We start from the raw sequence: 54,783 nt of genomic DNA, 5'->3' as shown, positions 1-54,783 counted from the left end.
AAAGATCGTCGACAAGATCACCAAGGGCGCGAAGATGCACCCTTGAGCAACAGACTAGGCCTCCAGCGCCAGCACGGCAAAGCTCGCCAGCCAATGTTCGCCCATATAGTCGCCGGCGACATGGGGGAGAGCATGGCCGAGATGTTCCGCGGCGGTTCTTTCCATGACGGACCGCCGGGGATCGGCTCCCGGCAGCGCTTTCGCAAGCGAACGCCAGCACCAGGCGCGGGAAAGGTTCAATCCGTCCAGGTGGGCGATCTTACCGTCCGAGCGATCCGAAACGGAGGCCGGCGAAAAGAGCGTTGCGGGCTGCTCGGCTTTGATCGCTGGCAGGAAGCCGTCGAACCACCGGATAAAGGCATATTCCGGCATCAGCCGACGCATGCATTCTGCCTCGATCAGTGCGGATGAGAGGAAATCATCGCCGGAAGGCTCGCCCCAGGCCGGGCAGGCTTCGTCTCCGCCGTACCACCGCATTGCGGTCTTCTGGAGTAGATTTCCGAAGGCAGCGTCGCCGACCGCTTCGGCATAGTCGGCTGCGAGCCTGAGGGCGAAGGCGGTGTTGAAATGCGTGCCGACCCGGACCGGATAGGTGGCGATCGGCAGGAATTCGCTAAAGCGTCCGACGAACACGTCGGAGAGCGGTTTCAGGTTATCGAACCAGCGGCGCTCATCGAGCAGATACAATTCGGCGGAAAGCTTGAGCAGCCAGCCCCAGCCATAAGGGCGCTCGAATCCGCGGGCGAGCGGCGCCGCCATATAGGCGCATTCACCGGCAACATTTTCCGGCACTAGCATCTCGTCAAACAAGGAGCGAATGCTTTCGGCGGCCGGAATTTCGGGAAACTTGCGCAGGATATAGGCCAACATCCAGTAGCCGTGGACACAGGAATGCCAGTCGAGGCTACCGTAGAAGATCGGATGCAGCTGGCTGGGCGTCCTGGCATCTTCTGGGCCGGCAAAGGCATTGGCAGGCTTGTTCGGATACTCCCGCCGCACATGCCCGAGCGCAATCGTCGCAAATTGCTGGGCGGTTTCTGCGGTGAGGGACTGATGCATGGCGCTAGAACTCGACGGCCTCGACCTTCTTGTTGACAAAACGCAGCCCTACGCCGCCATCGATCAGCTTTAGGGCGGTTTCGCCGAAGAGTTCGCGCCGCCAGCCGTGGAGCGCCGCCACCTCCGCCTTTTCGCCCTCGGATGCGATCTTCTCGAGATCGTCGGTATTGGCGATGATCTTGGCAGCCACGCCTTCGCGGTCCGAGATCAGCTTCAGCAGAACCTTGAGGAGTTCCACTGCCGCAGCCGTGCCTTCCGGTACATGCACATGCCTCGGCGCATGCGGCATCTCTGTCTTCGGCAGGGCGAGCGCGGCATTCACCGCTTCAATGATTGCAGCGCCCGAGGCCGAACGCTCCCAACCCTTGGGAATCGTCCTGAGGCGTGACATGGCTTCCGTGTCCTTTGGCTGCTGCTGGGCGATCTCGTAGATCGCATCATCCTTCAAGACGCGCGAGCGCGGCACATTCCGGCTGCGCGCCTCGCGCTCCCGCCAGGCCGCGACGAATTTGAGGACTGCAAGCTCCGCAGGCTTTCTCAGACGGGACTTCAGGCGCAACCATGCATCGTCGGGATGCAGGTCATAGGTCGCGGGCGACTCCAGGATCGCCATCTCTTCCGACAGCCACAAAGCCCGCCCTTCTCGTTCCAGCTCTTCCTTCAGGAATAGATAGACGTCGCGCAGATGGGTGACATCCGCGAGAGCGTATTCGAGCTGCTTTTCGGACAACGGTCGGCGGCTCCAGTCGGTGAAGCGCGAGGACTTGTCGATATGCACGCTCTTGATGCGGCTGACGAGCTGATCATAGGAGACCGAGTCGCCGAAGCCGCAGACCATGGCTGCGACCTGCGTGTCGAAGATCGGATGCGGCACCAGGTTTCCGAGATGATAGACGATCTCGATATCCTGCCTTGCGGCGTGAAAGACCTTCGTAACCGCCGGGTTCGCCATCAGCTCGAAGAACGGCTTGAGGTCAAGCCCCTTGGCGAGCGGATCGACCAGCACTTCGAGCGTGGGGCTTGCCATCTGGATCAGGCAGAGTTCCGGCCAGAAGGTCGTCTCCCTGAGGAACTCGGTATCGATGGTGATGAAGTCCGATTGGGCCAGCTTGATACAGGCTTCTTCGAGTGCGGCGGTCGTTTGGATCATCGTTTCATTCACATGAGGGTGCTCAGCTTTCCTTCTCCTTCCCGCCGCATATGTCAATACAGGAGAGGGCTTGAGCGTTACTCTCGCTCATCTTTATCTGGCGGCCCGGCCAGTTTGTTGAAATAGGCCGACGTCCTCAAGAGCGCGCGGAAGCGCCAGGTCCGCTGCGACGGCGGCACGGAGGGCCGCGCCCGCATCCGCCTCAGCGTGAAGATCATGAAGCCGAGGAAGATGAAGGAGGTATAGGCGAAGAAAGCCTGCGGCCCGTAATATTCGAGAAGAATGGAGGCCAGAAGAGGGCCGACGGTGGCTCCGGCCGACCAATAGAAAAGCAGGCCTGCCGAAACCAGCGCATGTTCGCCAGGCCTGGCATAGTCGTTGCCATGAGCGGAACAGAGCGAATAGAGCGGCATGGAGAAGGCGCCGAACAGGAATACGGCAATGATATTGGCCGTCTCGCTCGCACCGGCGCCGAAGGAGAGATAGGCGCCGGTGACGATCGAGCCGAAGGTCGTCCAGAGAATGACGCGCCGGCGGTCGAGCTTGTCGGAATAGATGCCGAGCGGATATTGCAGCACGACGCCGCCGATGATGCCGGCGCTCATGAACGTGGCGATCGAGGTGATGCTCATGCCGATCGCTTCCGCATAGATCGGACCGATGTTGCGGAAAGCCGCCATCGACAGGCCGACCGAAACGACACCGACGACGGCGAGAGGGGAAATGCGCCAGACCGCCTTCAGGTCGAAGGCAACAGCCTCAGGCGGCGCTGGCCCTGATTTATCCGCAAGCGAAATTGGCACCAGCGAGAGCGTCAGCGCGATTGCGATGATGTTGAAGACCACCGAGCCGTCTATGCCGGCCGCCGGGATAATGTATTGAGCGATTGTTACTGAACTCAGGTCGACGAGACGATAGACCGAGAGGGTTCGAGCCCGGTTGGCGTTCGTGACCTTGGCGTTGATCCAGCTTTCCACCGTGGCGAAGAGACTCGCGACGGCGATGCCGATCACGAAGCGCATCACGAACCAGAACGCCGGGTCGATGATCATCGAGACGCTGAGCGACGCGGATGCGGCGATCGCCGCCATGGCGGCGAAGGTCCGGATATGGCCGATGGCGCGCAAGAGGCGGGTCACATAGATGCAGCCGACTGCAAAACCGACGCTGTAGCCCGCGCCGATCATGCCGATGATGGAGGGGGAAAAGCCCTCGGCGGAGCCGCGCAGCGCGATATACGTGCCTTGCAGCCCATTGCCACCGATCAGGATGCCTGCGGTGACGAGAAGGGGGATCAGCGGACGGATGTGGCTCATGGGTGCCGGGGGAAGAGAATCGCTGTCGGAAATGACAATGCGTTTCTATCGCGTCAGCGATGTTCAATACAGCTCATAAAACGACCTTGTCCGGCCTCTCGTGCGGGAGTCTGTGGTTGGATGCAGAAGCCCCGCGGACGGGGCTTCTGCCCCAGTGGCGCTAACCCTGTTGGCCAAGCTTGGGCAGGATGAGGTCGTCGACGCCATAGGTGTGGAACTCAAACGTGGAGACTTCGTCGAGCTTGCGGAACTTTTCGCGGAAGACAGGATCGGAGAAGAAATCGTCGACGTTGCCGGCATCGCGGATGGCTTCGATATTCACCACGGTCTTGCCGTCCGTGCTTTTGGCGAGGTTGCTCCAGAGAAATCCTTCCTTCCGTTCCGCGACGTAATGAACGACATCCTGAATGATGCGGAAGGCTTCTTCCTGCTTGCCTGGATGAGCGTGGATGACATTGACGATGAAAGTGGTCGGTTCCGGCGTTGCGCAGAAGCCGGCGGTAAGAAGCGTATCCATCAGTGAAGTCCTTTTTAGGTCGGGAAGCGGCCTTTTTGCCGCGTCCACTGGATATCCACGTGATGATGAAAGATAAATATTCCGCTATTCGCAACAGTGCGGATGCAAATTCCGCAATCGGAGTGATAATGGATAGATTGGGAACGCTCGACATCTTCGTTCAGGCGGCAGAGGGTGGCAGTTTCGTCGCTGCCGCCAGGCGGCTCGGGATATCGAGTTCCGCTGTGGGCAAGGCGGTGGCGAGGCTGGAGCAGGAGATGGGCGTGCGCCTTTTCCACCGCTCCACGCGAAGCATGACACTGACGGAGGAGGGCAGTTATTTTCTGGATACGTGCCGGCGTATCCTATCCGAACTGGATGTGGCGCAATCGGAACTGTCGCGGCTGCGTGCAGCCCCCCGAGGTTTACTGCGCGTCAGCCTGCCGCTGGTTGGCATGCTCCTGATGCCGACCATCTCGGCCTTCATGCGCGCCTATCCCGAAATCACCATGGATCTGGACTTTACCGATCGACTGGTCGACGTGATCGAAGAGGGGTTCGACGCGGTCATCCGTACCGGGGAAGTACGGGACACGCGTTTGATGAATCGCAAGCTCGGCTCATTCTGCCATCGGATTGTCGCCTCGCCCGGTTATATCCAGGCATGGAGACGGCCAAAAGTGCCGCTGGATCTTCTGGACCACCGATGTCTGCACCATCGTTACCCAAGTACCGGCAAGCTCGAACCCTGGCCGCTCGCCGTTGAAGACGGCAATGCGCGCTTGGTCCTGCCGGTCGCAGTCACCGCCAGCACACTTGAGCCGATCATCCATCTTGCCGAGCAAGGTTTTGGCATAGCTTGCCTCCCTCCCTTCGTCATCGGACCGCAGCTCGATGACGGGCGTCTCGTCACCCTGCTGGATGACCACATCGTCCAGACAGGAACCTTCCGTGTGCTTTGGCCGACCGGTCGCTTCCTGTCCCCAAAAATTCGCGTCTTTGTGGATTTCATGGCCGATAATCTGGTTGTGGACGGTGCCGCCGCGGCGCCGCTGAGGGCAGTCTCCGCTGCCAAGCCTTGACAAATAGGGCGGGCCATGCGCTTTTCCCGCCGATTTTCCTTAAAGCCGGCTGGCCGTGCTTCGCACGCCGATTGCCGCAAAACGCACCAGTCCAGGATATTTTGAAATGCACCGTTACCGCAGCCACACCTGTGCCGCCCTTCGGAAGTCCGATGTCGGTTCCACCGTCCGCCTGTCTGGTTGGGTGCATCGCGTGCGAGATCACGGCGGCGTGCTGTTTATCGATCTGCGCGACCACTACGGCATGACCCAGGTGGTTGCCGATCCGGACAGCCCGGCTTTCAAGGTCGCCGAGACCGTGCGCGGCGAATGGGTGATCCGCATCGACGGCCTCGTCAAGGCGCGCTCGGACGACACCGTCAACAAGGGCATGGCGACCGGCGAGATCGAGCTTTATGCGCAGGAGATCGAGGTCCTTGCCGCCTCCAAGGAACTGCCGCTGCCGGTCTTCGGCGAGCCGGATTATCCCGAAGACGTGCGTCTGAAATACCGCTTCCTCGACCTGCGCCGCGACACGCTGCACAAGAACATCGTCAAGCGTACCCAGATCATCGCTTCCATGCGCCGCGAGATGACCAATGTCGGCTTCACCGAATATTCGACGCCGATCCTGACCGCCTCCTCGCCGGAAGGGGCGCGCGACTTCCTGGTCCCGAGCCGTATCCACGAGGGCAAGTTCTTTGCCCTGCCGCAGGCGCCGCAGCAGTATAAGCAGCTCTTGATGGTCGCCGGCTTCGATCGCTATTTCCAGATCGCGCCCTGTTTCCGCGACGAAGACCCGCGCGCCGACCGTCTGCCGGGCGAATTCTACCAGCTCGACCTCGAAATGAGCTTCGTGACCCAGGAGGACGTCTGGAACACGATGGAGCCGGTCATTCGCGGCATCTTCGAGGAGTTTGCCGAAGGCAAGCCGGTGACCAAGGTGTTTCCGCGCATTCCCTACGACGAGGCGATCCGCAAATACGGCTCCGACAAGCCGGATCTGCGCAACCCGATCGTCATGGAAGCGGTGACCGAGCATTTCGCCGGCTCCGGCTTCAAGGTCTTCGCCAACATGATCGCCTCCAACCCGAAGGTCGAGGTCTGGGCGATCCCGGCCAAGACCGGCGGTTCGCGTGCCTTCTGCGACCGCATGAACGCCTGGGCGCAAAGCCAGGGCCAGCCGGGCCTCGGTTATATCTTCTGGAAGGAAGAAGAGGGTAAGGTCGGCGGCTCCGGTCCGCTCGCCAAGAACATCGGCGAGGAGCGCACCGAAGCTGTCCGAACCCAGCTCGGCCTCGAAGCCGGCGACGCCTGCTTCTTCGTGGCCGGCGATCCCGGCAAGTTCTACAAATTTGCAGGCGAAGCGCGTAACCGTGCAGCAGATGAGCTGAACCTGATCGATCGCGATCGTTACGAGCTTTGCTGGATCGTCGATTTCCCGTTCTTCGAATACAACGAGGACGAAAAGAAGATCGACTTCGCCCACAACCCGTTCTCCATGCCGCAGGGCGGTCTCGAAGCGCTCGAAACCAAGGAGCCGCTGGCGATCAAGGCCTATCAATACGACATGGTCTGCAACGGCTTTGAAATCGCCTCGGGCTCGATCCGTAACCAGTTGCCGGAAACCATGGTCAAGGCTTTCGAGATGGTGGGCTTGAGCCAGCAGGACGTGGAAGACCGTTTCGGCGGTCTTTACCGCGCCTTCCAGTACGGCGCACCGCCGCATGGCGGCATGGCGGCCGGTGTCGACCGTATCGTCATGCTGCTGACGGGTGCCAAGAACCTGCGCGAGATCACGCTGTTCCCGATGAACCAGCAGGCGCAGGACCTGTTGATGGGCGCGCCGTCTCCGGCCACGCCGACACAGCTTCGCGAACTGGCAATCCGCGTGGTGCCGTCCAAGAAGGACTGAGCGCTTCCTCTAAACCAAGAAAGCCCGGTGATGAGCCGGGCTTTCTAATACATGCATCATGCATCCGCTAGAAAGACGCGCTGACGGCCTTTTTCAGGTCGAGCGTGAACTGGCCCCACATCCCTTCGAGTGTCGTATTGGTAAGCCCGACGGCAGTGACATTCCTGACGGGATCGATGAACCAGTGGTGGCCGTAGACGCCGCCCCATTGCAGGCTGCCGGGTGAGACCGGCAGGCCCGCGGCTTGGGGGTCAAGGATGACCGCCCATCCGAAGCCGAAACCGAAACCCGGCCGCGTCGGTTCGAGCAGGGCGCCGACCTGATTGGTCGTCATCTGGCGGACCGTCGCTTCGGAAAGCAGCGGCGAACCGCCCTTGCGGATCGTCTCCAATATGGTGAGCACGTCGGCGGCGGTGCCTGCCATGCCGCCGCCGCCGGAATGGTAGGAGTCGAGGTTGAAGATGCGGTCGGGCGCAAGGGTCACGAACCCGTCCAGCGCCCATAGCTTTTCCGTATCGCCCATGCGCTTCGGCTCGGGCGTTCCGTCGACATAGGCGGCAGCCAGCCGGTCTCTATCCACGACGGTGAATGCCGTATCGGAGAGGCCAAGCGGCCGCATGACGAGTTCCGCGACCGCGTCGCCCAGCCGTTTGCCTGTCTCCTTTTCGATGACCCCGCCCAGGACGTCCATCGAGACGGAATATTGCCAGCCGGTGCCGGGTTCGAAGAGCAGGGGCGCGCTCGCGATGCGGCGCAGGTTTTCGGCAAGCGACAGGCCCGGCTGATCGACGCCGTCGGATACTCCGGCGCGCACATAAGGGCCGTTCTCCGCTGCGAAACAATAGCTGAGGCCGGATGTGTGGGTCAGCAGATGGCGTATCAGGATAACCGGTTCGCGGCCGTCTTCGAGCCGCGGGCGAAAATCCGGCAGCCACTTCGTCACCGGGTCGTCGAGACCGATCCTGCCCTGTTCCACCAGCCGCATGGCCGCGATCGTCACGATCGGCTTGGTGATGGAGGCAAGCCGGAAGATCGTATTCTCCTTGACCGGAATACCGGCCTCGCGGTCGGCAAAACCTGCTGCCCGGCGATAGACGGTCTCGCCGTCCTTTGCGATGAGAACGACGGTTCCAACCAGCCGTTTCAAAGTCAGCGCTGTATCGATCGCTTTATCGATGGCGGGGTAGCGTGTCTCGGAAAAGGAAAGATTCATGACGGAAACCCTTTTGCTGACGACGGGAATTAAGCCTCACGCATCAGTTAAGGCGTTGTCGAGGAAATACCACTGATCGAGATGCGCGCGGATGACAGGTTCGATCGCGTCGTTGAGCAGCTTCACGTCGTCCAGCAGGCGTGAGCCGGGTTTCTCTTCCGCGGGCAATGTGATGGGCGGCAGGAAATGCGCCTCGAAGCGGAACCCTTCGGTCCGGATATTGTACCAGGGGCAGATCCTGGCGCCGGACAACCTTGCCAGGCGGATTGCAACGGCCAGATTGCCTTCCAGATGCGGCTTGCGGCCGAAGAATGGCCCGCGGATCTTTCCCGAAACGCCCTCGTCGCAGAACATCGAGATGACGCCGCCTTCCTTCAGCACCTTGACCGCCGGCCTTATGCCCTGAACGCCGGGCGGCAGGAAGTTCAGACCGCCCTTGCGCCTCACGCGCTCCGAAATCCACGCCTTTGCCCGGCCTTTCGGGGGGATGTAGTTGGCATAGGGGCGGATCCCCTCGTTGTGGAGAATCGTTGGCCCGATCTCCCAATTGCCCAGATGCATCCCAACAATGATCGTCGGGCCGGCACGGACGGAACCGACCAGGCGGTGGAAATCGTGAAGCTTGATCCGGTCCGGATGACGAAGAAGCCGGTTGATCACCGAAAACTCCGTCATGATCCTGCCCTGGGCTTCCTGGTTTAGGCGCAGGATGGTTTCCCGTTCGGCTTCGCTTTTGTCGGGTAGTAGGCGCGCAAGGGTCGCGCGGCCTCGTCTGACGGCGACCTGGTGAAACCTCGGGATCGCGAAGGGCCCGAGCCAGCGGCCGAAATTGGAGCATGCATCCATCGTCAGCAGCTTGAGCCCGAAATGCACGAACAGATCAACCGCATTGCCGAGGTTGTCGTCGATCCAGTAGCGGCGGAATTTCCTTCGCTGGTCTGCGGTTGAGAAAAGATCGGAGATGGGTGGCGCTTGCTCCACCGCAAACCGCCACGCCTTGCGTTTTCTCAGTGATGGCTCGGGATTATTCCTGTCCGGCATCAGTTCGCCCTACCGCCGATGCAGGGTTACGGGCAGCCCCCCGCGCGGCCGTAGCGTCAGGCGGCAGACCGGCTCCACCTGGTGGTCTTCCGGCACCCGCAGGCGGAACCTCTGCGCCAGGACCGCGAGGCAGAGGATCGCCTCCGTCAGGCCGAACTGAAGGCCCGGGCATATGCGCGGGCCGCTGGCAAATGGAATGTAGCTATAGGGCACCGGGCGTCTTTCGATAAAGCGCTCCGGCTTGAAGAGGTGAGGATCTTCAAAAAGCGAGGGTGTCCGGTGCAAAAGCCACGGCACGATCATGACCAGTGCAGCCGGCTTCACGTCGATATCGCCGACGCGATCGGCCTGTTTGGCCTGCCGCGCGAGGATCGGGACCGGCGGATAGAGCCGCAGCGTCTCTTCGATGACCGCCGTGCACCATTTCAGCTTCGGCACGTCTTCGACCGTCGGCACGTTGCTGCCGCAGACCTCTTGGATCTCGGCATGCACCGCTTCCTCCACCCAGGGCGCTTTGGAGAGCAGATACCATGCCCAGGTCAGGGTCGCAGCCGTCGTCTCGTGACCGGCCATGAAGATGGTCGCCGCTTCGTTGCGCAGTGCGACGACATCGAGGTTGAGTTCCGGATTGCGCTTCTGCCGGCGGATCAGCAATTCCACCATGGAATTGTCGTCGCCCTTGCCGGCCAGATGATCCTCGATCACGCGGTCGATGATGCGGTGGATGCGCTTGACCGAGCGGCGGAGCGACGGTGTGCGAAGCTGCGGCAGGCCTTCATCGAAACCGAGGAAATAGCCGATATTGATGGAATCGATCAGTGCCTGGTACCTGGTGAAGCCTTCGGTCACCATGTCGGCGCTTTCCTGGCCCAGATCGTTCCCGAACACGCTGCGGGAAATGATTTCGGCGGTCAGCCCGGCCATTTCGTAGAGGACGTTGACCGTGGCGCCGTCGCCAAGGGCGTTCCAGCGCTCGACAAGTTCGAGCGAAGTATCGGTCATGATCGCGCCGAAGGCAGGAACGCGATGTTTGTGGACGATGTCCGAGACGAGCGGGCGTCGCTGCTTCCAGGTCTCGCCATCCGAGATGAACAGGCCGTCGCCCAGGAGATATTCCAGCGCGCGGCGCATCTGCGGGGATTTGCGCTCAAAGTTTTCGTGACGTGTCGCGACCACGTACTTGATCGCTTCGGGGGAGTTCACCACCATGACCTGGCGCCCGAGAAGCTTGATCTCGGAATTCCGCTCGGAATAGTCGTTCTGCCGCCAGATCGACAGGAAATCACGCCGGGCAGTTAGGAGCCGCTGCAATTGATTGCCGGGCTGGCCGTTGTAATAGGAGGCTCGCGCCGGCTCCAGCCGCTTTTGGGGCGTGTTGAGCGTCTCGATCGTCCGGGTTTCCGCAGCAAGCCACGACAGCATCAGTTAGGGGCCTTTCGTCAAATCGACGGTCACGGATATCCCGCAGCGCCGCCGTAGCGGTTTTCGCCTGCACCTCATTCCGGGTCAAGGCATCAGACGGGTATTCATCTGACGTGATGGAAGATTGCGGAACCATCTCACGGTGCTTGTGTTGTTAGGGCAGCAAGAGAACAGGGAGAAAAGAACATGCGCAAGATTTTGCTGGCTGCCTCCGCGGCTTTGATTGGCCTTTCGGGTGCCGCCTACGCCCAGACGACGGTTATCACCCAGGATCCGGTGACAACCAACTCCACGGTCGTCCTGCCGGGCGAAGTCCGCACCTATGTCATGGAGCAGAGCGTTCCTTCGGTGGCCTATGAAGGCACGATCGCCGTCGGCACACCCTTGCCGGAAACCGTCGAGGTTCACACCGTCGAAGGTCATTCCGACTATGCCTACACGGTCGTCAACGAGCGCCGCGTTATCGTCAACCCGCAGACCCGGACCGTGATCCAGGTTCTGGAATGAGTTTCAGATCAGAGATATCCTTTAACGGAACACCCGGCGAGCGGTCGCCGGGTTTTTTGCTGTTTGCGAATATCAGTCGTTCGCCGTGACCTTGACGCCAAGCACCTGCGGCAAGGTGTTCGGCGCGCCCATGGCGGCGCCCATGATCATCGGGAAAGGCACGCCCTCCGCCGGCTCGGCGGTGACGGTGAAGCTGCTGGGCTTGTCGAGATAGGTATTGACGGCAGCGCTCAGCATGTTCTGCAATTCCGGGACGTTGTATTGCGCGAGCATGAGCGGCGTCATGCCCTTGAGCATCTGCGCCATCTGCTCGCCCGTCGTGCCCTGTTGCTTGCCCGCGTAGTCGAGCGCGCGCTTGGTAATACCCGCGTCTTCGAAACGGACTTCCATGCTGTTGAAAGTCAACCGCTGCATGAGACCGAGCATGGCAAGGCCGGCCGCCTGCTGGGCTTCTTCCTTGTTGGCGTTCGCTTCCATGGCCTTTGTCGTTTCGTTCAAGGATTTGATGAAATCCAGCGTATAGCCGGAGAAGCTCATGGCAAGATTCAGGCGGCCGACATTGGCGAATTCGAACGCATACTCCTCGAGTTCAAGAGTGCCCGGTTCAAGTTCCCAGCTGCCCACCATGCTGATGCTGCCATCGAGCGCCTTTATGCCGAGCTGCTGGAGCGCGTCCTTCGCCTTGGCGTCCTCGACCAGGCTCAGGTCACCCTTGATGTCCTTGACCTTAAGGTCAAAATTGACCGCGGAGTCGTCGTCCGCAACCTCGGAAGTCATGACCATTTCACCGACCGAAAAGGCTTGCTTTCCATCGAACGTCACCGTCGTCGCTCCGACGTGAGCCTCATTGTAGAGCAGCACGGCGTCGATCGTGTTACCGGTCGGATCCGCCGGAACCGAAAGGCCGCTGATCGACAAGCCAGACGCCTTGAAGCCGAGACCGTCCTGCGCGATGTCGACATCGTCGAAAGTCACCGTCTCCACGAGATAGCTGCCGTTGTCTTCCTCCACCCCCTTTAGGACGATGGTGCCTAGCGGAAAACCGCTTTCCTTGGCGGCGGCCACCGTAAATTTGGCATTGGTCAGCGTGACGTCTGAACCGGTTGTCACGACCTTTTCCGCGGAAAGGCCCGTACCGCCTTGGACAGAGAGGGCGTTGTTAATCTTAGCCACAACATCGTTGCCATCTAGGGCGAGAGCCTGCCCGGAGAAAGACACGAAGGCTGCTCCAGCGAGAAGAAGCCGGGCTTTGTTGTAGTATTTCATAATATTCCTCCTGGGGCAGGGCGCCCGCAATTTGCGGATGTCGAAGTTGAGGGCGGCAGTTATAGGCGACGGCATTAAAAGGTCCATTGCTTTGTTCCACATTCCTCTGGGCAAAATTGCGGCTTCCCCGGGAGGGTAAACAAAAGATAAAGCTGCTTCCGACGGCTGTTCTCCACAGGCGCTTTGCCGGTGATTCTTGCCGTGAATCAGGCTTTCCGCTAGTCAAGGGGAATGGGACAAATAGTAAATCCGCCCGGTGACGGCGGCGACCACATTCTTCCGGTGGACCTCAAGGCAGCGCTCGAAGAGCGTTATCTCGCCTATGCGCTTTCCACCATCATGCATCGCGCCCTGCCGGACGTGCGCGACGGGTTGAAGCCGGTGCACCGGCGCATCATCCACGCCATGAGCGAGATGGGCATCCGACCGAACTCCGCTTTCAAGAAATGCGCGCGTATCGTCGGCGACGTCATCGGTAAGTTCCACCCGCACGGCGACCAGTCGGTCTATGACGCGCTCGTGCGCCTTGCCCAGGATTTCTCCCAGCGTTACCCGCTGGTCGACGGACAGGGCAATTTCGGCAATATCGATGGCGATAACGCCGCCGCCTATCGATATACCGAAGCTCGAATGACCGATGTGGCGGCCTTGCTGCTCGAGGGTATCGAGCAGGACGCTGTCGATTTCCGGCCGACCTACAACGAGGAAGATGACGAACCGGTTGTCCTGCCGGGTGCTTTTCCCAATCTTCTGGCGAACGGCACGTCGGGGATCGCCGTCGGTATGGCGACGTCGATCCCGCCGCACAACGCCCATGAGCTCTGCGATGCGGCTTTGCATCTGATCAAGCATCCCGACGCCACGGTCGAGAAGCTCGTCGAGTTTGTACCCGGCCCGGATCTGCCGACGGGCGGCATCATCATCGACAGCTGTGAGTCGATCATCGAGGCATACAAGACCGGTCGCGGTGGTTTCCGCGTGCGCGCCAAATGGGAGACGGAGGATCTCGGCCGCGGCGGATACCAGATCATCGTTACCGAAATTCCGTTCCAGGTGCAGAAGTCGCGGCTGATCGAAAAGATCGCCGAGCTGCTGATCGCCCGCAAGCTGCCGCTGCTCGAGGACGTTCGCGATGAATCGGCGGAAGACGTCCGGATCGTGCTGGTGCCGAAGAGCCGGACGGTCGACGCAACGTTGCTTATGGAATCGCTCTTCAGGCTGACTGAGCTGGAGAATCGTTTCCCGCTCAACATGAACGTGCTTTCCATGGGCCGAGTGCCGAAGGTCATGGCGCTCAACGAAGTGCTGACCGAATGGCTAGCCCATCGCAAGGACGTGCTGGTCCGCCGTTCCCGCTTCCGGCTGGCGGCAATCGATCGGCGCTTGGAAATTCTCGGCGGCCTGCTGGTCGCCTATCTCAATATCGACGAGGTGATCCGCATCATCCGGGAGGAGGACGATCCGAAGCCGGTGATGATGGCCCGCTGGTCGCTCAGCGACGTGCAGGTCGAGGCGATCCTCAATATGCGGCTGCGCGCCTTGCGCAAGCTCGAAGAGTTCGAGATCCGGACCGAACACGACAACCTCTCCAAGGAGAAGGCAGACATCGAGGCTCTGCTCGCCTCAGATGACAAGCAGTGGCAGACCGTGGCCTGGGAAATCCAGGAGGTAAAGAAGAAATATGCCAAGGCGACCGAGCTCGGCCGCCGCCGCACCCAGTTCGCTGAGGCGCCGGAAGCCGATGTCGACGCGATCCAGCAGGCGATGATCGAGAAAGAGCCGGTCACCGTCGTCGTCTCCCAAAAGGGTTGGATCCGCGCATTGAAGGGGCATATGTCGGATACGTCGAGCTTGACCTTCAAGGAAGGAGACGGGCCGAAGCTCGCCTTCCCGGCGCAGACGACTGACAAGCTTCTGCTCGTCACGACAGGCGGAAAGGCCTATACGCTCGGTGCCGACAAGCTGCCCGGCGGACGCGGCCATGGCGAACCGGTCCGCATCATGGTCGATATGGAGAATGACCAGGACATCCTGACCGCCTTCGTGCATGATCCATCGCGCAAGCTGATCCTGGCTTCGACCGCCGGCAACGGCTTCGTGGTGGCGGAAAGCGAGATGATCGCCAATACCCGCAAGGGCAAGCAGATCATGAACGTCGCCATGCCGGACGAGGCGAAGCTGGCCGTGCCGGTTTCCGGAGACCACGTCGCTGTCGTCGGCGAAAACCGCAAGATGCTGGTCTTCCCGCTTGCCCAGCTGCCGGAGATGACCCGCGGCAAGGGCGTGCGACTGCAGCGCTACAAGGACGGCGGCATTTCCGACATCAAATGTTTTGCAATGGCGGAAGGTCTTTCCTGGGAAGACAGCGCCGGCCGCTCGTTTACCCGCAACAAGGAAGAGCTCCTGGAATGGATGGGCGATCGCGCCACCGCGGGCCGCGCCGTGCCGAAGGGCTTTCCGAGAAGCGGCAAATTTGCGGGGTAATCAGGGATAGGGAACGGTGTGATCGCGCAGAAAACGCGTCGCACCTTCCTCGTCGATCTCGCCGGCTGCCACGACGAGGACGAACTCGATAACATCGGCCTGACTTGCTTCGATGAGGTAACCGTTGATGAGCAAGAAGGTAAAGGCGGCCAGATAGGCGGTTCTCTTGTTGCCGTCGGAGAACGGATGGCTGCGGGCGAAACCGTAAAGATACGACGCCCCTAGGAGAAAGAGGTCGTCTTCTCCATAAGCGTGTTTGTGAAGGGGCCGGGCAAGTGCCGCTTCCACGGCGTTCTCGTCCTTGAGTCCGGGCAGGCCGCCATGCTCCGCCAGTTGTTCCTGATGGATTGTTTCAATGGCCTGCCGCGAAAGCCATTTGACGGCTTTCACTTGGCAAGTTCTTTCAAGGCGACGCGATATTTCTGCATGCCAAGCCTAGCGGCCTTCAATTGCTCAGATAGATCAGCATGCTCTGGAACGAGTTCGATGTTGGCGCCGTTTTCCCGAACTTCCAGGCTGTCTCCGGTCTTCAGTCCCATACGATCCAGAACCTCCTTGGGAATGATGATACCCTCGGAATTTCCTATTCTGCGGATAGTCACGTTCATGGCTCGAATTCCTGCTTGTTGGAACGGCGTTATAACATGCCGCAAGCTCGCGGACAATCAATGTTCGCTGGTCTCCCAACTGACCTAATTCAGGTCTCGGTCGAGGAATCGAAAATCTCCCAGCCCCTTGGGGTGAGATGCTCCTGCGGCTGAAAGCGGGTCTTGTAGCCCATTTTCGCGGAGCCTTTGACCCAGTATCCGAGATAGACATGGGGAAGCCCGAGCGACCGCGTGCGCTCGATGTGGTCGAGGATCATGAAGGTTCCGAGCGAGCGTTTTTCGTGCTCGGGATTGAAGAACGAATAGACCATCGACAGCCCGTCGCTCATCATGTCGGTGAGCGCCACCGCCATCAACTCGCCCTTCGGCTGCTCGCTGATGCCGGAGCCAGGCTCGCGTTTGCGGTATTCGATGATGCGCGTGTTCACATGCGTGTCTTCGACCATGATCGCATAGTCGAGCGCGGACATGTCGGACATGCCGCCCCGCTGATGCCGGTCGTCCAGATAGCGGCGAAAGAGCGAAAACTGTTCCGTGGAGGGCTGAGCCGGATAGACGGTCGAGACGAGGTCGTTGTTCGTGGCAAGCACCCGCCGCATCGAGCGGTTCGGCTCGAAGTCGTTGGCGAGGATGCGGACGGAAATGCAGGCGCGGCAGGATTCGCAGGCGGGACGGTAGGCGATGTTCTGCGATCGTCGGAAGCCGCCTTGCGTCAGAAGATCGTTCATCTCCGCCGCCCGCGGGCCCACCAGGTGCGTGAAGACCTTGCGCTCCATTTCACCCGGTAGATACGGACAAACTGCCGGAGCCGTCAGATAAAACTGCGGTGAGGGCGTCGCCTGGGTGTTCATCGAGTCGCGGTTGTCCCGTCTTTATTGACGTAAATGTCATAGCATGGCGCATAAAAGTAAAACGTCAACCATATGCCGCCTCCCGCAGCATAACCCGGTTGATAAACTTTTCGCCATTGACCGATGTTTAAGCCGTTCGGATGACGACGGTGCCGAGCAGCAGGTCGTGAACGAGGCGTGAGCGTTCGATGAAGAGGCCCGCCAGGAGAATCAGCGGCGTCAGCACCGAATTGATGATCCAGAAGATTACGGTGTGAGCAACCGCCGTCAGGAAGTCGATCCGTCGTCCGTCGAGGCGGGTCATGGCAAGGCCCATCGCACGCATGCCGGGCGAGGCCTGGCTGGGCCCGCCGAGCGTCAGGCCGAAATAGAGCAGCGCCACGATCACGAAGAGGGCCGGGTAGAGCATGAAGCCGAGGCCGAGCGTGATGATCCCGAGGAAGAAAACGACAACCGCGGCCGGGATGCAGAGCAGCAGCACGATGAGATAGTCGATGATAAAGGCAAAGACCCGGCGGGAGAGCACACCGCTATAGGCGCGCCAGTCATCCGGTGCGGCATAGGTCGGGTTCGGATCGAGGCTCATGGGTGTCGGGCTCCTGTTTGTCAGGAATGAATATGGGGCGCTCGATCGGCCGCCACAAGGCTCACCCCTTCGCCAGTTTCTTTGCGACGTCCATGGCGAAATAGGTGAGGATGCCGTCGCAGCCGGCGCGTTTGAAACAGAGCAGCGTCTCCATCATGATCCGCTCGCCGTCGATCCAGCCGTTCATCGCGGCTGCCTTGATCTGCGTGTATTCGCCGGAAACCTGATAGGCGAAGGTCGGAAGGCCAAAGGCTTCCTTGATGCGCCAGCAGACGTCGAGATAGGCCAGGCCGGGTTTCACCATCAGCATGTCGGCGCCTTCCTCCACGTCAAGGGCTGCGTCGCGAACCGCCTCGGTGCCGTTGGCAGGCGAGATGTAGTAGCTGTTCTTGTCGCCCTTCAGGAGCCCACTGGTGTTGATCGCCTCGCGATAGGGTCCGTAGAAACCGGAGGAGAATTTTGTCGCATAGGACATGATGCCGACATTCTGGTGGCCGGCGGCATCAAGCCCGCGGCGGATTGCGCCAACGCGGCCGTCCATCATTTCCGACGGCGCAATGATGTCGGCACCGGCATCCGCCTGCATAACCGCCGCCCTGACGATCTGGTCGACCGTCTCGTCGTTGACGATGACGCCGTCGCGCAGGATGCCGTCGTGGCCATGGCTGGTGAAGGGGTCCAGCGCAACGTCCGTGATGACGCCGATATTCGGAACGGCTTTTTTGATGGCCGCAGTCGTCTGGTTGATCAGGTTGTTGGCGACGAGGCTGTTGGAGCCGGTTTCGTCGCGCAACTCCATCTCGATATCCGGGAAGGTGGCAATCGCGGGAATGCCGAGATCGGAGGCCTCTTTCACCGCTTCGACCGCCTTGTCGATGCTCATGCGGCTGACGCCCGGCATGGCGGCGATCGGATCGACAATGCCGCTGCCGGGGACGATGAAGATCGGCCAGATCAAATCGTCGACCGTCAGCCGGTTTTCCTGAACCAGCCTGCGCATCCAGTCGGCCTTGCGGTTGCGCCGCATGCGGCGGTGGCCGGTGATCTCGTCGACGAGATGCGTCTTGTCCATGGCTGATCTCCGTAATTGTGCGGTTGGGCCGCTCCATAACACGAGGTTCCGTGTTTATGAATGGGCGGGATCGCCGCAGCGCCGTGATCAGATCCAGAGATCGTTCTGAGCAGTCCGGTCGCCGCCCTCATGGCCGGTATTCAGGGTGCCGCGTGGTTCGATCAGCATCATCTGCACCTCGTTTTCCGCAAACGGCTTGTGCTCCACGCCCTTGGGAACGACGAACATCTCTCCCGCACCGATCGTGACGGAGCCGTCGCGGAAGTCGATGCGCAGAACGCCTTCCAGAACGATGAACGTTTCGTCGGTCTCCGGGTGGTCGTGCCAGATGAAGTCGCCGGAGATGCGCACCAGCTTGAATTGGTAATCGTTCATTTCGGCAACGACGCGGGGCTGCCAGAAGTCTTCAATTCGTCCGAGCTTTTCGGCCAGGTTGATCGACGTCCGGGAAAGGTTGTTGTTGCTCATGTCGGCTCCTTCAGTGGGTAGCGATATCTAACAGCCGGTTCGAATGTGCTCTTGAACGTTCGTGCAGTCCGCGACACAGATACTGGCAGGGGAGGTGACACCCCGATAAGGTGGAGCGTATGGAACCTGATTCACCGATGGCGCCGAAGCGTACGCTCACTGAAATCCTTTATGTGGTCTTCCTGCGGATGATTGCGGTCGCCTGCTTCTGGTTCGGGCTGCAATACTGGGCCATGCTCGTCGGCTATTCGCTGCATGGCGCGGCCCGCTTCGATCTGCTGACCCTTCCCTGGAAGGTGGCAGCCTCTTCGCTTGCCGTGCTTTTTCCGGTCGCCTCGCTCGGTCTGTGGCTGACGGTCTCCTGGGGACCGGTGCTCTGGGCGCTCGCCGCTGGTTCGCAAGTCCTGATGTATATGGTCTGGCCGGACATTTTCGGACACAACCGGCTCGTGCCCCTGATGCATGGGCTGATTGCTGCGCTTTATGTCGTTTTCCGCCTCTCTTTATGGATCGAAGCGCGCCGCAAAGCCGAGCGGGTAAGGATTGAGTAACCCTGAAATTAAAGCTTTGGCGGCCGGTTTTGACGGAAAAAATCACGCTAAACCATTGAAAAATAACAGGCGGTGAAGGCGGCGCCAAAGTGCTGCAAAGGGTGGCGGGAATTCGAACGATGGCGTTAAGCTTTTGTTAGGTCTATGTTTTAAGTCGAATTTTATGCGTATTGGATAGTGTCTGTCTCAAGGCGGGAAGAAAACAAACACCGCCAAACAAAACAGAGTGAGGCAGTCATGATGAACACGAAACTGAAGCCGCAGGCGGCACCGGCAGTAGCAGATACGCATGAAGAAACTATCCGCTCCCTGTATATGGAGTCGCTGCACCTGGTGGAACGTCTCCACCGCCGTCTTCTCGATGTGATCAAGGACGAGTTCGACCGCCAGGGTCGCGACGATGTCAACGCGGTGCAGGCTCTCCTGCTGTTCAACATCGGCAATTCCGAACTGACCGCCGGCGAACTGCGCTCCCGCGGTTACTACCTCGGCTCGAACGTCTCCTACAATGTGAAGAAGCTGGTCGATCTTGGCTTCATCAACCACCAGCGTTCGCGCATCGATCGCCGCTCGGTCCGCATCAGCCTGACGCCGGACGGCCAGGAGATCGCAGAAACCGTCGCCAAGCTCTACGAGCGCCATATCGGCTCCATCGAAAAGGTCGGCGGCATCGGCGAAGGCGAGTTCGGCCAGATGAACAAGCTCCTGCAGCGTCTCGACCGCTTCTGGAACGACCAGATTCTCTATCGCCTGTAATTGGCAAAACCCCGTCTGCCGCCTTATCCACGAGGCGGCGGCCGGCCAGAAGACCTCCATCAAGCGATCGGAGCCGGATGCGTCCCTGCGCATCCGGCTCCCGCGTTTTCATCTCGGAAAGCGGAAATTCACGGGCCAACACGGCTTTGTGACGCGGGGATACCTGACACCAATTCGCCATATTGCTATGGGACCGGCTGAATGGAATGGGCCGGCGGAAATTTCTCTCTTCACGACACCGCGATGACGATGAGGCCTTTGCCGGCAGCGCTTTGTTTTTGCGCGTTTGTTAACCATATCCCTGTAGGCGTCGTGATGATGCTCGGGACCAGATGGGTAGGATGATGTCGAAGAAGATTGGATCTGAAGCTCTTTCCCGCCGCGCGTTGCTGCGTTCGGCCGTTTCCGCTGGTGCTGCCGCGCTTGCGGCACCCGCTTTCGCCCAGTCGGCAGTCGACGATCTGATCAATGCGCCGCGCCGCGGCACCTGGGACGACCAGTTCGATGCGAAGGCTGCGTCGCGCACCGCCGTCAACGTCGTCTCCAACAATCCGGTTCTGGGGCCAAGCGGGCCGGCCAATATCCAGCAGGCGATCATGGACTACCAGCAGATCGTCTCGGGCGGCGGCTGGCCGGAAGTCAATCCCGCCGGCCAGCGGTTGAGGCTCGGCGTGGTGGATCCGAGCGTGCAGGTGCTGCGCCAGCGCCTTGCGATTTCCGGCGATCTGCCGCGCGAGGCGGGGATGTCGTCTTCCTTCGATTCCTATGTCGATGGAGCGGTAAAACGCTTCCAGGCGCGTCACGGTCTTCCCTCCGATGGCGTGCTTGGCGAATTCACCGTAAAGGCCATGAATATCCCGGCGGATGTGCGCCTGCGCCAGCTGGAAACCAATCTGGTTCGGCTGCAGTCCATGTCGGGTGATCTCGGTTCCCGCTATGTGATGGTCAATATTCCCGCCGCCTATATCGAGGCCGTGGAAAACGACCGCGTGGCGCTGCGCAACAGCGCAGTCGTCGGCCGCATCGACCGCCCGACACATGCCATCAACTCGAAGATCTACGAGGTCATCCTCAATCCGTATTGGACCGCGCCGCGCTCGATCGTCGAAAAAGACATCGTGCCGCTGATGCGCAAGGACCCGACCTATCTGGCGCGCAACAACATCCGCCTGATCGACGGCAAGGGCAACGAAGTTGCCCCGGAGACGGTCGACTGGTTCGCGCCCAAGGCGCCGAACCTGATGTTCCGGCAGGACCCTGGCAAGATCAATGCCATGGCCTCGACGAAGATCAACTTCCACAATCCGAACAACGAATACATGCACGACACGCCCCAGCAGGGCCTGTTCAACAAGCTGATGCGTTTCGAATCGTCCGGCTGCGTGCGGGTGCAGAACGTTCGGGATCTCATCACCTGGCTGCTGCGCGACACGACCGGCTGGTCGCGTCAGGAGATCGAACGCGTGATCTCGACCCGCCAGAACACCCCGATCAAGCTTACCCAGGAAGTGCCCGTCTATATCGTTTACATCACGGCGTGGTCGGCGAGGGACCGTGTCGTCCAGTTCCGCGACGACATCTACGAGCGCGACGGCAATCAGGAACTGGCGCTTCAGACCACGACAGGTATCGAAAAGCCCGCGGGGTCAATCGAGGACGACATGCTGCCGCAATAAGGCGCGCGAGGATTTGCCGTCTGGAAAGCCGCATCGTCAAAGGGTGCGGCTTTTTCGTTGCCATACGGCTCCGCCCGCGTCTTCCGGCCGGCAAATGTCGTTCCCCGTATTGCTCTCAGGAAGGCGGAACGCTAAGACGCGACAATCGCATGCACACCCCTTTGAGGAGCCTCGCCCATGTCGAACACCGATGCTTTCTTCTCTCGCCCGCTTGCCGACTCGGACCCGGAGATTTTCGGCGCGATCGAGAAGGAGCTGGGTCGCCAGCGCCACGAGATCGAGCTGATCGCTTCGGAGAACATCGTCTCTCGCGCCGTGCTCGAAGCGCAGGGCTCGATCATGACCAACAAGTATGCGGAAGGCTATCCGGGCAAGCGCTATTACGGCGGCTGCCAGTTCGTGGACATCGCCGAAGAACTCGCAATCGAACGCGCCAAGAAGCTGTTCGGCGTCAACTTCGTCAACGTCCAGCCGAACTCCGGTTCGCAGATGAACCAGGCCGTCTTTCTGGCGCTGCTGCAGCCGGGCGACACCTTCATGGGCCTTGATCTCAATTCGGGCGGTCACCTGACGCACGGTTCGCCGGTCAACATGTCCGGCAAGTGGTTCAATGTCGTTTCCTACGGCGTACGTGAAGGCGACAACCTGCTCGACATGGACGAGGTCCAGAGGAAGGCCGAAGAGCACAAGCCGAAGCTCATCATCGCCGGCGGCACCGCCTATTCGCGCATCTGGGACTGGAAGCGCTTTCGTGAGATTGCCGATTCGGTCGGCGCCTATCTCATGGTCGACATGGCTCATATCGCCGGCCTCGTTGCCGGTGGCCAGCATCCGTCGCCGTTCCCGCACTGCCATGTGGCCACGACGACGACGCACAAGTCGCTCCGCGGCCCGCGCGGCGGCGTCATCCTCACCAATGACGAGGAGCTGGCCAAGAAGTTCAATTCGGCCGTCTTCCCTGGCCTCCAGGGCGGTCCTCTGATGCACATCATTGCCGCCAAGGCCGTTGCCTTCGGCGAAGCGCTGAAGCCCGAGTTCCAGGATTATGCCGCCCAGATCGTCAAGAATGCCAAGACGCTTGCCGAGACGCTGAAGGCTGGCGGCCTCGACATCGTGTCCGGCGGCACAGACAACCACCTGATGCTGGTCGACCTGCGCAAGAAGAACGCCACCGGCAAGCGGGCGGAGGCAGCGCTCGGCCGCGGCTACATCACCTGCAACAAGAACGGCATTCCTTTCGATCCGGAAAAGCCCTTTGTTACGTCAGGTATCCGCCTAGGCACCCCGGCCGGCACGACCCGCGGTTTCAAGGAAGCGGAATTCAAGGAGATCGGCAATCTCATCGTCGAGGTCCTCGACGGGCTGAAGATCGCCAATTCCGACGAGGGCAATGCGGCTGTAGAGGCTGGTGTTCGGGAGAAGGTGGTAGCGCTTACCGACCGGTTCCCGATGTACCCCTATATGTGATCCTTAAGGAGAGGCGATGCGCTGCCCCTATTGCGGTTCGGAAGACACGCAGGTCAAGGATTCGCGTCCGGCGGAGGATTTTACCTCCATCCGCCGGCGGCGCATCTGCCCGGATTGCGGCGGCCGTTTCACCACGTTCGAACGGGTGCAGCTTCGTGAGTTGATGGTCACGAAGAAGACCGGCCGGAAGGTGCCGTTCGACCGTAATAAGCTGGTGCGGTCCTTCCAGATCGCGCTACGCAAGCGTCCGGTGGACAATGACCGGATCGAGAGGGCGGTATCGGGCATCGTGCGTCGCCTGGAAAGTTCCGGCGAAAGCGAGATTTCGTCCGAAGAGATCGGCCTGCAGGTCTTGGAGGCGCTGAAGAGTCTCGATGACGTGGCCTTCGTCCGCTACGCCTCCGTCTACCGGGATTTTTCCCATGCGGAAGATTTCGAGAAGGTGATCGAAGAGATCAACGCCAAGATCGCCCGCGATCCCGGCCTGGAGCCATGAGGAATGACCGCCTCTGACGACCGGCGGTTCATGGCAGAGGCGTTGCGCCTTTCGCGACAGAATACCGGGCTGACGGGCACCAACCCCTCTGTCGGCTGCGTGGTCGTCAAGGACGGCGAAGTGGTCGGCAAGGCGGTGACGGCGCCCGGCGGTCGTCCGCATGCGGAAACGCAGGCTCTCGACATGGCCGGTGAGAGATCACGTGGATCGACGGTCTATGTGACGCTGGAACCCTGTTCGCATTACGGCAGGACGCCCCCTTGCGCCAACGCGCTGGTTGAAGCCGGCGTCGCGCGTGTCGTGGTCTGCCTGACCGATCCGGACCCGCGGGTTTCGGGCAGAGGGCTCGCCATCCTTCGCGATGCGGGCATTGCGGTCGAGTCCGGGCTGATGGAGGACGAGGGGCGGCGGGCACATGCCGGCTACCTCATGCGCCAGACGAAGGGTCGCCCTCATGTGACTCTGAAGCTTGCAGTTTCCGCCGATGGAATGCTCGGGCGGCGCGGCGAGGAAGTGGCGATTACAGGGCCTGAGGCGAGGGCCGAGGTACATCGGCTGCGAGCGAGGTCGGACGCGGTCCTCGTCGGCATCGGCACCGTGCTCTCGGACGACCCTGAGCTGACCGTGCGCATTCCCGGCCTCGAAAACCGATCGCCGATCCGCATCGTGCTGGATCGCCAATTGCAGCTGCCGCTCGAGTCCAAACTTGTGAAAACGGCGAGAGACGTGCCGGTCATCGTCGTTGCTTTACCTCCATCCGGTGCGGAGGCAGCGCGCGGATCTGCGCCCTCGATGAAGCGCGAACGATTGATCAAGGCCGGCGCCGAGATCATGGACGCGAGTGATCTCGACATCCTGCTCGCCGTTTTCGCCGCCAGAGGCATCTCTTCGCTTTTGATCGAAGGCGGGGCTGTTATCGCAAAGGCCTTCCTCGGTGCCGGTCTTGTTGATCGCATCCTGCTGTTTCAAGGGATGGGCACGGTCGGAGAGGGCGGTCTTGAATCGCCGCTGACGCCACCCGATATGCCGGCTGGATTTGCTCTGATCCGAGCGGATAACTTCGGCCCCGACCGTTGTTTCGATTACGAAAGAGGTTTTTGATGTTTACCGGAATTGTCACCGATGTCGGCACGGTTGCCGCAACGACGCCGATGGACGAGGGCATCAAGCTTCGTATCGCGACGAACTACGATCCGAAGACCATCGACATGGGAGCCTCGATCGCCCATGGCGGCGTCTGCCTCACGGTCACCAACCTGCCGGCGGACGGCAGCAACGAACGCTGGTTCGAGGTCGAAGCGTGGGAAGAGGCGCTGCGGCTGACGACGATCGGCAGCTGGAAGCAAGGCACCCGCGTCAATCTCGAGCGGGCTCTGAAGATCGGCGACGAACTCGGCGGTCACATTGTCTCTGGGCATGTTGATGGCACTGCTGAAATCCTGTCGGTCGAGCCTGAGGGAGAGGCGGTTCGTATCCGCTTGCGCGCTCCCGAACATCTTGCCCGTTTCGTCGCACCGAAGGGGTCCGTCGGACTCGACGGTACCTCGCTTACCGTCAATGAGGTGGATGGGACGGATTTCGACGTGCTGCTGATCCGTCACACGCTTGCGGTCACCACCTGGGGCGATCGCAAGGCCGGTGATCTGGTAAATTTCGAGGTCGATACCATGGCGCGTTATGCAGCACGCCTTGCGGAGTTTCCGGCGAGGGCCTGAGTTATTCCTTGTCGGTGAACTGCCCATGGATCTCCTTGAACCGCGGAGCGATCTTCGCGAAGACCTCGACCAGACCGGGATCAAAATGTGTTCCGGCGTCCCTGACGATGATGTCGACGGCTTCGTCATGCGACATGGCGGCTTTGTATATCCGCTCGGAGACCAGGGCGTCATAGGCGTCGGCGATCGCCATGATCCGGCCGCCGATCGGGATATCCTCCCCCTGGAGTCCTCGGGGATAGCCTGTACCATTCCACTTTTCATGGTGGGTATGGGCGATTTCCCTGGCGACGCTTAGGAAGGGCGTGGCCGATCCCATATAGCGTTCCGCGGTGGCTATGGCCGCCCGGCCGAGCTCGGCATGGCTCTTCATGACCTCGTATTCCTTCGCATCGAGCTTGCCCGGTTTCAGGAGGACACTGTCGGGAATGCCGACCTTACCAATATCGTGCAGCGGCGCCGACTTATGGAGCAGGTCGATCGCCTCGTCGCTCAGCTCCTCGGCATATACTCCCTGTTCCTTCAGAGCTTCGGCGAGCGCCCGCACATAGTGCTGGGTGCGGCGAATGTGATTGCCGGTTTCATAGTCACGCGTTTCGGCAAGCGAAGCCATGGCCAGGATCAACGCATCGCGGGCGCGTGCAGCTTCCTCCTTTGCGGCAGCAAGAGCGTTGATCAGCGCAACATTGGTCATCGCGACGGCGGCGCTATTGGCTATCCGCTGCAAAAGGCGGACGGCCTCTTCCGAGGGGCGCTCCGCCTTGGCCCAATAGGCTTCGATTGCGCCAACCGGATCTTCCTTCCGTACCGGAACCACAACCAGACTTTTAACGAAGGTGCCCTGATAGGCAGCGTGTGGGATCCTGTCGTCCCGAGCGATATCTTCGATGACGACCAGTTCGCCATGTTTCATCGCCCAGCCGGAAATGCAGCTTTCCGATGGCAGGCGTCGGTCCTTCCAGAGCGGCGCGACTGCGTCGTCATCGGCATAGTAGCACCTGTCGTTTTCCCGAAGGACGAAGCTCACGCCATCGGCACCGATCAGGTCGCGGGCGGACTGACGCAGTACTGCCATGATCCCGTCGATGCCGCGCGCCATGGACATCTGCAAGATCAGGTCGTCCACGCGGTTGGCTGGAAAAGGATTCTGATTCACGAGGCCGTCCATCTTCCCGCTTGTCTGGTTCATTATATATTAAAACTGACTAATAGAAGAAAAGTGCCAGAATTAACACTATGGAAGCGTCGGTTCAGTGGCGCGACATTACCACGATTGGTCCGTGATAGTCGGCCCTTGCGATTTCGCGGAAACCCAGCTTGGCGGCAACCCGAAGCGATGCGCCGTTCTCGGGGCTGATGATGCAGGTCATCTCCATATCCGGAAAGTGTGCCGCACCCCACTCGACCATGGCGCCGGCAGCTTCAGTTGCGTAGCCGAGGCCATGTACGGAAGGAATGAGCGCCCATCCGGTCTCCAATGTCCCCTCAATCGTCGGCTGAAAGTCTCGGCGCATGTCCTGAAAACCGGCCTCGCCGAGGAAGCGGCCGGTGCCTTTTTCCTCGATTGCCAGAAAGCCGAATCTTAACAGGTGCCACATGCCGGTGACCCGCAACATTCGCCCCCAGCTGTTTTCGCGTGTCGAAGGGACGCCGGTGATGAAGCGGACCACGTCGGGATCAGCCCAGAAATCGGCATAGGCTTCGAATTCGTCGAGCCGATGCGGGCGAAGGATCAGTCGTTCGGTTTCGATGGTCGGAATCATTATCGCAAACTCCGGTGGATCAAAAGCGGCCGCTTCCACAACGCCGCCGAAGGAGATATTCCTGATTCGCATCCCTGCGATCAGCTAAATTCGCTTGCCATTCTGTCCGTCGCGTGTTTTGACCGCGGCCTGCCGAAGCCAGATCTGAACCGGCCCGATATCATGAAGGTGAACCATGTCGCGTGAAACCGCTCCACACATCCTGATCGTCGAGGCACGTTTCTACGATGACATGGCCGATGCGCTCCTCGACGGCGCGACCCATGCCCTCGAAGAAGCCGGTGCGACCTATGACGTTGTCACCGTGCCCGGCGCGCTCGAAATTCCGCCGGCAATCGCCATGGCGCTCGATGCGGCGGAAGAGGGCGGTACGGAGTACCACGGCTTCGTTGCGCTCGGCATGGTCATTCGCGGCGAGACCTATCATTTCGACATCGTTGCAAACGAGTCTTCTCGGGCTCTCATGGATCTTGCGGTTTCGGAATCGCTGGCGATCGGCAACGGCATTCTGACGGTCGAGAACGACGACCAGGCCTGGGCGCGTGCGCGCCGGGCGGACAAGGACAAGGGCGGCTTTGCCGCGCGTGCGGCGCTGAGCATGATCGCGCTGCGCGAAAAGCTGAATGGTGGTTGAATTTATGGCGAAGGAAGACGAACATCCGGTGAAGCCGGCCAACCAGCGGGGCGCGGCCCGTCTCGCGGCCGTGCAGGCGCTTTACCAGATGGATATCGGCGGCACGGGCGTTCTCGAAGTCGTGGCCGAATATGAGGCGCACCGGCTCGGCCAGGAACTGGACGGCGACACCTATCTGAAGGCCGACCCGTCCTGGTTCCGCTCGATCGTCGCAGGCGTCGTCCGCGACCAGGTGAAGATCGATCCGCTGATCCGTTCGTCGCTCCAGGAGGACTGGCCGCTCTCCCGCCTCGATTCGACGCTGCGCGCCATTCTGCGCGCGGGCACCTTCGAGATCCTCGAGCGCAAAGACGTGCCGGTCGCGGTCATCGTGACAGAGTATGTCGAGATCGCGCGTGCCTTCTTCGCGGAGGAAGAACCGCGGATCGTCAACGCGGTTCTCGACCGCATCGCCAAGCAGGTGCGGGGCGACACCAAGAAATAAGCGAAGGATAGCGGCATGGACGGCGTGGTGGACGGACTTCAGACACAGTTGCGCACGGCCCGTCGCAGTGTCGCCTTGCTTGCCGCGGCCCAGGCGATCCTGGGATCGGCGCCGCCGGTGGTCTTTTCGCTGGGCGGCCTGGTCGGTTACCAACTGCTGAGCGACGACAAGTCGCTGGCGACGGCTCCTCTCACCGGTTTCAATATCGGCATGGCAGTCGGTGCCGTCGCGATTGCCGTTGCGTCCCGTTTTTTGGGCCGCAAACAGAGTTTCATGCTCGGAGCTGTTCTCGGCGCGGTTGGCGCCGGCCTTGGCGCGGTCGCGCTGTTTCAATCGAACTTCTGGCTTTTTGCGCTCGGGATGCTGCTGATGGGCCTTTGCGGCGGCGCCACGCAGAAGATCCGCTTTGCTGCTGCTGATGCCTCGCCTTCCTTCTACAAGCCGAAGGCAATTTCCTGGATTCTCGCAGCCGGGATCGTTTCGGCCATCCTCGGCCCGCAGCTGGCCATCTGGACCAAAGACCTGGCGGCGCCGGTGCTTTTTGCCGGTGCCTTCATCGCGATCATACCCCTGTTTCTCATTGCGGTTCTGATGCTCCTGCCACTCAGGTTGCCGGCAATGACCTCCAGCTCGACGGCAACCATGCCGGCTCGCCCGCTGTCTGAAATTGTCTCCAGCCAAAGATTCCTGACCGGCATGATCTGCGGCATCAGCAGCTATGCGCTGATGACCTTCATGATGACGGGAGCGCCGCTGGCGATGGTCATCGGTTGCGGCTTCCCGACCGAGATGGCGACGCTTGGCATTCAGTGGCATGTGCTTGCCATGTTCGCTCCAAGTTTCTTCACTGGCATGCTGATTTCCCGCTTCGGCGTGGAAAAGATTGTGGCTGCCGGCTTCGTCATACTGATGGGCTGTGCGGTCATCGCGCATATGGGCATTGAGCTCTGGAATTTCTGGGGAGCCCTGGTGCTGCTCGGCATCGGCTGGAATTTCGGTTTCATCGGATCGACGGCAATCGTCGCTTCGAGCTATCGGCCCCATGAGGCCGATAAGGTGCAGGGGTTCCATGACATCATCCTCTTCACCGCGGTCGCTCTCTCCTCCTTCTCGTCCGGCAAGATATTCACGGCCTATGGGTGGTCGTTCATGAACCTGATCATCTGGCCAGTTGCGATTGTCTGCCTGGTTCTCGTGCTGGCCTTGATGCTGAAATCCTCTTCCGCAAAATCCGCCTAGAGTCTTGCCCTCTCGGGGCTTGACGCCAATTCAAGTCCACCGCAATCTCGCCTCCGCGTGATCGACCCTGGATTCTTGGGAGGGGATTCGGTCGTTTGCGCGAGAATGCGCGTGGAGTACAGCGACGGTCCAGAATGTCCCGGGGACAGGGTGGTACGTTGTGGGGTGCATGGCCGGTGGAATGTTCCGCCTGGGCTTAGGGAGAGGAAGAAGCGAATGACCGTAATTTTAGGTGTGATCGTTTGCGGCCTGCTATCGATCATTTATGCCGCCTGGGCGACGCGTTCAGTTCTGGCTGCCGACCAGGGCAATCAGCGCATGCAGGAAATCGCCGGCTATATCCGTGAAGGCGCACAGGCCTATCTGACGCGCCAATACATGACGATCGCCATGGTCGGCGTTGTCGTCACCATTCTCGCCTGGCTGCTTCTATCCGGCACCGCCGCGCTCGGCTTCATTATCGGTGCCGTGCTTTCAGGCGCCGCGGGCTTCATCGGCATGCATGTCTCGGTTCGCGCCAACGTCCGCACCGCCCAGGCCTCCTCGCAGAGCCTCGCTGCCGGTCTCGACATCGCCTTCAAATCAGGTGCCATCACCGGCATGCTGGTTGCGGGTCTCGCTCTCCTCGGCGTTTCCATCTATTACTGGGTGCTGACCGCAGGCTTGGGGCACCCGAGCGGCTCGCGCGAAGTCATTGACGCCCTTGTGGCGCTCGGCTTTGGCGCTTCGCTGATCTCCATTTTTGCCCGTCTCGGCGGCGGCATCTTCACCAAAGGAGCCGATGTCGGCGGCGACCTGGTCGGCAAGGTCGAAGCGGGCATTCCGGAGGACGATCCGCGCAACCCCGCGACGATTGCCGACAATGTCGGCGACAATGTCGGCGATTGCGCCGGCATGGCGGCCGACCTTTTCGAAACCTATGCCGTTTCCGTCGTCGCCACGATGGTCCTCGCTGCAATCTTCTTTGCCGGCGCACCGGTGCTGGAAACCGCGATGATCTATCCGCTGGCCATCTGCGGCGCCTGCATCGTTACCTCGATCATCGGCACCTTCTTCGTTAAGCTTGGCGCCAATGGCTCCATCATGGGGGCTCTTTACAAGGGCTTGATTGTCACCGGGCTTCTGTCGATCCTGGGGCTTGGCGCCGCCACCTCGCTGACCATCGGCTGGGGCACGATCGGTACCGTGGCCGGCCGGGAAATCACCGGCACAAACCTCTTCATCTGCGGCCTTCTCGGCCTCGTGGTGACGGCACTGATTGTCGTCATCACGGAATATTATACCGGCACCAACAAACGCCCGGTCAACTCCATCGCCCAGGCGTCTGTGACCGGTCACGGCACCAACGTCATCCAGGGACTTGCTGTCTCGCTTGAATCGACGGCCTTGCCGGCCATCGTTATCGTCGGCGGCATCATTGCCACCTACCAGCTTGCCGGCCTGTTTGGGACCGGGATCGCGGTCACCGCCATGCTCGGCCTTGCCGGCATGATCGTTGCGCTCGACGCCTTCGGCCCCGTCACGGACAATGCCGGCGGCATTGCCGAAATGTCCCACCTGCCGCCGGAAGTGCGCAAATCGACCGATGCACTCGACGCGGTCGGCAATACCACCAAGGCAGTGACAAAGGGATATGCCATCGGCTCGGCCGGCCTTGGCGCCCTGGTACTTTTTGCGGCCTATTCCAACGACCTGAAATATTTCGTCGCCAACAGCGCCCAGTATCCCTATTTCAACGGCGTCGGCGAGATCAATTTCGATCTTTCAAACCCGTATGTCGTGGCGGGACTGATCTTCGGCGGTCTTATCCCTTACCTCTTCGGCGGCATCGCGATGACTGCCGTCGGGCGCGCTGCCGGCTCCATCGTTGAGGAAGTGCGCATGCAGTTCCGAAACAAGCCCGGCATCATGCAGGGGACGGAGCGTCCGGATTATGGCAGAGCCGTCGATATCCTGACCAAGGCCGCGATCCGCGAGATGATCATTCCGTCGCTGCTGCCGGTGCTCGCGCCGATCGTCGTCTATTTCGGCGTTCTGCTGATCTCCGGTGGCGACAAGGCGTCAGCCTTTGCAGCACTTGGCGCCTCGCTGCTCGGGGTGATCGTCAACGGCCTTTTCGTGGCGATCTCGATGACATCAGGCGGTGGTGCCTGGGACAATGCCAAGAAGAGCTTCGAAGATGGTTTCGTGGACAAGGACGGCACTCGGCACCTCAAAGGGTCGGAGGCGCACAAAGCATCCGTCACCGGCGATACCGTGGGCGATCCCTACAAGGATACAGCCGGTCCTGCCGTCAATCCGGCCATCAAGATCACCAACATCGTAGCTCTTCTGCTGCTTGCGGTTCTTGCCGGCTGAGAGCCCGCCTGACAGAAACGTGTCTGACAAACAAAAGGCCCGCGGGAGCGTCTCCCGCGGGCCTTTTCTATAGATAAGACCGGCGCTTAGCGATTGCCGAGCCCGCCCGCGCCGAGGAGGTTGCGCGCTGCTGCCGCACCTGCGCCTGCAGCGCCAGCGCCGCCGGAAAGAAGTTGCTGCAGGAAGGTCAGATCGCGGCCGCCTGTCGGCGTCGTCCGGGAAATGGTGTCGAACACCTTGCCGTCCTGCATGGTGTAATTGGCCTTTCGGGCCACCGTGCCGTTCTTGTCGAAATAAATCGCCAGCACGGTCTGATCGACCAGCCGGGGCTTCATGAACGCCACGGCGCGTTCGCGCTTCTGGGAAATGTAATAGAACACTTCGGTATCGAAGGTCGCCGTCGTCGACGGCGTACCCATGGTCAGCAGCACCTGTTCGCGGCTCGACCCCTCAGGAATGAGGTTCAGCGACTGCTGGTCGATGACGTAGCCGTTGTACATGGTATCGCCAAGCTGCATCGATGTGCAGCCGGACACGGTCATGGATGCGACGACAATCGCCGTCGCGGTCTTACTCAAGAATGTCATCTCGTACCCGAAAACCCGCTTGTTCAACCGCATCCCCCAAAACTCGACCCGTCCCTGCTGTTCATACCATTGTGGCTATTCGGGGACATCAGGCTGATCCTTGCCGTTATGCGGGGCGAAAGGATCACGACCCCGTTCGCTGACCGGCGGAACGGCATTGCAATTCGTGCCTGCTTCGGTAAACCAGCTTTCGTTTCCATGCAACATGGCCGACCGTCAGCCGGAGATCTTCGTGGAGGCAAATAACGGGAATTCAGATGATTTTCAGGCTTTTCAAGAAGAAGAACCACAACCGGGCGATCGTTGATCGGCAATATGCAGCTTTGACCTCGGCTGCGCGCATTCCTTTCTTCTACAGTGACCTCGACGTGCCCGACACTGTCATGGGCCGTTTCGAGATGCTGTCGATCGTGATGATCCTGTTCTTCCGCCGCACCGCAAAGTCCGAAGCAAGCGGACAAGAGCTTGCCCAGGAAATTGTCGACGCCTTTTTCCAGGATATCGACCACTCCATCCGCGAACTCGGAATCGGCGACCAGGGTGTGCCCAAGCGCATGAAGAGGCTTGCGGGCATGTTTTATGGAAGGCTCGAGAGCTATGCTGCCGCTCTCGAGGCAGGCGACACCGAAAAGCTTGCGGATGCGCTTCGGCGCAATATCTATCCGGAAACGGCAGATGCACCCGCAATGCTTGGGCTAGCAGGATGGATGATCGCGACGGAAGCAGCACTTGCCGGCGTATCCGAAGATGAGGTTTCCCGCGGGCAGGCCGTTCTGCCTTTGCCGGGGAAGTGAGGTTGCATGAAGAACATCCATGACGGGGGCGGAAAGCCTCCTTTTTCCTATCCTGTGAAGGTAGGGCATATATCGGCCAATCCGGTGACCGTGCATCTGGAGGCGAATGAACGGGAATGTGCCGACCTGGCGACGCTTTGGCAGGTCGTGTTCGTAAAATCGTTGATAGCGGACCTGCAGATTACGCGCTGGAAAAAGGACGGTGTTCGGCTGAAGGGGCGGGTTACGGCAGATATCGTGCAGTCCTGCGTCGTGACGCTCGATCCGGTCGAATCGAAGATCGATGAGGATTTCGAGCAGATATTCGTGCCGGAGGGTTCCAAGCTTGCTCGGATCGTTACGAACGAGGCAGCCGAGATGGTACTGGATCCGGAAGGGCCCGACCTCCCGGAAACATTTGCCGGCGACACCATAGACGCCGGCGTGGCCGTTGCCGAATTTGCGGCCCTTGCCATCGATCCTTATCCGCGCAAGGCCGGTGTCGAATTTGCCACCCATTTGGAAGGCGATGAAGACGGGACGTCGGGCCGCCCGAATCCCTTTGCTGCCCTGAAAGACTGGAAAAAGGACTGACGGCTGTTGTAAGCAGCGACAAAAACTATATTTTGGCCACGAATTCGCCGGCAGCGCCGCGCAGGAGCAAGGCCACAGAAGACGCTAGAACCGGCGCATGACCTGTAATTGGATCATGTGCCCGGCGAAGGATAAGGATCAGGAACGCGTGGTCAGAATTTCTCTTGACGCCATGGGTGGCGATTTTGGGCCCGAGGTCGTCATTCCCGGCGCCGCCAAGGCGCTGGATCGCCATCCGGATGTGACGTTCCTCATCTATGGGCTGAAGGCCGAATGTGAGCCGTGGCTGGCCAAATACCCGAAGCTGCGCGATAAATCGGTCTTTCATGAGTGCGAACTTGCCGTCAGCATGGAGGAGAAACCGAGCCAGGCGTTGCGTCGTGGCCGTTATGTCTCGACCATGTGGCGTTCGATCGAGGCGGTGAAGCTCGGCGAGGCCGATGTCGCGGTTTCCGCCGGCAATACCGGTGCGCTGATGGCCATGGCAAAATTCTGTCTGCGCACCATGGCCAATATCGAGCGCCCGGCGATCGCCGGCATCTGGCCGACGTTGAAGGGCGAAAGCATCGTGTTGGATATCGGCGCGACGATCGGTGCCGATTCGCAGCAGCTCCTCGATTTCGCCCTGATGGGCGGTGCCATGGCCCGCGCGCTCTTTGAGGTGGACCGGCCGACCGTCGGCCTTCTCAATGTCGGCGTTGAGGAGGTGAAAGGCCAGGAAGAGGTGAGGGAGGCCGGACGGCTGATCCGCGAAGCCAATCTGCCCACCATCGCTTATCACGGCTTCGTGGAGGGCGATGACATCGGCAAGGGTACCGTGGACGTGGTGGTGACCGAGGGCTTCACCGGCAACATCGCCTTGAAGACGGCGGAGGGAACGGCGCGGCAGATCGCGACGCTTCTCCGTGAAGCCATGTCGCGGACCATCTTTGCCAAGATCGGCTATCTGCTCGCCAAAAGCGCGTTCGACCGGCTGCGCGAGAAAATGGACCCGAACAGGGTTAATGGCGGGGTTTTCCTCGGTTTGAACGGCATCGTCATCAAGAGCCATGGGGGCACCAATGCCGACGGTTTCGCGGCCGCGATCGATGTCGGCTACGACATGGCGCGTAACGACCTGAACGCCAAGATTGTACAGGATTTGAAGGTTTATCATGCCCGCCGCCAGCCGCCTGCTGGCCCCGAAGCAGCATGACGACAGGATGTGAAAGAGAATGATCCGTTCAGTGGTTCGCGGTTACGGGGCAGCTCTGCCGAAGCGGGTAGTGCCCAACAAGGAGCTGGAAAGCATCGTCGAAACATCCGATGAATGGATCGTCCAGCGCACCGGCATCCGCCAACGTTACATCGCAGGCGAGGGGGAGACGACGGCGTCGCTTGGTGAGCAGGCCGCTCGCGCCGCGCTCGCCAAGGCCGGATTGACCCCGGACGATATCGATCTGGTATTGGTCGCAACCTCAACGCCTGACAACACCTTTCCGGCGACCGCGGTGAACATCCAAAATCGCCTCGGCATGACACATGGTTATGCCTTCGATATGCAGGCTGTCTGCTCCGGCTTCGTTTATGCAGTGGCGACTGCAGACATGCATATTCGCGGCGGCATGGCCAAGCGTGTGCTGGTGATTGGCGCGGAGACCTTTTCCCGGATTCTCGACTGGAAAGACCGCACCACCTGCGTTCTCTTCGGCGACGGCGCCGGCGCGCTTGTGCTGGAGGGACAGGAGAGCGAGGGGACGATCGCCGACCGAGGCGTTCTGACCGCGCATCTCCGTTCTGACGGCACCCATAAGGAAAAGCTCTATGTCGACGGTGGGCCGTCCACCACCGGAACCGTCGGCCATCTGCGGATGGAGGGCCGCGAGGTCTTCAAGCACGCAGTCGGGATGATTACCGACGTGATCGAAGCCGCCTTCGCTGCAACGGGCACGACCGCGGAAGATCTGGACTGGCTGGTGCCGCACCAAGCCAACCGGCGCATTATCGACGGTTCGGCCAAGAAGCTCGGAATCCCGCCCGAAAAGGTCGTTGTGACGGTCGACTTGCATGGCAACACGTCGGCGGCTTCGATTCCGCTGGCGCTTTCGGTGGCCGCAGGCGACGGACGGATCAAACAGGGCGACCTGGTCATGCTCGAGGCCATGGGCGGCGGCTTCACCTGGGGTGCGCTCCTTCTTCGCTGGTGAGGCGTAATTTGAGCGGAAACGCAAATATGTCATTGCGCACAGGTGCTTGACCCTCGCGCTCAAGCAAAATACTCTCTATCGGCTTTGACAAGATCAATTTCGAAAATTGGGCGGGGATCATGGCCGGCAAGACAGTAACACGCGCGGATCTGGCAGAGTCGGTATTCCGCAAGGTCGGGCTATCCCGAACGGAGTCGGCCGAACTTGTCGAAACCGTCATCGATGAGATTTGCAACGCCATCGTGCGCGGCGAAATGGTCAAGCTTTCGTCGTTTGCCACGTTCCAGGTCCGGGCGAAGAACGAGCGTATTGGTCGCAATCCGAAGACCGGCGAGGAAGTGCCGATCTCTCCGCGCCGTGTCATGACCTTCAAGGCGTCGAACGTCCTGAAGCAACGCATTCTCAAGGCTCACACGGCGCGCAAGGCCAAGCAGAAACCGCCAAGCCCCGTTGCCTGATGCGAGCCGCCCCGGCTGCAATCACTCCAATCCTGTGAACATGCTTGAATCTTTCAGCGCAAACCGTTGAGATATGTTCGATTCGTCGCATAATCCCATATGCGTGAAAGGCCGCCGCCCTCCGCGGTGTTGGCAGGCTGCTGTTGGAGACTGATCTTGGATAAGAGCCCGGATGCCTTTCGTACGATCAGCGAGGTCGCCGATGATCTCGACCTGCCTCAGCATGTGCTGCGCTTTTGGGAGACGCGTTTTCCGCAGATCAGGCCAATGAAGCGCGGGGGCGGACGCCGCTATTATCGTCCGGAAGACGTCGATCTGCTAAAGGGTATCCGACACCTTCTCTACGACCATGGTTATACGATCAAGGGCGTCCAGAAGCTCCTGAAGACCAACGGCAACAAGTTTGTCGCCGCAATCGCTTCGGGCGATCTTGCCACCATGGAAGCAATCATGGCGGCAAACAGCGAGAAACATGTCGAGCCGAAGATCAGCGCCTCGGAAGAGGACCAGGTCGTAGGACGGCCCAAGGTAAAGCCAAGCGGACGTTTCTTCGGTTTCGGCTCCTCCCATGAGGATGATCTGCCCGAGGTGTCGATCGGCAAGTCGAGTGTCGGCAAGGAAGATAGGGCGCTGCTCCAGGAGGCGCTGTTCGACCTTCTGGAATGCAAGCGGTTGCTTGACCAGGTCCGATAAGCGGGTTCTCAATTTTTCTCGACCGGGGAACGTTACCTCAAATTTACCATTCACCCTTTGTTCATACGAAAAGGAGGATCATTTCCTCCACAGGATTAAAGGAGGTGAATTATGAGGAAGAAACTTGCCGTCGTCGCACTGTCCTTGATTACAGCATTGAGCGGTATTGCGCAGGCCCAGGCCTTTCCAACGGTCAGCCCGCCGAAGATCGAAACCCCGTCGGCGGTCCAAACCGTCCAATGGAGCGACAATAACAGGCTGAGTGGGCCCTACCTGGATAGCCGCCGCTATTGGCGGTACCGCGACGAGGGTCCGCGGCGCTATTATCGTGATCGCTACTACCGGGACAGCTACTACCGTGATCGCTATTATCGCCGCCATCGCGGAGATTCCAACGTCGGTGCGATCATCGGTGGTCTTGCCGCCGGCGCCATCATCGGCGGAGCTTTGGCGCAGCCGCGTTACGTCACACCCCGGCGGTATGTCGGAGGCAATGCCCACGTGAACTGGTGCTACTCTCGCTACCGGTCCTACCGGGCCTACGACAATACCTACCAGCCTTACGGCGGCCCGCGCCGTCAGTGCTACTCGCCGTATTCGTGATCTCAAGAAGGATCCGCCCTGCCGGATCGGCAGGGCGGGTCATGGCGGTCTTTCCTGCAGGTTGACCAGATTTGTTTTTGGCGGATTTTTCTCTTGCGCCGACAGTGGCATGTCAGTAAGGAAGGCATGCTTCGTTCAGAAGCTGGTCGGGGCGTAGCGCAGCCCGGTAGCGCACTTGACTGGGGGTCAAGGGGTCGCTGGTTCAAGTCCAGTCGCCCCGACCATTTACCTCTCCCCCATTGCCTGATTGAAGCGGACGTACGACGGAAAAAGCCCCGCCGAAGCAGGGCTTTCGTATCTCCATTTTTGCTGGCCGATTAAATCTCCGGGCATCCCGGTCGATTGGCGAAGCGGATGCGATCCGGCCCGTTGCGGGTCATGCCCTCCACTGTCACGCTTCGGTCGGTCACGCGGACAACTTCCGGACGGCGGAAGCCTTCGTCGCGGGCGGCGGCCCGTGCTTCGCCGGGGCTGCAGCCGCGGCGATATTCGCGGTCTCGGTCCCGAATAACTGGCCGGACGCCATCAGGTCCGAGACGAAGCTCGAGATCCTGCGCGGAAACGGATGTAGGAAGGGCGCCAAGGGCGCCAAACGAAAGGGCTGCAATCAGCCCCGTACTCGACAACATTTTCATCATCTTGTTCCTCCTTGCGCACTACGGCGCGAACTGGTCACGCTTGGCGAACGACGGGAGGAGGGTAAAGGTTCCGCTGGATGGAAAAGTATGGGGCGAAAGATCTAACTACATCTGCTCGGGTTTCAGGCGTCGAGCCGAGCCGGTTCAAGTGATGGGAAGAACAGTCGGAAAGCCTATCTGAAGCGCGGCGCTCGGCTTGCATTCATCAGCAGTTCTTGCTGAGAGGCGAAAGGCCCAAGTAGTTTCAAAAGGCGGGCTTCCTCTTCTCGGTCCAGTCGGTAGCGCTTGGCGAATTCCGCGACGCTCCAGACTTTCTTGAGGCCCCGGTCCTCGATCTCATCCGTTTTGAGATACGTTGTCATCAGCTTCCCCTTAATTATTAGAACGTCAACTCACATGGTGAATTTTTGTTCCTGGGAATTTTGCGCTTTTATCGTTAAAAATTGTAACCGGTCGAAACGGCAATTTATGCGATATTAGCTTCGCGTTGCGGCTCGTTTTTTACCGGGGAAAGGTGAGATGCCGGGACCGCAATTGCCCCACCGACGTATCGTCGTTGTAGGGCGGCTTCAGTCGTCGTTTGCCGCGTTCAGGTTCTGCGGCCGGATGCCTTCGTCGTGGGACTTCTGGCGCAGCCTGACGCCGGGACCGGCGCCGGCATCGTCGCCTTCACCGGCACCGAGAAAGAGAATGCCTCTTGATTCGAAGATGGTGCGCAGGCGCTCGGTGACATCGGAGCCCGCGAAGACCTGGGCCGCCTCTGCTTCCTCGATCACGGATTTTGAGAGACCGGAAGCGGCGGCAAGTTCCTCCACCGTTATCCCCGTCATGGCGCGTGCAGCACGCAGTTGAGAAGCTGTCAGCATGGGAACAATTTGGCGCGTCGGGAGCCCAAGTCAAGTGCTCGCGGGGCGTAGGGATGATCCTGTGCGACGAAAGCGATGTTCGAGTGCCGCGCAGCCCCAGACGATACCGAGCAGCAGGTAGAAGTGCCGCCAGTGGTCAGTGTCGATGACGTTGCCGATGATCGCATGGCCGAGGATCATGACCCAGGCGATCATCAGATAAGGCTGCCAGGGACGTTCGCGCAGCATGTAGCGGAAGCCGAACCAGAGCGTCGACCAGATCATGATCTGATAGGTGACGGCACCGAGCCAGCCGTAGGTGGTGAGCGTCTTCAGCCAGATGTTATGTTCGTCTTCGCCGAACATCTTTCCGAACACCATCGGCCCGAGCCCGAGCGGCCGTTCCATGGCCATCAGGAAGCCGATCTTGTGACGCTCGAAGCGACCGAGACGCGCACCGTCATATTCCTGAACCAGCTTGGCCCGGTTCATGAAGAGGTCGTAGACCTGTTCGAACTGAAGCGCAATTGCCAGCGTGAGGGCGAGAAAGACGGCCGCTCCCACTGCAATGGCGAGGATCTTCAAACGGAAGGCCGGTGTGCGTTCCTTCAGCAGCATGACGATGACGAGCGCGGCGCCGGCAAAGAGAAGCAGCCCCCAGGCTGCCCGCGAAAAGGAAAGAAAGATCCCGAGTGCCAGGATCAGAATTCCGAGGATCAGGAGCGGCGCCTGAATGAGCCGGCCGGTCAGCATTCGGTAGAGGAGATAGAGCAGCGGCGCCACGAGATAGGGGCCGAAGACGTTCGGATCCTGGAAGGCGCCCATGGCGCGATTGTAGCGAGTGAAGACATGCGCGCCGGGAAACGCATTGAAATAGCCGAGGATACCGAGCAGTGATGTGATGATCGCGGCGGTCACCCAGGCCTTGAAGATAAGGTTCAGCCGCCGATGATCGTTTTCGATGACGGCGGCATAAAAGACCGAACTGAGCGCCAGAAAGATCGAGACCGCGAAATACATCGGCGCTGCGCTCATGTCCTTCATGACGAACATGGAAGTGAGGCCGCTCAAGTTGAATGTCAGCAGCAGGACGAGGAGCGGCGCGACGGTGCGCGATATCGTCAGACCGATCAGGAACCAGATGCTGATCTGAACGACCATGATCAGTTCATAAGGAGCGGGCTCCGAAATCACGAAACCGGAGAGAAAGACGCCGAACGCGATCAGGCCGGTGCCGGCAAGCCTCAGGGCGGCCAGCCGGCTGTCGAAATGGTGCGGATGACCCAGGGCCGGATGATCGTTGGCACTGGCGTTCAATAGGCGTTGTCCGTGTTAAGCAGCCGCACCGGCGTCAGGAACAGGATTTTCAGGTCGAAGAGCAGCGACCAGTTCTCGATGTAATCGAGGTCGTAGGCCGTGCGAGCACGGATCTTCTCGTCGCTGTCCAGTTCGCCGCGCAGTCCGTTGATCTGCGCCCAGCCGGTAACGCCCGGTTTGACGCGGTGGCGGGCAAAATAGCTCTCGACCACGTCCACATATTTGCGCTCGCCGGTTTGGGCACTCACCGCGTGCGGGCGCGGCCCGACGAGCGAGAGTTCGCCGCGCAGGACGTTGAAGAGTTGCGGCAGTTCGTCGATTGAGGATTTCCGAAGGAAGCGCCCGACTGGCGTCACGCGAGGGTCGCCCTTGGTGACCGCCCTAATCGCACTCTGATCACTCATATTGGTGTACATCGAGCGGAACTTCAGGACCTGGATCACCTCGTTGTTGAAGCCGTGGCGCTTCTGCCGAAAGAGGATAGGGCCCTTGGAGGTTGCCTTCACGGCAATTGCCGCGATGAGCATGACGGGCCAGAGCAGGCTGATCGCGACCAGCGAGAACAGGATGTCGAAGACCCGCTTGGCAACCGAATCCCAATCGCGGATCGGCTTGTCGAAGATGTCGAACATCGGCACCGCGCCCACATGGGAATAGGAGCGGGGACGGAAGCGCAGGCGGTTCGCATGGGCGGCAAGCCGGATGTCGACCGGCAGGACCCAGAGCTTGCGCAAAAGCTGGAGGATGCGTTGTTCGGCGGTCGCGGGTAGCGCGATGATCAGCATGTCGATACGCGCAAGACGGGCGAATTCAACCAGTTGCGCGAAGGTGCCGAGCTTCGGATAACCGGCCACGACAGTTGGAGAGCGCTCGCTGTTTCGGTCATCAAAAATGCCGCAGATGCGGATATCGTTGTCCGGCTGCTGTTCCAGCTGGCGCACGAGCTGCTTTGCCGGCTCCCCGCCGCCGACGATGACGGCACGCCGTTCCATGACGCCGTTGCGCGCCCAGTTGCGGATGGCGAAGGCGGTGAGATGCCGCTCCAGAAGCAGGAAACCGGTGCCGGTTGCAAACCAGACGAGGAGAACCGCAACGGGATAGGGCTCGGTTTCCGCCACGTGAAGGGCGGCCGCCGTCAGCGTAAAGCCGATCGTCCAGCCAACGAAGACACGCCTGGCCGTGCGGCTAGCGCCGCGCAGTGACGGGATCTGATAGGCATCCGCAAGCTGCAGCAATAGAACGGTGGCGGTCGTACCGGTGGCGATTAGGGCGAAGCGGGCGAGGAAGCCGCCGGCATCGGTGGGAGCCATTAACGCTCCGACGAGCAGGCCGATCGCGAGCATTGCTGCCAGCTCGAACAGGCGGAACTGGCCGATGAGCATGGCCGGAGAGGTGCTGTCGTTGCGAAACTGCTCTGCAATCTGCCGGGCGAGCGGATTGAGGACGGTTGCTTCCTCCGCGGCGCGCGTTTTTTCGCTGGAACGAATTTCCGAAACCTTCCTGCGAAGGTTATCGACGTCGAACTGTTCGGACTTGCTCGGCTTGTTCATGGCCCAATCCTTTTCGCCGTCCGGTCCTAAGGAAGACGGAGGCACTGAAAAGGACCTAGCAAAAAGAGGTGAAGGAAGCCTTTAGCGCCAGTCTGCCAAAGCGTCCGAGCCCAGCAGATTATGGTACAGGCCGAGCATCTCCCGGGCCATGACGGAGGCGGAAAAGACTGCTTTGAAGGCGTCCGGCTTTGGCATGACGTGCTCCCGCCAATCGGGCGTGGCGACCGCCTCTCTCATGACGCGGGCGAGATCCTCCGCGTCTCCGGGTTGGGCGAGCGCGGCACTTGCGTCTCCCAGCACTTCCGGAATTCCGCCGACGCGCGAGGCAATCACGGCTTTGCCGGCTGCCAAGGCCTCCAGCACGATATAGGGCATGGCCTCGGCGCGCGAGGGGACGACGACGATCTTCGCCAACGCGAAGGCCTCGCGGGCCGGCATGGCCGGCCGCATCAAGATACGCCGTGCGAGCCCCCGCTCGGCCATCATCGCCGCGTAGCGGTCCCGGTCGGGTCCGTCGCCGACCACGAGAGCAGACAGGGGGCGTCCGACGGCCCGTTCCGTGCGAGCGAAGGCATCGATAAAGACATCCGGCCCCTTCAGGTCGCGAAGCATGCCGATATAAAGGAAATTCGGGGCGGCCGGGTCTGTTTCGACTGTTTCGAATTCAACGTCCTTGATGCCGTTGTAGATCACCCGCGATATTTTGCGCGGCTTGCCGACTTTCCTCTCGTAGGTCCGCCTTTCGTAGTCACAGACGAAGACAAGCGCGTCTCCAAAATGCTCCTGAAAACGTTCCAGCCGCAGCACCACCTGACCAGACAAGGTGTTCCGGTCGAAATGCAGGCTGCCGCCATGCGGCGAATAGAGGCGGGCTACGCGATACCTGTTTACCCGCAGTGCTGAGCCGATCAGCCGGGCAATGGCGCCGCCTTTGGCACCATGCCCATGCAGTATATCCGGCTGCAAGCTCCTGATGTGCTTGTAACTCTTGTAGATGGCCACGAGATCCGACGGAACGATCGCGCGACGCATCGGAATGCGGATCAGGCCGAGCGAAAGCTGCGGCCTTATGCTGTCGAAGAGGCGGTCCTCATGCGCACCGCCGGTCGAGCTGTCGCAGAGTATGCCGACCTCGTGGCCGAGTGCCCGGTGTTCTTCGACGAGATCGCGCACATGGCGGAAGATCCCGCCGACGGGAGACCGGAAACAATGGAGTATCCGCAGGGGAGCGCTCTCCGTCATTGGTTCGTCAGAAGAGCCGCTCGCGGACGTAGATCGTATCGCCAGCCAGCACCGGAGCGGCAATCGTCGTTCGGCCGGTAATCACCTGTCCGTTGATCTTGCGGGTGACATCCACATCCCGCTGGTTGCCGCGCGAGGTGAAGCCTCCGGCGATTGCAACGGCGTTCTGGGCCGTCATGCCGGGCACATATGAATATTGCCCCGGCCGCCCCACTTCGCCCATCACGAAGACGGGACGATAACGGTCAACCTCAATCGTGACGTCGGGGTCGCGCAGATAGCCTTGCTTCAGGCGGGACGCGATTGCGCCCTCCAGCGCAGGCAAGGTCTGGCCGCGGGCCGCGACCTGGCCGATCAGCGGGAAGGCTACGTAGCCAGCCTGGTCGACCGTATAGGAATTCGACAGGCCCGGCTGCTCAAAGACGCTGATGCGCAGCCGGTCGCCGCTGTCGAGCCGATACGGCTGGATCGTCGCCTCCTGAAAACTTTTCGGTGCCGGGGCATAGCTTGTGCAGCCGGCCAGTGCCGTCGCTGCCACGCCAAGTGCGAGCACAAGCACGTGTTTGACCGTCACGTGTCTGATGGGGGCGAAGGACATTTTCGCGTTCCGGGCTCCGGCTGTTCATACCATTGCGTCCGTTATCGGTCTGTTAGGGTTAATGCCCGGTAAAGAACGGCGCAATTTCGCGAGCGTTAACGAGCAACGGTCGCCCGGACCGCCATTAACCCTCGCGTTACCATGATCCTTTACCATCCGCCCAAACCGGTAGTTGGAGCGTATCATGTCAGGCGTAAACGGCAGCAATCAGGACGTGGATATCGATCTCGGGCGGATTATCGCGGCCGTATGGGAGCGCAAAGCCAGGATCATCGGCGCCACCGTCATAGCCGCTGCCGTCGCCCTTGTCGGGGCGAGCCTGATGAAGCCGAGCTACAAAGGCGAGACGCGGCTCCTCATAGAATCTCGTTCGCCAAACCTGTCGGGAGGAGAGGGCGCGCCGCAGGCGAACGATCCGGTTCTCGACTCGCTGAACGTCACCAGCCAGGCGCAGCTCCTGCAGTCGAGCGATCTCATCAAGCGCGTGGTCCGCGAGCTGAAGCTGGCCCAGTTGAAGGAATTCGATCCGGCAGCCCAGTCCCTGCTGCCCGATCCCCTGGTTTTGATCGGCCTCAAACAGGATCCGATGACGCTCGAGGCCGAGGACCGGGTCATCCAGGAATTTCGCGACAAGCTGCAGGTCTATCCCGTCGAAAACTCCCGCGTAATCGCGATCGAGTTCTCTTCGCATGATCAGAGGCTCGCCGCCGACATTCCCAACAGGATGGCGGAGGTCTATCTCGAGATTCAGAGCGGCGCAAAGCTGGACACCCATTCCGAGACCGCAAGGTGGCTCGAACCGGAAATCGTCCGGCTGACCGGCAAGGTTCAGGAGGCGGAGAAGAAAGTCGCGGACTACCGCTCCTCCAACGGCCTTTTCCAGACGACCGAGACCAATAGCTTCTCCACCCAGCAGCTCAACGACATTTCAACCGAGCTCGCCCGTGTGCGGGCCGAGCGGGCCAATGCGGAAGCGCGGGCTGAAAACGTTCGCGCGGCGCTGAAAGCGGGACGGGCATCCGATACGCTGACCGACGTCGTAGGATCGCAGGTCATCCAGCGCCTGAAGGAAGCTGAAGCCAATCTGCAGGCCCAGATATCCGACCAATCCACCCAATTGCTGGAGGGACATCCGCGGCTGAAAGGCCTGCGCGCCCAGCTGGGTGGCATTCGCCAGCAGATCGACAGTGAAACCAAGAAGATACTTGCCAGTCTTGAAAACGATGCGGAGGTGGCGCGGCTGCGTGAGCGTCAGTTGATGACACAGCTGAACGGCCTCAAGGCAGATTCGGCCAAGTCCGGAGAGGAGGAGGTCGGGCTGCGGGCACTTGAGCGTGAGGCCACTGCCCAGCGCCAGCTTCTCGAAACCTATCTCGCCCGTTTCCGCGAGGCGACATCGCGTCTCGACAGCAATGCGAGCCCGGCCGACGCGCGCATCGTTTCCCGCGCTGTGGAGCCGTCCGAACCTTATTTTCCGAAAATCATTCCGATCGTCACCGTGGTGTCGCTCGCGACGTTCATTTTCGGATGCCTGATCGTCATGATCATCGAGCTCTTCAGCGGCCGCGCGCTCCGGCCTTCCGGTGTGGGCGATGTCGAGTTTGACCGTGAGGCGAAAACCTTGCCGGCACCGGTTCCCGCAGCCGTCGCTCCCGCCGATTCCCCCTTGCCGGTGCATCAGATGCAGGCCGAAGCCGCCCGTTTCGACGTGCGCGAGGCCGCGGCCAAGGCACGCGCCAAGGTCTCGGAAAAATTCGTCTCAACGACGGCGGAGGAGCGGGTGGAGCAGGTCGAAGCGCAGGACGAAGGCTTCACGATCGGCTCGGTTGCCCGCTATCTTGAACGTTACGATGTTCCCGTGGCGATCGCTATTTCACCGGGCGGTGACGAAGGTTCGACGGCAACCGTGATGCTGGCCCGCGAGATTGCCGAACAGGGGCGGACCGTGGCACTGATCGACATGACCGGTTCCGCCTGCCCGACGCGCCTGATGGCCGAAAATCCGAAACTACCGGGCATTACCGATCTGCTCTGCGGCGAGACCGCGTTCGGCGACGCGATCCACCGGGATCGTCTCTCCGATGCCCACATCATACCACATGGCGCTTCCGATCCGGGCAAGGCCATGCGCGGCGCCGATCGGTTGACGATGATCATCGATGCGCTGGCCGACGCCTATGATCTGGTGCTGGTCGAATGCGGGCCTGCCGAGATTTCCGGCGTTTCGCGTCTGGCGCGCGATGAGACTGCGGATATCATTCTCTCGGTTCCGGGCTTCATGGACGACGAAGTGGCGAAACTCGTCACCGATTTCGAGATGGCCGGCTATCGGCACCTGTTGGTCATGAGCGAAGCGGGGGACCTGCATTCGCCGCGGCGCGGTCGCCGCCGCGCGGCCTGATTGGTCATTCCGCTTCCGAGGCTGGCGCTGGCCCTTTCGGGCTATGGCCTGCTCGCCAGCGCTGAACCAGGGAGTAGAGGTGGGGATTGCGTTTGATCGTCGCCTTGCCCCTGGTTAATCCCATCATCAGTGGACGCAGCAGCGATCCCTTCCAAGTCAGTGGCAGCAGGATGTCGTGCTGGACGGTTTCCTGCGTGCACCAGTTTCGCTTGTAAGGCTGATCACCGACGCCGAAATCGAAGACTGCGGCGCCCTCGCGGCAGGATTGTTCGATGGTCAGCCAGAACAGCAGTTCGCCAGGGCTGGCTTCGGGGCAGATGCTTTCGTCGATGGAACTGAACTGGCAGATGACGTGGTCGCCCTTGCGGGAGAGACCGGCGATGGCGGCGACATGGCCTTGATGTTCGCCACGAAGACGGATGGCAAAGAGACTGAGCGGAGTGTCGAGACCTACGGCTGGCACGTCCAGCAGCCGGTGAAAGAACTGACGGACATCGTCCGGCTGGAACACATCCGGCAGCCCGAACTGCGCAAGCCGCTCGCTCTTTTGATGGAAGAAGAGATCCAGGAGCGCATGCTTTTCGGCGCTGCTTTCAGGGCAGACGTAATCATACCCGCCGATTGCCTCGAGCTTGCGGCTTGAGGAGCGGAATTTCTTGCGACGGCTTTTGGCGTTGAGCTGCGCAATGGTCGCCTCGAAATCGCCAAGCAACGGAAGCTGGAAGGAGCGGTTCTGGTTTTCGGTCGTTGCCAGTCCGCGAAGCGGATGCCGGGTACCGCGCCAGGCAAGCGGGATATTGTCGAGGACGATCAGATCGGCCTTGCCCTTTAACGCCGTCCGCACGGCGTGAACAAAGTTCTGAAGCTCCTCCGTGTCGGGCTCGGCGAGATTGGCGAAGAGGCCGGAATTGAGGTTGTTGAACCGGTCCCCAGGAAAGCGCGCGATCTTCACGCCTTTTTCTGCGACGATTTCGAGCGGCAGGATGAGATGCGTCCGATCTTCGGCCACACCCTGAAGGATGGCGAGCTCGCTCTTGTGTGCCTGCGTCCAGGCAAGACACCAATCGAACCCTTGGTGCAGGGAGTTCTTTTCCTGCTTCTCCAGACGGCGCCACTCGGCTTCGATCGGCTGTGGATTGTCGAGGACGTGCAGTGTCAGATCGGCAAACCGCACCATGTCGCCCGCAGCCGGGCCTACAGGCATTGGAACGATCTGTTCTTTGTATTGGGTTCCCCGCTGCTGCATGGCTTCGCCCGCTGATGCCGTTTTGCCGGCACGATAGGGAGGAGGAGCCAAAAATCCGTTTATCCTTGGTCCGGTTTGCGGACAAACCGCAGCGGCTGGTTAACCGCCCGTAAATTCAGCCCCTGGGAGGTCTGGGACCTGCCATCCACTTGATGATCAGCATGGCCGGAAGGATCCAGAGCAGGCCGGAGAACAGGAAATAGAGAAAATGCACCCACCATGGCGAGGTGGCGAGCATGAAGGTGGCGACGGTCGTGGCAGCCAACGCATAAATGACCACCAGAAAGATGATGAGAATAGAACCGATGAAACTTCTCAAACGCGGGACCAAGACGTTTTCTCCTATCCGCGACGGCATGCCGCAAAGTGTCGGGGCTTGTTTTGCATGGGGCGATGAGGCAAAGCAACGCCAAAGAACAAAAGGCGTCTGAACGTCTTTTCGCCACGAGCGACGGGAGTATCCCATGTCCGCGACGAACGCAGTCATCATCGATGTCGTGAAACAGACGAAGCGCCTCGAGCGCGACCGCAAGGCGGTGCGTATCTGGTTGGGGGTCGTTATCTTCACGCTTTTCTGTCTGGTCCTGGTCGGGGGAGCGACCAGGCTCACCGATTCCGGTCTCTCGATCACCGAATGGAAGCCGATCCATGGGGTGATACCGCCACTCTCGGCGGAGGAGTGGGAGGAGGAGTTCCGCCTTTATCAGCGCATTCCGCAATACCAGCAGGTCAACAGGGACATGACGGTTGACGAATTCAAGTCGATCTTCTGGTGGGAATGGGCACACCGCTTCCTGGCCCGCTCCATCGGCGTGGTCTTTGCCGCTCCGCTTCTCTTCTTCTGGCTAACGGGCCGCATTGAAAAGCGGTTGCGCTGGCCGCTGGTGGGCGTCCTGGCACTTGGCGGTTTTCAGGGCTTTATCGGCTGGTGGATGGTCTCCTCCGGCCTCAGCAAACTCGTCAGCGTCTCGCAATACCGGCTCGCCACGCATCTGACGATTGCCTGTCTGATCTTCGCCGCCTGTGTCTGGATTATGCGTGGCCTGTCGCCCCATAGCCATGACGCGCCACCGACTGGAAAGTCCGTCTGGGCAGCGGGTGGCATCGCTCTCCTCGTTCTCTTTCAGATCTATCTCGGCGCCCTGGTGGCAGGTCTCGATGCCGGCCTTAGTTACACGACTTGGCCGATGATGGACGGCGCGCTGGTGCCTGGGGACCTGTTTATTCAAGAGCCCTGGTGGATCAACCTCTTCGAAAATCCGAAGACGGTGCAGTTCGCGCATCGATGCGGCGCCTATCTGCTGTTTGCCGTCACACTCGTTCACATGATTGTTTCGCTCTCCAAGGCGCCGGGCAGCACCCATGCCCGCCGTTCAATCCTGCTCTTCGTGCTGGTCGGCATCCAGGCGCTCATCGGGATTTCAACCTTGGTGATGCAGGTTCCCATGCATCTGGCGCTTACCCATCAGGCCATGGCCATGATCGTTCTCGGATTTGCCATAGCCCACTGGCGCGGTTTCATCGGAGAATATCCTCCCGAAACGGCGGTCGTTACCCGCAGCTGATCTCCCATCATCAAAGGGCCTTTCCAAGGCGGGCAAATCTATTTCCGTCCGCCTTATTTGTTGGGTTGTCGGCGCTCGATATTCGTGTCATTATAAATGACATGAATACACTGAAAGTGACAAAATACGAAAGTCCGCTACGGACGGAACAGGCACAGCAGACGCGAGAGCGCATCCTGGCCGGCGTCAGGGCAATACTGGAAAGCGATCCGGACAGCGCTCTCGGATTCGACGAACTGGCGGAGGTGAGTGGCGTCAATCGCCGGACCATCTTTCGTCATTTTCCGACCAAAGAGGATCTGCTCTCGGCCTTCTGGCAGAGCACCAATGCCTCGCTCGGCGTGCGCTTCTGGCCCGAGAGCGAGCGCGATCTCGTCGATCTGCCGCCGGCACTCTTCGCATCGCTGGATGGCATCGAAGGCATCGTGCGCGCATCCCATGCGAGCGGCCCGGGCCGACAGATGCGGCTGCAGGCCAACGACGAGCGGCAGGCAGCCTTCAAAAGAAGTCTCTCGGACGTGTCGAGCCTTCTCCAACCCGAACGGGCGCGACAGCTGGAGGCGACGGTCCAGCTGCTTTTCAGTGCTACGGCCTGGCAAACCATGAAGGATTATTGGGGGCTATCCGGCGAGGAGGCGGGAAGAGCGGCTGCATGGGCGATTGGCGCTCTGCTCGATGCGGCAAGACGGGAAGGGCGCATATCGAAGGACGAAAGAGATGAATGACAATTTTTCCGTAAGGGTCCATTCGGCCGCGAGCGCCGGCGTCTTCTGGGTCATGGGCGACCAGGTGATGAAGCGAGGCAAATTGGAAGGCACCGGGTTCAACGTCATCGACGTGCTGGTGCCGCCGGGAAGCGGCACGCCGCCGCATATGCACGCCTCTCCGGAAATCTTCCGCATTCTGGAGGGTACTATGACCATATGGAGTATGGTGGACGGAAAGCCCGCCGAAGTCGAAGCTGTGGCCGGCGATGTCGTCACCATTCCTACCCATGCGCCGCATGCCTATCGTAATTCCTCTTCCAAGCCGGCAATAATGATGGCCATCGTTGATGACGGGATGATGGGTTTCTTCGAAGCCGCCGCAAGCCATGAACCGCCGGCAGGCCCGCCAACGCCGGAGGTAATCGAGCGGATCATGGCGTTGACCGAAACCCACGGCATTCACATCCTGCAGGCAGCCTGAAGCTGGGACGGGGCATCACCCAATGGCCCGTTTTTGGCAATTGTCTCAACCCGACTGTCGGTAAATCTTCCGACCGCCCGTCCTTGGGGCATGGCCGCACGGCTGCACCAAGGAGAGAGGGCAGGACAATGGCAAGGACAATCGCGGTTCTCGTTGCAAGGCTGATTTTCGGCGGCCTGTTCGTCATGGCGACGAGCTTCAAATTCTTCGATATGCCGTCGACGGCGGGCTATATCGCCGGCGCCGGTTTTCCGTTTCCGCTCGTCCTCGCATGGTCCGCTGCGATCTTCGAAGCGGGATTGGCTGTTGCTTTCCTGACCGGGGCCTTCTTTTCGCAGGCGGCCCTGCTTGCGCGCATCTATGTCATCTTTCTGGCATTCGCCTTTCACGGGCCGAGCCATTGGGAAGGCAATCAGGCGGAGTTCGGCTTCTTCGTGGACCATTTCACGTTTCTCGCCGGTCTGCTGTTCGCTGCCGTACACGGAGCGGATGAGAGGCTCGCGCTCAACCTTGGTCTGAAACAGACATTCGGACCGGCAAGGCGGATCGCCTAGGCCTGCCGCAACACGCTGCGAATCGCTGCTGCGACGGCAAGCTCGTCTTCGCAATCTTTGGCATTGCCGTCTTCGTAGTGCCACGCGGCGGAAAGGCAGCCATAGGCAAAGCCATAACGGAGGATGGTGCGGACATCGCGCCTCAGCGTTCCTGAGAACGCCTCCGCCATCGAGGCGATGCGTTCCTCGCTGCGTGTCAGGTCGAAACGGTCGAGCGGGTTGGAAAACATGTTGGCGACATCGAGCGCGGCGTCGCCGATCAGGCCGGCCGGATCGATGATCAGCCAGCCGCGTGGCCCAAGCATAATGTTCTCGTGGTGCAGGTCGCCGTGCAGCGGTTTGATGTCCTGCTGATTGCCGATTAGGTCTTCCGCGATAGCGGCTGCCTCTACGAAGGGGCTGGCAATACCAAGGTGGCGGTCGGCTTCTGCCTTGTTGAACAGGCTTGCGAAGTAACGGGACAGCGGCTGCAGGCTAGCGGGTGGCGGTGTGTCCGATGGGCGGTGGTATTCCGTCAGCACCTCGCTGGCGATCCGGGTGGCGTCGCGGTCGCTGTGAGCGACAAGATGATCGCGGAGCGTCGCCCCGCCGGCATGTTCCATCAACAGGATGTTGCCGGAGCGCCCGATCAGCCGAACGCAGCCGACACCATCGCGCCACGCAAGAAAATCGGCGCCGCGAAGATTGTCTTCCAATGCTCTGGGTTTAAGGACCTTGACGATATCGAGTTCGCCGCCGGCACGCGTCACTTCGTAGACGGTGCCGACGATAGTATCGGCAATTTGGCGGGCGCCTTCGATCTGCCATTCCAAGAGGAAAGGAATGCTGCCGATCATCAGGCCGAGAGCATCAGATCCATGTTCTGAACGGCCGCACCCGAAGCGCCCTTGCCGAGATTGTCGAGCAGTGCGACGAGGTTGGCATGCGCACCGCCCGGCGTTCCGAACACGAAGAGCTTCATCGTGTCCTTGCCGACCAGTTCTTCCGCATCGACGCGAGGAAGCGCCTTGCTCTCTTCGAGCGGGACGACCGTAACGATGGCCTGCCCGGCATAGTGCTCGACAAGCGCTCTGTGGATGCCCTCAACCGTCGCATCACCCTTCAAGTCTTCCAGGAAGAGCGGTACCTGCACGATCATGCCTTGCGCAAAGCGACCGACGGACGGCGAAAACAGCGGCGGGCGATCGAGCAGGCCGTGAACCTTCATCTCCGGCACGTGCTTGTGCTTGAGCGGCAGGCCATAGAGAAAGTTATTGGCCCTGATAGCCTCCGGATGGTCAGGATTCTCCATCTGTGCGATCATCTGCTTTCCGCCGCCGGTATAACCGGAGATGGCGTTGACCGTTACCGGATAACCGTCCGGCAGGATGCCGGCAGCGCGCAACGGCCGGATGAGACCGATGGCGCCGGTAGGATAGCAGCCCGGATTGCTAACCAAACGGGCGGATTTGATCCGGTCGGCCTGAGCCTGATCCATCTCGGCAAAACCATAGGCCCAGGACGGATCGACACGGAAAGCCGTCGAGGTGTCGATCACCCGCACCTTGTTGTTGCCGGAAAGCATGGAGACGGCCTCGCGGGAGGCGTCGTCTGGCAGGCAGAGAATGGCGATGTCGGCGCTGTTCAGGAGATCCTCGCGCATCGCGGCATTGCGCCGCTCGGCTTCCGGGATCGACAGCAGTTCGACGTCGCGGCGGCCGGCCATGCGGGTGCGGATCTGCAGTCCCGTGGTGCCGTGTTCGCCATCGATGAAGATTTTCGCTGCCATTGTCTTTATCCTGTGATGTCAGTGCCTTGGCTTGACGGCCGGATTCAGTTTACCAGCCGCTTGATTCAGAAGTTTAACGCAGTGCCTGCCGCTCCGCGCGAAGCCCGAGCATATACATCGCAACGGTCGCTCCGGCAATGGCGGTGATATCGGCATGATCATAGGCGGGCGCGACTTCAACCACATCCGCCCCACGGATATCGAGGCCGCCGAGCTGGCGCAGAACCGAGAGGATCTTGGCGCTCGAGGGACCGCCGGCTACGGGCGTTCCGGTGCCTGGCGCAAAAGCAGGGTCGAGACAATCGATATCGAAGGTGAGATAGGCCGGTTTTCCACCGGTATGGTCGAGAATCGTCGCGGCGATTTCGGCTGCACTCATTTCCTCGATCTCATGGCCATAGAGGAGGCGGATGCCGAAATTTTCCGGGGCATGGGTGCGGATGCCGATCTGGATCGAGCGCGTGGCATCGATAACGCCGTCGCGCACTGCCCGCGCTACGAAAGAACCGTGGTCGATACGACGGTCGTCGTCGAGCCACGTATCCTGGTGAGCATCGAATTGGACAAGGGCAAGAGGGCCGTGCCTGGCCACATGCGCCTTGAGCAGCGGCCAGGTGATGTAATGGTCGCCTCCGAGCGTCAGCAGGAAAGCACCGCCGTCGAGGATCACATTCGCTTGGGCCTCAATTGCCGCCGGCGTCTTCTGATGGTTCCCGTAGTCGAGCAGGCAGTCGCCATAGTCAATCACCGCCATTTCCGAAAAGAGATCGCGAGAGAACGGATACTGGGGGTCGTTGTCGAAGATCGCAGAGGCCCGGCGGATCGCCTGCGGTCCAAAGCGTGCGCCCGGCCGGTTGGAGGTCGCCGCATCAAAGGGGATGCCCCACACCACCGCATCGGCACCCGCCAGATCTTTCGTGAAGCGCCGCCGCATGAAGGATAGCGCGCCGGCAAAGGTGGGATCGGTCGCGGCAGAGGTAAGGCTGGTTGCCGTGAAGGCGTGATCAATCGACTTTTCCACCATTGCGTCCCTCCATCATTTGGGGGACGTTGGCCAATGAGGGCCGACAAGGCAAGCCTCCTTCTGATAAAAGTGGCATGCTTAGGAGGCCTTGGCCTCGAAGGCGGGCGGAAAATCGCCAAGGGCCTTGGCGTCTCTGATGCGAGCGCCGATATCCTCCTCAATGATTGCTTCCAGCTGCGCGAAGCTGTCGATGACGTAGTAGATCGGCTGGACGATATCGATTCGATAGGGCGTCCTAAGCACCGTCATCAGGTCGAAGGGGCGGAATTCGGTTTCCCTTCCTTCCATCGCTGCCCGCGTCTCGTTGGGAGAAGAGACGATGCCGGCGCCGAAGCAGCGGCGTCCCTGCGGCGTGTCGATGAGACCGAATTCGACAGTGAACCAGAATATCCGGAACAAGTGCCAGGAATATCCCTTGCCGAGCCCGACGGCTTTCTCACCGAAGCGGCGAACGAAATTGGCATAGCTCTGGTTCGTCAGCAGAGGGCAGTGGCCGAAGACCTCATGGAAGATATCCGGCTCTTCGATGTAGTCGATGTGCTCCCGGCGGCGGATGAAGGTCGCCAGCGGAAACTTGCCTTGCGACAGCAATTCGTAAAAGCGCGACGGCGGGATAAGTGCCGGCACGCCTTCCACGCCGAAGCCGGTGGTTTCGTTGAGGCGTCGGTTGATATCGTGAAGCTGAGGAACCTTGTCCGGCTTCAAGCCGAGCAGGTTTACCCCATCCAGATATTCCTTACAGGCCTTGTCGGCCAGCAGCGTCATCTGGCGTTGGTAGAGTTCGCTCCAGATCCCATCTTCTTCGGTCGTGTAATGATAGGTACCGTCCGCATCCGGCAGCTTCGCCGTATAGGTGCTTTCCTTGGGCATGAGCGCCTCCCGATTCGATCCCGCAGCCGGGCTCCTCCAGCCTTAGCCTGCTGTCACCACTATATCCCGGAAAACACGGATAAACATTTCAGTTTTGCCGGTTTATGATGCAAGGATGGGAAAATATCCCGAAAGGAGGCGCCAGAATGAAAGAAACTTTGAAGGTCGCCCGAAAACTCCTTCAGCTCGTGCAGGCAGGAGGCGGTTTCTCGCTTGCCGAGTTGGCAGAGAAAGCCGGGATGTCGCAAAGCACCGCGTGGCGTAAGATCCAGGAACTGGAGGCAGATGGTGTGATCAGAAAGCGGGTTGCCCTTCTTGATCCTGCCAAGCTCGATCTCAAGCTCTGCATCATCGCCCATGTGACTCTGGAGGATCACCACGAGGAGGCCATCGAAGCTTTTGCGAACGTCGTGCGCGATCGGCCGGAGA

59 protein-coding genes and 1 tRNA gene (2 of these 60 cut by a window edge) are annotated in these 54,783 nt (G+C 60.5%); 30 read left to right on the top strand and 30 right to left on the bottom strand.

Annotated elements, in window-relative coordinates; genetic code table 11:
- Positions 1 to 46, top strand: the end of a protein-coding gene (locus C5L12_RS10825; protein ID WP_105372042.1) for a DUF2000 family protein. Its footprint begins 362 nt before the window's first position; the window shows 46 of its 408 coding nt (coding positions 363-408); its start codon lies beyond the left edge, outside the window; its stop codon occupies positions 44 to 46.
- Between the two features lie 8 nt (positions 47 to 54).
- Here the strand turns inward: C5L12_RS10825 and C5L12_RS10820 are convergent, their stop codons facing one another.
- From C5L12_RS10820 to C5L12_RS10805, 4 genes are all read right to left on the bottom strand, one after another.
- Entirely contained in the window at positions 55 to 1,059 is a 1,005-nt protein-coding gene (locus C5L12_RS10820) for a DUF2891 domain-containing protein (protein ID WP_105372041.1), read from the bottom strand.
- Positions 1,060 to 1,063: 4 nt separating this feature from the next.
- Complete coding sequence (gene rnd / locus C5L12_RS10815; protein ID WP_105372076.1) at positions 1,064 to 2,209, bottom strand: ribonuclease D; 1,146 nt, start codon at positions 2,207 to 2,209, stop codon at positions 1,064 to 1,066.
- A gap of 77 nt (positions 2,210 to 2,286) precedes the next feature.
- Entirely contained in the window at positions 2,287 to 3,525 is a 1,239-nt protein-coding gene (locus C5L12_RS10810) for an MFS transporter (RefSeq protein WP_105372040.1), read from the bottom strand.
- A gap of 160 nt (positions 3,526 to 3,685) precedes the next feature.
- Positions 3,686 to 4,042 (bottom strand): antibiotic biosynthesis monooxygenase, encoded by a 357-nt coding sequence (locus tag C5L12_RS10805; protein ID WP_105372039.1) that lies wholly within the window; start codon positions 4,040 to 4,042, stop codon positions 3,686 to 3,688.
- A gap of 128 nt (positions 4,043 to 4,170) precedes the next feature.
- On the opposite strand from C5L12_RS10805, the gene C5L12_RS10800 reads away from it, so the two are divergent.
- Positions 4,171 to 5,103, top strand: coding sequence for a LysR family transcriptional regulator (locus C5L12_RS10800; RefSeq protein WP_105372075.1), 933 nt, complete (start codon positions 4,171 to 4,173; stop codon positions 5,101 to 5,103).
- 106 nt (positions 5,104 to 5,209) lie between these two features.
- On the top strand, positions 5,210 to 6,997 hold the full coding sequence (gene aspS, locus C5L12_RS10795) for an aspartate--tRNA ligase (RefSeq protein ID WP_105372038.1): 1,788 nt from the start codon (positions 5,210 to 5,212) through the stop codon (positions 6,995 to 6,997).
- A gap of 67 nt (positions 6,998 to 7,064) precedes the next feature.
- On the opposite strand, the gene C5L12_RS10790 is transcribed toward aspS, so the two are convergent.
- From C5L12_RS10790 to C5L12_RS10780, 3 genes are read right to left on the bottom strand one after another with little or no spacing between them, the layout of a single operon-like run.
- On the bottom strand, positions 7,065 to 8,210 hold the full coding sequence (locus C5L12_RS10790) for a serine hydrolase domain-containing protein (protein ID WP_105372037.1): 1,146 nt from the start codon (positions 8,208 to 8,210) through the stop codon (positions 7,065 to 7,067).
- 36 nt (positions 8,211 to 8,246) lie between these two features.
- Positions 8,247 to 9,251 (bottom strand): lysophospholipid acyltransferase family protein, encoded by a 1,005-nt coding sequence (locus tag C5L12_RS10785; protein WP_105372036.1) that lies wholly within the window; start codon positions 9,249 to 9,251, stop codon positions 8,247 to 8,249.
- Between the two features lie 9 nt (positions 9,252 to 9,260).
- Positions 9,261 to 10,673, bottom strand: coding sequence for a cytochrome P450 (locus C5L12_RS10780; protein WP_105372035.1), 1,413 nt, complete (start codon positions 10,671 to 10,673; stop codon positions 9,261 to 9,263).
- A gap of 186 nt (positions 10,674 to 10,859) precedes the next feature.
- On the opposite strand from C5L12_RS10780, the gene C5L12_RS10775 reads away from it, so the two are divergent.
- Positions 10,860 to 11,180 carry a DUF1236 domain-containing protein gene (locus C5L12_RS10775; RefSeq protein ID WP_105372034.1) on the top strand — a complete coding sequence of 107 codons (321 nt, stop codon included), beginning with the start codon at positions 10,860 to 10,862 and terminating at the stop codon, positions 11,178 to 11,180.
- Positions 11,181 to 11,252: 72 nt separating this feature from the next.
- On the opposite strand, the gene C5L12_RS10770 is transcribed toward C5L12_RS10775, so the two are convergent.
- Entirely contained in the window at positions 11,253 to 12,446 is a 1,194-nt protein-coding gene (locus C5L12_RS10770) for a hypothetical protein (RefSeq protein ID WP_105372033.1), read from the bottom strand.
- A gap of 231 nt (positions 12,447 to 12,677) precedes the next feature.
- Here C5L12_RS10770 and parC point away from each other — a divergent pair, with 231 nt between their 5' ends.
- Positions 12,678 to 14,930 (top strand): DNA topoisomerase IV subunit A, encoded by a 2,253-nt coding sequence (gene parC / locus C5L12_RS10765; protein ID WP_105372032.1) that lies wholly within the window; start codon positions 12,678 to 12,680, stop codon positions 14,928 to 14,930.
- Here the strand turns inward: parC and C5L12_RS10760 are convergent, their stop codons facing one another.
- The 6 genes from C5L12_RS10760 to C5L12_RS10735 form a co-directional block, all read right to left on the bottom strand.
- Complete coding sequence (locus C5L12_RS10760) at positions 14,931 to 15,320, bottom strand: type II toxin-antitoxin system death-on-curing family toxin (RefSeq protein WP_105372031.1); 390 nt, start codon at positions 15,318 to 15,320, stop codon at positions 14,931 to 14,933.
- On the bottom strand, positions 15,317 to 15,538 hold the full coding sequence (locus tag C5L12_RS10755) for an AbrB/MazE/SpoVT family DNA-binding domain-containing protein (RefSeq protein ID WP_105372030.1): 222 nt from the start codon (positions 15,536 to 15,538) through the stop codon (positions 15,317 to 15,319). Before C5L12_RS10755 ends, C5L12_RS10760 begins: the two co-directional genes overlap by 4 nt.
- 89 nt (positions 15,539 to 15,627) lie before the next feature.
- Positions 15,628 to 16,389, bottom strand: coding sequence for an arginyltransferase (locus tag C5L12_RS10750; RefSeq protein WP_105372029.1), 762 nt, complete (start codon positions 16,387 to 16,389; stop codon positions 15,628 to 15,630).
- Positions 16,390 to 16,516: 127 nt separating this feature from the next.
- Positions 16,517 to 16,975: an RDD family protein gene (locus tag C5L12_RS10745; RefSeq protein ID WP_105372028.1), complete on the bottom strand. Its 459-nt coding sequence runs from the start codon at positions 16,973 to 16,975 to the stop codon at positions 16,517 to 16,519.
- A 61-nt stretch (positions 16,976 to 17,036) separates the two neighbouring features.
- Positions 17,037 to 18,047 (bottom strand): porphobilinogen synthase, encoded by a 1,011-nt coding sequence (hemB, locus tag C5L12_RS10740; protein ID WP_105372027.1) that lies wholly within the window; start codon positions 18,045 to 18,047, stop codon positions 17,037 to 17,039.
- Between the two features lie 87 nt (positions 18,048 to 18,134).
- A complete protein-coding gene (locus tag C5L12_RS10735) occupies positions 18,135 to 18,515 on the bottom strand; it encodes a cupin domain-containing protein (protein WP_105372026.1) in 381 nt (126 codons plus the stop codon).
- 119 nt (positions 18,516 to 18,634) lie between these two features.
- Between C5L12_RS10735 and C5L12_RS10730 the strand changes: the two genes are divergently transcribed.
- From C5L12_RS10730 to C5L12_RS10700, 7 genes are all read left to right on the top strand, one after another.
- Positions 18,635 to 19,066, top strand: a complete 432-nt coding sequence (locus C5L12_RS10730; RefSeq protein WP_105372025.1) for a DUF6163 family protein — start codon at positions 18,635 to 18,637, stop codon at positions 19,064 to 19,066.
- A gap of 240 nt (positions 19,067 to 19,306) precedes the next feature.
- Entirely contained in the window at positions 19,307 to 19,822 is a 516-nt protein-coding gene (gene ldtR / locus C5L12_RS10725) for a transcriptional regulator LdtR (protein ID WP_105372074.1), read from the top strand.
- A gap of 344 nt (positions 19,823 to 20,166) precedes the next feature.
- Positions 20,167 to 21,498, top strand: a complete 1,332-nt coding sequence (locus C5L12_RS10720) for a L,D-transpeptidase family protein (protein ID WP_105372073.1) — start codon at positions 20,167 to 20,169, stop codon at positions 21,496 to 21,498.
- A 177-nt stretch (positions 21,499 to 21,675) separates the two neighbouring features.
- Positions 21,676 to 22,965 carry a serine hydroxymethyltransferase gene (glyA, locus tag C5L12_RS10715; protein ID WP_105372024.1) on the top strand — a complete coding sequence of 430 codons (1,290 nt, stop codon included), beginning with the start codon at positions 21,676 to 21,678 and terminating at the stop codon, positions 22,963 to 22,965.
- 16 nt (positions 22,966 to 22,981) lie between these two features.
- The gene (gene nrdR, locus C5L12_RS10710) at positions 22,982 to 23,461 is read left to right on the top strand and encodes a transcriptional regulator NrdR (protein ID WP_105372023.1); all 480 of its coding nucleotides are present in this window, start codon (positions 22,982 to 22,984) and stop codon (positions 23,459 to 23,461) included.
- 3 nt (positions 23,462 to 23,464) lie between these two features.
- Complete coding sequence (gene ribD / locus C5L12_RS10705; protein WP_105372022.1) at positions 23,465 to 24,562, top strand: bifunctional diaminohydroxyphosphoribosylaminopyrimidine deaminase/5-amino-6-(5-phosphoribosylamino)uracil reductase RibD; 1,098 nt, start codon at positions 23,465 to 23,467, stop codon at positions 24,560 to 24,562.
- Positions 24,562 to 25,176: a riboflavin synthase gene (locus C5L12_RS10700; RefSeq protein ID WP_105372021.1), complete on the top strand. Its 615-nt coding sequence runs from the start codon at positions 24,562 to 24,564 to the stop codon at positions 25,174 to 25,176. Before ribD ends, C5L12_RS10700 begins: the two co-directional genes overlap by 1 nt.
- A gap of 1 nt (position 25,177) precedes the next feature.
- On the opposite strand, the gene C5L12_RS10695 is transcribed toward C5L12_RS10700, so the two are convergent.
- Positions 25,178 to 26,332: an HD-GYP domain-containing protein gene (locus C5L12_RS10695; RefSeq protein WP_170109080.1), complete on the bottom strand. Its 1,155-nt coding sequence runs from the start codon at positions 26,330 to 26,332 to the stop codon at positions 25,178 to 25,180.
- A 94-nt stretch (positions 26,333 to 26,426) separates the two neighbouring features.
- Positions 26,427 to 26,939 carry a GNAT family N-acetyltransferase gene (locus C5L12_RS10690; RefSeq protein WP_105372072.1) on the bottom strand — a complete coding sequence of 171 codons (513 nt, stop codon included), beginning with the start codon at positions 26,937 to 26,939 and terminating at the stop codon, positions 26,427 to 26,429.
- Positions 26,940 to 27,114: 175 nt separating this feature from the next.
- Between C5L12_RS10690 and ribH the strand changes: the two genes are divergently transcribed.
- The 4 genes from ribH (at position 27,115) to C5L12_RS10670 (ending at position 31,654) form a co-directional block, all read left to right on the top strand.
- Positions 27,115 to 27,573, top strand: a complete 459-nt coding sequence (gene ribH, locus C5L12_RS10685) for a 6,7-dimethyl-8-ribityllumazine synthase (RefSeq protein ID WP_105372019.1) — start codon at positions 27,115 to 27,117, stop codon at positions 27,571 to 27,573.
- A gap of 4 nt (positions 27,574 to 27,577) precedes the next feature.
- Positions 27,578 to 28,057 carry a transcription antitermination factor NusB gene (nusB, locus tag C5L12_RS10680; protein WP_105372071.1) on the top strand — a complete coding sequence of 160 codons (480 nt, stop codon included), beginning with the start codon at positions 27,578 to 27,580 and terminating at the stop codon, positions 28,055 to 28,057.
- Between the two features lie 15 nt (positions 28,058 to 28,072).
- Positions 28,073 to 29,296 carry an MFS transporter gene (locus C5L12_RS10675; protein WP_105372018.1) on the top strand — a complete coding sequence of 408 codons (1,224 nt, stop codon included), beginning with the start codon at positions 28,073 to 28,075 and terminating at the stop codon, positions 29,294 to 29,296.
- Positions 29,297 to 29,512: 216 nt separating this feature from the next.
- Positions 29,513 to 31,654 (top strand): sodium-translocating pyrophosphatase, encoded by a 2,142-nt coding sequence (locus tag C5L12_RS10670; RefSeq protein WP_105372017.1) that lies wholly within the window; start codon positions 29,513 to 29,515, stop codon positions 31,652 to 31,654.
- An 86-nt stretch (positions 31,655 to 31,740) separates the two neighbouring features.
- Here C5L12_RS10670 and C5L12_RS10665 read toward each other — a convergent pair whose 3' ends face one another.
- Positions 31,741 to 32,274, bottom strand: coding sequence for an outer membrane protein assembly factor BamE (locus C5L12_RS10665; protein ID WP_105372016.1), 534 nt, complete (start codon positions 32,272 to 32,274; stop codon positions 31,741 to 31,743).
- 224 nt (positions 32,275 to 32,498) lie between these two features.
- Between C5L12_RS10665 and C5L12_RS10660 the strand changes: the two genes are divergently transcribed.
- From C5L12_RS10660 to C5L12_RS10625, 8 genes are all read left to right on the top strand, one after another.
- Positions 32,499 to 33,035: a ubiquinol-cytochrome C chaperone family protein gene (locus C5L12_RS10660; RefSeq protein ID WP_105372015.1), complete on the top strand. Its 537-nt coding sequence runs from the start codon at positions 32,499 to 32,501 to the stop codon at positions 33,033 to 33,035.
- Positions 33,036 to 33,041: 6 nt separating this feature from the next.
- Positions 33,042 to 33,608 carry a YceD family protein gene (locus tag C5L12_RS10655; RefSeq protein ID WP_105372014.1) on the top strand — a complete coding sequence of 189 codons (567 nt, stop codon included), beginning with the start codon at positions 33,042 to 33,044 and terminating at the stop codon, positions 33,606 to 33,608.
- 148 nt (positions 33,609 to 33,756) lie between these two features.
- Positions 33,757 to 34,803: a phosphate acyltransferase PlsX gene (gene plsX / locus C5L12_RS10650; protein ID WP_105372070.1), complete on the top strand. Its 1,047-nt coding sequence runs from the start codon at positions 33,757 to 33,759 to the stop codon at positions 34,801 to 34,803.
- Between the two features lie 19 nt (positions 34,804 to 34,822).
- On the top strand, positions 34,823 to 35,794 hold the full coding sequence (locus C5L12_RS10645) for a beta-ketoacyl-ACP synthase III (protein ID WP_105372013.1): 972 nt from the start codon (positions 34,823 to 34,825) through the stop codon (positions 35,792 to 35,794).
- Between the two features lie 119 nt (positions 35,795 to 35,913).
- Entirely contained in the window at positions 35,914 to 36,252 is a 339-nt protein-coding gene (locus C5L12_RS10640; RefSeq protein ID WP_105372012.1) for an integration host factor subunit alpha, read from the top strand.
- Positions 36,253 to 36,408: 156 nt separating this feature from the next.
- Positions 36,409 to 36,945 (top strand): MerR family transcriptional regulator, encoded by a 537-nt coding sequence (locus tag C5L12_RS10635; protein WP_105372011.1) that lies wholly within the window; start codon positions 36,409 to 36,411, stop codon positions 36,943 to 36,945.
- Between the two features lie 111 nt (positions 36,946 to 37,056).
- Positions 37,057 to 37,548 (top strand): BA14K family protein, encoded by a 492-nt coding sequence (locus C5L12_RS10630; protein WP_105372010.1) that lies wholly within the window; start codon positions 37,057 to 37,059, stop codon positions 37,546 to 37,548.
- A 147-nt stretch (positions 37,549 to 37,695) separates the two neighbouring features.
- Positions 37,696 to 37,772, top strand: a tRNA-Pro gene (locus C5L12_RS10625).
- A 93-nt stretch (positions 37,773 to 37,865) separates the two neighbouring features.
- Here C5L12_RS10625 and C5L12_RS10620 read toward each other — a convergent pair.
- The 7 genes from C5L12_RS10620 to C5L12_RS10590 form a co-directional block, all read right to left on the bottom strand.
- Positions 37,866 to 38,186: a hypothetical protein gene (locus C5L12_RS10620; protein ID WP_105372009.1), complete on the bottom strand. Its 321-nt coding sequence runs from the start codon at positions 38,184 to 38,186 to the stop codon at positions 37,866 to 37,868.
- A gap of 173 nt (positions 38,187 to 38,359) precedes the next feature.
- On the bottom strand, positions 38,360 to 38,548 hold the full coding sequence (locus C5L12_RS10615; RefSeq protein WP_105372008.1) for a hypothetical protein: 189 nt from the start codon (positions 38,546 to 38,548) through the stop codon (positions 38,360 to 38,362).
- A 207-nt stretch (positions 38,549 to 38,755) separates the two neighbouring features.
- Positions 38,756 to 39,052 carry a helix-turn-helix domain-containing protein gene (locus C5L12_RS10610; RefSeq protein WP_105372007.1) on the bottom strand — a complete coding sequence of 99 codons (297 nt, stop codon included), beginning with the start codon at positions 39,050 to 39,052 and terminating at the stop codon, positions 38,756 to 38,758.
- Between the two features lie 30 nt (positions 39,053 to 39,082).
- Positions 39,083 to 40,348 (bottom strand): O-antigen ligase family protein, encoded by a 1,266-nt coding sequence (locus C5L12_RS10605; protein WP_425350772.1) that lies wholly within the window; start codon positions 40,346 to 40,348, stop codon positions 39,083 to 39,085.
- On the bottom strand, positions 40,345 to 41,898 hold the full coding sequence (locus C5L12_RS10600; RefSeq protein ID WP_105372006.1) for an undecaprenyl-phosphate glucose phosphotransferase: 1,554 nt from the start codon (positions 41,896 to 41,898) through the stop codon (positions 40,345 to 40,347). The genes C5L12_RS10605 and C5L12_RS10600 overlap by 4 nt, the downstream gene beginning before the upstream one ends.
- 81 nt (positions 41,899 to 41,979) lie before the next feature.
- Positions 41,980 to 43,140: a glycosyltransferase family 4 protein gene (locus C5L12_RS10595; RefSeq protein WP_105372005.1), complete on the bottom strand. Its 1,161-nt coding sequence runs from the start codon at positions 43,138 to 43,140 to the stop codon at positions 41,980 to 41,982.
- 7 nt (positions 43,141 to 43,147) lie between these two features.
- The gene (locus C5L12_RS10590; protein ID WP_105372004.1) at positions 43,148 to 43,738 is read right to left on the bottom strand and encodes a polysaccharide biosynthesis/export family protein; all 591 of its coding nucleotides are present in this window, start codon (positions 43,736 to 43,738) and stop codon (positions 43,148 to 43,150) included.
- Positions 43,739 to 43,922: 184 nt separating this feature from the next.
- Between C5L12_RS10590 and C5L12_RS10585 the strand changes: the two genes are divergently transcribed.
- The gene (locus tag C5L12_RS10585; protein ID WP_105372003.1) at positions 43,923 to 46,139 is read left to right on the top strand and encodes a GumC family protein; all 2,217 of its coding nucleotides are present in this window, start codon (positions 43,923 to 43,925) and stop codon (positions 46,137 to 46,139) included.
- Positions 46,140 to 46,143: 4 nt separating this feature from the next.
- Here C5L12_RS10585 and C5L12_RS10580 read toward each other — a convergent pair whose 3' ends face one another.
- Positions 46,144 to 47,343, bottom strand: a complete 1,200-nt coding sequence (locus C5L12_RS10580) for a GNAT family N-acetyltransferase (protein ID WP_245422834.1) — start codon at positions 47,341 to 47,343, stop codon at positions 46,144 to 46,146.
- A gap of 157 nt (positions 47,344 to 47,500) precedes the next feature.
- Positions 47,501 to 47,743, bottom strand: coding sequence for a DUF2842 domain-containing protein (locus C5L12_RS10575; RefSeq protein WP_425350771.1), 243 nt, complete (start codon positions 47,741 to 47,743; stop codon positions 47,501 to 47,503).
- Between the two features lie 106 nt (positions 47,744 to 47,849).
- On the opposite strand from C5L12_RS10575, the gene C5L12_RS10570 reads away from it, so the two are divergent.
- The 4 genes from C5L12_RS10570 to C5L12_RS10555 all read left to right on the top strand — a co-directional run bounded on the left by C5L12_RS10570 (position 47,850) and on the right by C5L12_RS10555 (position 50,692).
- Positions 47,850 to 48,950, top strand: a complete 1,101-nt coding sequence (locus C5L12_RS10570; protein ID WP_105372000.1) for a COX15/CtaA family protein — start codon at positions 47,850 to 47,852, stop codon at positions 48,948 to 48,950.
- 101 nt (positions 48,951 to 49,051) lie between these two features.
- On the top strand, positions 49,052 to 49,675 hold the full coding sequence (locus C5L12_RS10565) for a TetR/AcrR family transcriptional regulator (RefSeq protein ID WP_157949031.1): 624 nt from the start codon (positions 49,052 to 49,054) through the stop codon (positions 49,673 to 49,675).
- Positions 49,668 to 50,138, top strand: a complete 471-nt coding sequence (locus C5L12_RS10560; protein WP_105371998.1) for a cupin domain-containing protein — start codon at positions 49,668 to 49,670, stop codon at positions 50,136 to 50,138. The genes C5L12_RS10565 and C5L12_RS10560 overlap by 8 nt, the downstream gene beginning before the upstream one ends.
- 128 nt (positions 50,139 to 50,266) lie before the next feature.
- Positions 50,267 to 50,692 (top strand): DoxX family protein, encoded by a 426-nt coding sequence (locus C5L12_RS10555; RefSeq protein ID WP_105371997.1) that lies wholly within the window; start codon positions 50,267 to 50,269, stop codon positions 50,690 to 50,692.
- On the opposite strand, the gene C5L12_RS10550 is transcribed toward C5L12_RS10555, so the two are convergent.
- The 4 genes from C5L12_RS10550 to C5L12_RS10535 form a co-directional block, all read right to left on the bottom strand.
- Entirely contained in the window at positions 50,689 to 51,528 is an 840-nt protein-coding gene (locus C5L12_RS10550; RefSeq protein ID WP_105371996.1) for an aminoglycoside phosphotransferase family protein, read from the bottom strand. The two genes, C5L12_RS10555 and C5L12_RS10550, sit on opposite strands and share 4 nt — an antisense overlap.
- Positions 51,528 to 52,460 carry an N-acetyl-gamma-glutamyl-phosphate reductase gene (gene argC / locus C5L12_RS10545; protein ID WP_105371995.1) on the bottom strand — a complete coding sequence of 311 codons (933 nt, stop codon included), beginning with the start codon at positions 52,458 to 52,460 and terminating at the stop codon, positions 51,528 to 51,530. Before argC ends, C5L12_RS10550 begins: the two co-directional genes overlap by 1 nt.
- 73 nt (positions 52,461 to 52,533) lie before the next feature.
- Entirely contained in the window at positions 52,534 to 53,484 is a 951-nt protein-coding gene (gene speB, locus C5L12_RS10540; RefSeq protein ID WP_105371994.1) for an agmatinase, read from the bottom strand.
- 78 nt (positions 53,485 to 53,562) lie between these two features.
- Positions 53,563 to 54,354 carry a phenylalanine 4-monooxygenase gene (locus C5L12_RS10535; protein ID WP_105371993.1) on the bottom strand — a complete coding sequence of 264 codons (792 nt, stop codon included), beginning with the start codon at positions 54,352 to 54,354 and terminating at the stop codon, positions 53,563 to 53,565.
- A gap of 146 nt (positions 54,355 to 54,500) precedes the next feature.
- Here C5L12_RS10535 and C5L12_RS10530 point away from each other — a divergent pair, with 146 nt between their 5' ends.
- Positions 54,501 to 54,783, top strand: partial view of an Lrp/AsnC family transcriptional regulator gene (locus tag C5L12_RS10530; protein WP_105372068.1) — the 5' portion only. It continues 179 nt past the right edge of the window; the window shows 283 of its 462 coding nt (coding positions 1-283); it begins with the start codon at positions 54,501 to 54,503; its stop codon lies off the right edge, out of view.

It is taken from the genome of Neorhizobium huautlense (genome assembly GCF_002968575.1).
Taxonomy (GTDB): Bacteria; Pseudomonadota; Alphaproteobacteria; order Rhizobiales; family Rhizobiaceae; genus Neorhizobium; species Neorhizobium huautlense.
Note: the sequence above shows the minus strand (reverse complement) of the source record. Positions and strands in the feature narration are given on the sequence as shown.

Excerpts from the sequence above, each read along its gene's own strand:
- C5L12_RS10820 (WP_105372041.1), bottom strand. The coding sequence starts at position 1,059 with ATGCATCAGTCCCTCACCGCAGAAACCGCCCAGCAATTTGCGACGATT.
- rnd (WP_105372076.1), bottom strand. The coding sequence starts at position 2,209 with ATGATCCAAACGACCGCCGCACTCGAAGAAGCCTGTATCAAGCTGGCC.
- C5L12_RS10810 (WP_105372040.1), bottom strand. The coding sequence starts at position 3,525 with ATGAGCCACATCCGTCCGCTGATCCCCCTTCTCGTCACCGCAGGCATC.
- C5L12_RS10805 (WP_105372039.1), bottom strand. The coding sequence starts at position 4,042 with ATGGATACGCTTCTTACCGCCGGCTTCTGCGCAACGCCGGAACCGACC.
- C5L12_RS10800 (WP_105372075.1), top strand. The coding sequence starts at position 4,171 with ATGGATAGATTGGGAACGCTCGACATCTTCGTTCAGGCGGCAGAGGGT.
- aspS (WP_105372038.1), top strand. The coding sequence starts at position 5,210 with ATGCACCGTTACCGCAGCCACACCTGTGCCGCCCTTCGGAAGTCCGAT.
- C5L12_RS10790 (WP_105372037.1), bottom strand. The coding sequence starts at position 8,210 with ATGAATCTTTCCTTTTCCGAGACACGCTACCCCGCCATCGATAAAGCG.
- C5L12_RS10785 (WP_105372036.1), bottom strand. The coding sequence starts at position 9,251 with ATGCCGGACAGGAATAATCCCGAGCCATCACTGAGAAAACGCAAGGCG.
- C5L12_RS10780 (WP_105372035.1), bottom strand. The coding sequence starts at position 10,673 with ATGCTGTCGTGGCTTGCTGCGGAAACCCGGACGATCGAGACGCTCAAC.
- C5L12_RS10775 (WP_105372034.1), top strand. The coding sequence starts at position 10,860 with ATGCGCAAGATTTTGCTGGCTGCCTCCGCGGCTTTGATTGGCCTTTCG.
- C5L12_RS10770 (WP_105372033.1), bottom strand. The coding sequence starts at position 12,446 with ATGAAATACTACAACAAAGCCCGGCTTCTTCTCGCTGGAGCAGCCTTC.
- parC (WP_105372032.1), top strand. The coding sequence starts at position 12,678 with ATGGGACAAATAGTAAATCCGCCCGGTGACGGCGGCGACCACATTCTT.
- C5L12_RS10755 (WP_105372030.1), bottom strand. The coding sequence starts at position 15,538 with ATGAACGTGACTATCCGCAGAATAGGAAATTCCGAGGGTATCATCATT.
- C5L12_RS10750 (WP_105372029.1), bottom strand. The coding sequence starts at position 16,389 with ATGAACACCCAGGCGACGCCCTCACCGCAGTTTTATCTGACGGCTCCG.
- C5L12_RS10745 (WP_105372028.1), bottom strand. The coding sequence starts at position 16,975 with ATGAGCCTCGATCCGAACCCGACCTATGCCGCACCGGATGACTGGCGC.
- hemB (WP_105372027.1), bottom strand. The coding sequence starts at position 18,047 with ATGGACAAGACGCATCTCGTCGACGAGATCACCGGCCACCGCCGCATG.
- C5L12_RS10735 (WP_105372026.1), bottom strand. The coding sequence starts at position 18,515 with ATGAGCAACAACAACCTTTCCCGGACGTCGATCAACCTGGCCGAAAAG.
- C5L12_RS10730 (WP_105372025.1), top strand. The coding sequence starts at position 18,635 with ATGGAACCTGATTCACCGATGGCGCCGAAGCGTACGCTCACTGAAATC.
- ldtR (WP_105372074.1), top strand. The coding sequence starts at position 19,307 with ATGAACACGAAACTGAAGCCGCAGGCGGCACCGGCAGTAGCAGATACG.
- C5L12_RS10720 (WP_105372073.1), top strand. The coding sequence starts at position 20,167 with ATGTCGAAGAAGATTGGATCTGAAGCTCTTTCCCGCCGCGCGTTGCTG.
- glyA (WP_105372024.1), top strand. The coding sequence starts at position 21,676 with ATGTCGAACACCGATGCTTTCTTCTCTCGCCCGCTTGCCGACTCGGAC.
- nrdR (WP_105372023.1), top strand. The coding sequence starts at position 22,982 with ATGCGCTGCCCCTATTGCGGTTCGGAAGACACGCAGGTCAAGGATTCG.
- ribD (WP_105372022.1), top strand. The coding sequence starts at position 23,465 with ATGACCGCCTCTGACGACCGGCGGTTCATGGCAGAGGCGTTGCGCCTT.
- C5L12_RS10700 (WP_105372021.1), top strand. The coding sequence starts at position 24,562 with ATGTTTACCGGAATTGTCACCGATGTCGGCACGGTTGCCGCAACGACG.
- C5L12_RS10690 (WP_105372072.1), bottom strand. The coding sequence starts at position 26,939 with ATGATTCCGACCATCGAAACCGAACGACTGATCCTTCGCCCGCATCGG.
- ribH (WP_105372019.1), top strand. The coding sequence starts at position 27,115 with ATGTCGCGTGAAACCGCTCCACACATCCTGATCGTCGAGGCACGTTTC.
- nusB (WP_105372071.1), top strand. The coding sequence starts at position 27,578 with ATGGCGAAGGAAGACGAACATCCGGTGAAGCCGGCCAACCAGCGGGGC.
- C5L12_RS10675 (WP_105372018.1), top strand. The coding sequence starts at position 28,073 with ATGGACGGCGTGGTGGACGGACTTCAGACACAGTTGCGCACGGCCCGT.
- C5L12_RS10670 (WP_105372017.1), top strand. The coding sequence starts at position 29,513 with ATGACCGTAATTTTAGGTGTGATCGTTTGCGGCCTGCTATCGATCATT.
- C5L12_RS10665 (WP_105372016.1), bottom strand. The coding sequence starts at position 32,274 with ATGCGGTTGAACAAGCGGGTTTTCGGGTACGAGATGACATTCTTGAGT.
- C5L12_RS10660 (WP_105372015.1), top strand. The coding sequence starts at position 32,499 with ATGATTTTCAGGCTTTTCAAGAAGAAGAACCACAACCGGGCGATCGTT.
- C5L12_RS10655 (WP_105372014.1), top strand. The coding sequence starts at position 33,042 with ATGAAGAACATCCATGACGGGGGCGGAAAGCCTCCTTTTTCCTATCCT.
- C5L12_RS10645 (WP_105372013.1), top strand. The coding sequence starts at position 34,823 with ATGATCCGTTCAGTGGTTCGCGGTTACGGGGCAGCTCTGCCGAAGCGG.
- C5L12_RS10640 (WP_105372012.1), top strand. The coding sequence starts at position 35,914 with ATGGCCGGCAAGACAGTAACACGCGCGGATCTGGCAGAGTCGGTATTC.
- C5L12_RS10630 (WP_105372010.1), top strand. The coding sequence starts at position 37,057 with ATGAGGAAGAAACTTGCCGTCGTCGCACTGTCCTTGATTACAGCATTG.
- C5L12_RS10620 (WP_105372009.1), bottom strand. The coding sequence starts at position 38,186 with ATGATGAAAATGTTGTCGAGTACGGGGCTGATTGCAGCCCTTTCGTTT.
- C5L12_RS10615 (WP_105372008.1), bottom strand. The coding sequence starts at position 38,548 with ATGACAACGTATCTCAAAACGGATGAGATCGAGGACCGGGGCCTCAAG.
- C5L12_RS10610 (WP_105372007.1), bottom strand. The coding sequence starts at position 39,052 with ATGCTGACAGCTTCTCAACTGCGTGCTGCACGCGCCATGACGGGGATA.
- C5L12_RS10600 (WP_105372006.1), bottom strand. The coding sequence starts at position 41,898 with ATGAACAAGCCGAGCAAGTCCGAACAGTTCGACGTCGATAACCTTCGC.
- C5L12_RS10595 (WP_105372005.1), bottom strand. The coding sequence starts at position 43,140 with ATGACGGAGAGCGCTCCCCTGCGGATACTCCATTGTTTCCGGTCTCCC.
- C5L12_RS10590 (WP_105372004.1), bottom strand. The coding sequence starts at position 43,738 with ATGTCCTTCGCCCCCATCAGACACGTGACGGTCAAACACGTGCTTGTG.
- C5L12_RS10585 (WP_105372003.1), top strand. The coding sequence starts at position 43,923 with ATGTCAGGCGTAAACGGCAGCAATCAGGACGTGGATATCGATCTCGGG.
- C5L12_RS10580 (WP_245422834.1), bottom strand. The coding sequence starts at position 47,343 with ATGCCTGTAGGCCCGGCTGCGGGCGACATGGTGCGGTTTGCCGATCTG.
- C5L12_RS10575 (WP_425350771.1), bottom strand. The coding sequence starts at position 47,743 with ATGCCGTCGCGGATAGGAGAAAACGTCTTGGTCCCGCGTTTGAGAAGT.
- C5L12_RS10570 (WP_105372000.1), top strand. The coding sequence starts at position 47,850 with ATGTCCGCGACGAACGCAGTCATCATCGATGTCGTGAAACAGACGAAG.
- C5L12_RS10565 (WP_157949031.1), top strand. The coding sequence starts at position 49,052 with ATGAATACACTGAAAGTGACAAAATACGAAAGTCCGCTACGGACGGAA.
- C5L12_RS10560 (WP_105371998.1), top strand. The coding sequence starts at position 49,668 with ATGAATGACAATTTTTCCGTAAGGGTCCATTCGGCCGCGAGCGCCGGC.
- C5L12_RS10555 (WP_105371997.1), top strand. The coding sequence starts at position 50,267 with ATGGCAAGGACAATCGCGGTTCTCGTTGCAAGGCTGATTTTCGGCGGC.
- C5L12_RS10550 (WP_105371996.1), bottom strand. The coding sequence starts at position 51,528 with ATGATCGGCAGCATTCCTTTCCTCTTGGAATGGCAGATCGAAGGCGCC.
- argC (WP_105371995.1), bottom strand. The coding sequence starts at position 52,460 with ATGGCAGCGAAAATCTTCATCGATGGCGAACACGGCACCACGGGACTG.
- speB (WP_105371994.1), bottom strand. The coding sequence starts at position 53,484 with ATGGTGGAAAAGTCGATTGATCACGCCTTCACGGCAACCAGCCTTACC.
- C5L12_RS10535 (WP_105371993.1), bottom strand. The coding sequence starts at position 54,354 with ATGCCCAAGGAAAGCACCTATACGGCGAAGCTGCCGGATGCGGACGGT.